Below are 56,719 nucleotides of genomic sequence, written 5' to 3'. Positions count from 1 at the left end.
TTTGCGCTTCTCAAAAGTGAGCCGCCGTAAGGGCGGAACCGCCAGCCGCCGTTACAAAAAAAACGGATATACACACAAACTACAAACCCCCACCCATAGCGGTCCTACACCCAACCAAGAAACCCAGGTCAATCCTTAGGCCGAGCATGCGCCGCCAACCGCTCCAACGCCGCCCGCAGATTGGGATCGCTAATACCATCCGCCGTAGCCTGGATGGTCGCGGCCGCATCGGTAGACAGGTCCAGGGTATGCCCCTTGACGCCCACCTGCACCGTAGGCGGCTGCACCTTGAACAAAATCCGCGTCAGGCTGGCGAACTCTTCAAAGGCCTGCAATTGACGCAGCAGACGCTTTTGCTGATAGCGCAAACGCGTGGCCCAGTGGCCGTCGGTGACGATCAGCAACAAACTGCCTTCGCGCCAGGACGCCACGTGGCAATGCTCGCGGGCGGCAGGCTGCAACTGGCTGTCCAGCAAGCGCTGCAGGTGACCCAGGCGTTTGGCGTGGCCGAAGATGGCTTTTAGCGGTTTGGCTTCGCGCAGCAGAACGGCGGGAGCCTTGGCTGGAAGGGGGCGAAAGGCCATGAACGAATACCGCGAGTGACAGAGGCGCCATGGTAGCAGAAAGCGCCGGGCGCGCCTCGACCCTGCAGCCCAGCGGCTTTTTACCTGCGCAATCAAAGAGTAACTTCTGCGTTTTGTGGGTTGAAGTTCGCGCAAAAGCCCTTATTTTAGGGAGGCCCCGTCACAGCGCTGTGCCAGCATCGTGGAATAACGCCACTTTCCTCTCCATCGTTTCCGGGTAGAATGCTCGTTCGCATGCGGCCATGAGGGCTGCACGGGCGACTCACGGGGCCGCCCTCCATCCCTTTAGTGTGGAAGATCCTGCCGATATGTTTGCGCCTTTGTTAAAGAAACTTTTTGGAAGCAAGAACGAGCGTGAAGTCAAACGCATGCTCAAGACGGTACAGACTGTCAATGCCTTCGAAGAGCAAATGGTGGCCCTTTCGGACGATCAGTTACGCGCCAAGACTGCCGAATTCAAGGACCGCATCGCCAAGGGGGAAACCCTTGACCAGCTCCTGCCCGAAGCCTTTGCGGTCGCTCGTGAGGCCGGCAAGCGGGTGATGGGCATGCGCCACTTCGACGTTCAGTTGATCGGCGGCATGACCTTGCACGAAGGTAAAATCGCCGAAATGCGCACTGGTGAGGGCAAGACCCTCGTGGCGACCCTGGGCGTCTACCTCAACGCACTGTCCGGCAAGGGCGTGCACGTGGTGACGGTCAACGACTACCTGGCCCGCCGCGACGCCAACTGGATGCGCCCGCTCTACGAATTCCTCGGCCTGACCGTCGGCGTCGTCACGCCATTCCAGCCGCCGGAAGAGAAGCGTGCCGCCTACGCCGCCGACATCACCTACGGCACCAACAACGAATTCGGTTTCGACTACCTGCGCGACAACATGGCGTTCAGCATGGAAGAAAAATTCCAGCGTGAACTCAACTTTGCCGTGATCGACGAAGTCGACTCCATCCTCATCGACGAAGCCCGTACCCCGCTGATCATTTCCGGTCAGGCCGAGGACAGCTCCAAGCTGTACATCGAGATCAACAAACTGATCCCGCAGCTGACGTTGCACGTCGAGGAAGTCGAAGGCGAAGTGACCCAGCCCGGGCACTACACCGTTGACGAGAAGACCCGCCAGGTCGAGCTCAACGAAGCCGGTCACCAGTTCGTCGAAGAAATGCTTACCCGCGTCGGTTTGCTGGCTGAAGGCGAGAGCCTCTACTCGGCCCATAACCTGGGCCTGCTGACCCACGTCTATGCTGGCCTGCGTGCCCACAAGCTGTTCCATCGCAACATCGAATACATCGTGCAGGACGGCCAGGTCGTGCTGGTGGACGAGCATACCGGTCGTACCATGCCGGGGCGTCGCCTGTCCGAGGGCCTGCACCAGGCCATCGAGGCCAAGGAAAACCTGAACATCCAGGCCGAGAGCCAGACCCTGGCCTCGACCACCTTCCAGAACTACTTCCGCCTGTACAACAAACTCTCCGGCATGACCGGTACCGCCGACACCGAAGCGTTCGAATTCCACCAGATCTACGGCCTGCAAGTGGTGGTGATTCCGCCGAACAAGCCATTGGCTCGCAAAGACTACAACGACCTGGTGTTCCTGACCGCCGAGGAGAAGTACGCGGCCATCATCGCCGACATCAAGGAGTGCATGGCCCAGGGCCGTCCGATCCTGGTGGGTACCGCCACCATCGAGACCTCCGAGCACATGTCCGCCTTGCTCAACAAGGAAGGTATCGAGCACAAGGTTCTCAACGCCAAGTTCCACGAGAAGGAAGCCGAGATCATCGCCCAGGCCGGTCGCCCGGGTGCGCTGACCATCGCCACCAACATGGCCGGTCGTGGTACCGACATCCTGCTGGGCGGCAACTGGGAAGTGGAAGTCGCCAGCCTGGAAAACCCGACCCCCGAGCAGATCGCGCAGATCAAGGCCGACTGGCAGAAGCGTCACCAGCAGGTGCTCGAATCCGGCGGTTTGCAGGTGATTGCATCCGAACGTCACGAATCGCGCCGTATCGACAACCAGCTGCGTGGCCGTGCCGGTCGCCAGGGCGACGCCGGTTCCAGCCGTTTCTACCTGTCCCTGGAAGACAGCCTGATGCGCATCTTCGCCTCTGACCGGGTGAAGAACTTCATGAAGGCCCTGGGCATGCAGCCGGGCGAGGCGATCGAGCACCGCATGGTGACCAACGCCATCGAGAAGGCCCAACGCAAGGTCGAAGGCCGTAACTTCGATATTCGTAAGCAACTGCTCGAGTTCGACGACGTCAACAACGAACAGCGTAAAGTGATCTATCACATGCGTAACAGTTTGTTGGCCGCCGACAACATTGGCGAAACCATCGCCGATTTCCGCCAGGACGTGCTCAACGCCACCGTCAGCGCCCACATTCCGCCGCAATCGCTGCCGGAACAGTGGGACGTCGCCGGCCTGGAGGCCGCCTTGCAGAGCGACTTCGGCGTGGCCTTGCCGATCCAGCAATGGCTCGACGAAGACGACCACCTGTACGAAGAAACCCTGCGCGAGAAGCTGCTGGCCGAATTGATCGCTGCCTACAACGAGAAAGAAGACCAGGCGGGCGCCGAAGCGCTGCGCTCCTTTGAGAAGCAAATTGTGCTGCGAGTCCTGGACGACCTGTGGAAAGACCACCTGTCGACCATGGATCACCTGCGCCACGGTATCCATTTGCGTGGTTACGCCCAGAAGAACCCGAAGCAGGAATACAAGCGCGAGTCCTACACGCTGTTCTCTGAGTTGCTCGATTCGATCAAGCGCGACTCGATCCGTGTGCTGTCCCACGTTCAGGTTCGCCGCGAAGACCCGGCCGAGGAAGAAGCTCGCCTGCGCCAGGAAGCCGAAGCCCTGGCCGCGCGCATGCAGTTCGAACACGCCGAAGCCCCTGGCCTGGAAGTGGTCGCCGAAGAGGGCGTCGATGTGGATGTCGCCCTGGCCACCGCGCCGGTGCGTAACGAACAGAAGCTGGGCCGTAACGAACTGTGCTATTGCGGTTCGGGCAAGAAATACAAGCATTGCCACGGGCAGATCCAGTAACCCCGTTTCAACGCTGAACCACCCGCGCCGCGACCGGCCTCCAGCCGTCGCGGCGTTTTGCCATTTGATCCATCGTCTAGAAGAGACGGTGCCGATATACATCTATTAAGGAGCGCATTCATGGCTGTTGGTCTTGGTCCGTTGCCAACGTTGCACCCGGTTGCCGGTTTTGAACTCGGTATTGCCTCGGCGGGCATCAAGCGCCCTGGGCGCAAGGATGTCGTGGTGATGCGTTGCGCCGAAGGCTCGACGGTGGCCGGCGTGTTCACCCTCAACGCTTTTTGCGCCGCACCGGTCATCCTGGCCAAGCAACGTGTGCAGGGGCCTGTGCGCTACCTGCTGACCAACACCGGTAATGCCAATGCCGGCACCGGCGCGCCCGGCCTGGCTGCCGCCGAACGTACCTGCGCCAAGCTGGCCGAGCTGACTGGGGTCGACGCCAGCCAGGTGTTGCCGTATTCCACTGGGGTGATCGGCGAGCCACTGCCGGTCGAGAAGATCGAAGGCGCGCTGCAGGCTGCGCTCGATGACCTGTCGGAAAACAACTGGGCCGCCGCTGCCACCGGCATCATGACCACCGACACCTTGCCCAAGGGCGCGAGCCGCCAGTTCCAGCATGACGGCGTGACGGTCACCGTTACGGGGATCAGCAAAGGCGCCGGCATGATTCGCCCGAACATGGCGACCATGCTCGGCTACATTGCCACCGACGCCAAGGTTTCCCGCCAGGTGCTGCAAGACCTGATGCTCGACGGCGCCAACAAGTCGTTCAACCGCATCACCATCGACGGCGACACCTCCACCAACGACTGCTGCATGCTGATCGCCACCGGCAAGGCCAACCTGCCGGAAATCACCGAGGCCAGCGGCCCACTGTTCGAGGCCCTGAAGCAGGCTGTGTTCGACGTGTGCATGGAAGTGGCCCAGGCCATCGTCCGCGACGGTGAAGGCGCGACCAAATTCGTGACCGTACAGGTCAACGGCGGCGGCAATCATCAGGAGTGCCTGGACGTCGGCTACACCGTGGCGCACTCGCCGCTGATCAAGACCGCACTGTTCGCCTCCGACCCGAATTGGGGCCGCATTCTCGCCGCCGTCGGCCGGGCCGGCGTGCCGGAGCTGGACGTGAGCAAGATCGACGTATTCCTCGGTGAAGTCTGCATTGCCAGCCAGGGCGCCCGTGCTGCGACCTACACTGAAGCCCAAGGCGCGGCGGTGATGCAACAGGAAGAAATCACCATCCGGATCGAACTGGGGCGTGGCGGTTGCAGCGAAACCATCTGGACCACCGACCTGTCCCACGAGTACGTCAAGATCAACGCTGAGTATCGGACCTAAACCGAGTCGTCCCCATTCGCGAGCAAGCCCGCTCCCACAGGGGATTTGCGGGGTGACATAGCAAGTGTTCACACCACAAATCCCCTGTGGGAGCGGGCTTGCTCGCGAAGGCGGCCTGACAGACATTCGCAAAGGTTTCTGATTGACCACAAGAAAGGGATTCCACGCATGAGCTTGCACCTGATCATCGGCGACCAACGCATTTCTTCCTGGTCCCTGCGCTGCGCATTGGCCCTGGCGTTGACCGGCGAGCGATACACCGAAGAGCTGGTCAGGCTCGATCAGCCCGACACTCGGGAGAAACTGCTCAAGCATTCGCCCACGGCCAAGGTCCCGTTGCTCAAGACCGAATTCGGGGTGATCGCCGATTCCCTGGCGATTGCCGAATACCTGGCCGAACAGTTCCCGCACGCCGGTCTCTGGCCCAAGGATGTAGCCGCTCGGGCCCAGGCGCGTTCGGCCTGTGCCCAGATGCACAGCGGCTTCTTTGCCATTCGCAGCAACATGCCGTTCGACATTGCCCGCGATGCGCCGCTGTCGCCCATGCCCGCTGAAGTCCAGGCGGAAATCGAGCGGATGCTGGCGCTGTGGGCCGAATGCCGTGCGGCGGCGACTGAACCCGGTCCCTACCTGTTTGGTACCCTCAGCCTGGCTGACGCGTTTTTTGCACCGGTTGCCGTGCGCTTGCGCACTTATCAGGTGGAGCTGCCCGAGGTCGATGCGGCCTACGTCGAAACCCTTTATCAATGGCCGGCATTCAAGGCGTGGCAACAGGCCGGCCTGGAGGACACTGCGCGGTGAAACGAGTACACGTAGCGGCGGCGGTCATTCGTGACGCCGCCGGCAAGATCCTGATCGCCCGACGGGCCGACACCCAGCACCAGGGCGGTCTGTGGGAGTTTCCTGGCGGCAAGGTCGAGGCCGATGAATCCGTCGAAACCGCCCTGGCCCGTGAACTTCATGAAGAGCTGGGCATTGTCGTCGACGCCGCGCGGCCGTTAATCAAGGTGCGCCACGATTATCCGGACAAACAGGTGTTGCTGGATGTCTGGGAAGTCTCGGCGTTCACCGGCGAACCCCATGGCGCCGAAGGGCAACCGCTGGCCTGGGTCACGGCCCGCGACCTGGCGAACTACGAATTTCCGGCGGCCAATCAGCCGATCGTCGCGGCGGCCCGCTTGCCGGGCGAGTACCTGATCACACCCGAAGGCCTCGAAACGCCGGCCTTGCTGCGCGGCATGCAGAAGGCGATCGCCGGCGGGATCAAATTGCTCCAGCTACGCGCGCCCAATGGCTATGACCCGCAATACCGCGATCTGGCGGTGGATGCGGCGGGCCTGTGTGCCGGCAAGGCCCAACTGATGCTCAAGGGGCCGTTCGAATGGCTGGGGGATTTCCCTTCTGCTGGCTGGCATATCACTGCCGCACAGTTGCGCAAGCATGCGGCGGCCGGTCGACCGTTCGGCAAAGACCGCTGGTTGGCGGCCTCCTGTCATAACGCCGAGGAACTGTCCCTGGCGCAGCAGATGGACGTGGATTTCGTCACGCTTTCGCCGGTGCAGCCGACCCAGACCCATCCCGAGGCTCAGCCGTTGGGCTGGGAAGAAGCGGCACGCTTGATCGAAGGCTTCAACCGGCCGGTTTATCTACTGGGTGGGGTCGGGCCGGGCGAGCGGCAACAAGCCTGGGCAGCCGGGGCGCAGGGTGTGGCGGGGATTCGGGCGTTTTGGCCTGGGGCTTGATTCTGGGGTGTGACTGCTGACGCCATCGCGAGCAAGCTCGCTCCCACAGGGATTCCGTGAACGCCGAAGATCCCGTGTGGGAGCGAGCTTGCTCGCGATAGCGGCCTCAAGAACGATTCAACCCCCAGGCTTGGCCGCCGCCTCCCAAAGCACCTCCGCCACGCCTTGCCGCCGGGCAATGACCCGCGCTGCCACGAACAGCAGGTCCGACAAGCGATTGATGTAAGCCAGCCCCGGGCCTTCCAGGGGTTCCACCGCGTTCAACTGCTGGCAACGCCGCTCGGCGCTGCGGGCCAGGCTGCGGCAGACGTGGGCCTGGGCAATCAGGGGCGAGCCACCGGGCAGGATGAAGTTTTCCAGTGGCCCCAACTCCTCGTTCCACACGTCGATTGCCGCTTCCAGTCGCTCGACTTCCGCCGTGGTCAGTGCTTGATACGCCGGCATGGCCAATTCACCGCCCAGGTCGAACAGTCGATGCTGACACGGCGCCAGCACGTCGCTGACCTCCTTGAGTGCCGGGTACTGAGCTGTCTCAGCGACCAGGCCGGCCAGCAACAATCCCAGCTGACTGTTCAGCGTATCCACTTCGCCAATGGCCTCGACCCGCGGGTGGTCCTTCGCCACGCGACGACCATCGCCCAACCCGGTTTCACCTTTGTCGCCAGTGCGGGTGTAAATCTTCGACAGGCGAAAACCCATGCTCAACGCTCCAATTGCTTGTGTTCCTGGGCCACCATCGAAGTGCCCGCCAGCGGCAGGCGCAAGGTAAAGCAGGTGCCCTGGCCGGGTGCCGACTGCACTTCCATCTGGCCCTTGTGGTTATTGGTGATGATGAAATACGACACCGACAGCCCGAGGCCCGTGCCCTGGCCGATCTCCTTGGTGGTGAAGAAGGGCTCGAAGGTGCGCTTGCGCACGTTCTCGCTCATGCCGATGCCGTTATCCTCGACCTGGATTTCCGCCCACGGTGGATTCAAGCGCGTGCGCAGGATAATGCGCCCGGGTTCGCTGTCGTCCTGCCGTTGGTGGATGGCTTGGGCGGCGTTTTTCAGCAGGTTGAGCAGCACTTGTTCCAACTCGTTGGCCGTGCCGGGCACCGGGCCCAGGTTCGGGTCGAACTGACGGATGATCGCCTGGCCCTTGAAATCGAAACCGATCGCCAGGTCGAAGTCGTTACCGGCGATTTCCACCGCCTGGTCGATCAGCGCCGGCAGGTCGCATGGCGCCATCTGCCGCGTGCTGCGACGGCTGAAGCTGAGCATGTGGGTGACGATTTTCGCTGCACGGGCGCCGGCCTGCTGGATGCCGTCGAGCAATTGTGGGATTTCCCGGCTTTCCAGGTAGCGGTTGACCACCGGCAATTCGATACCCAGTTGCTCGGCCTGTTCGAGGTTCTTGGGCAATTCCGGCGACAAGCGTCGGCGGATGTTCTGCACGTTGTGCAGGATCGCCCCCAGCGGGTTGTTGATCTCATGGGCCATGCCCGCCGCGAGGCCACCGACCGAGAGCATCTTTTCCGATTGCACCATCATTTCCTCCAGCGACAGGCGCTGGGTGATGTCATCGATGCGGATCACCACCCCGCGCCCGGCGCCGCCCATCAGCGGGTAGAAGGTCAGGGCGTAGTGCCGGGCCTCATCGTCCTTGGTCCAGGTGACGCGTTCGATCTTGGCCACCGTGTGCTGCTCGACCGTCTGCTTGAGCTGCGGCAGGTAGGGCTTGAGCGGCTCGAAGGCGAGGAAGATCGGCTGGTTCAAGGCCTCGTCCAGCCGCGTGCCGGAAAGGGCGCTGGCCTCCTGGTTCCACTGGGTGACATAGAGCTGTTCGTCGAGGGCGATCAGCGCCGACGGCATGGAGTCGATGATGCTGTTGAGGTAGTTCTGGAAACCGGTGAGCTTTTTCTCGATCTTGCTGCGCACCTGGACTTCCAGCTCCAACTTGCGGTTGGTGTGGCGGGTTTCTTCGGCCAGGCCCTGGGCCTGGTCATAGGCGGCCTGGGAGTCATCCCGGGCACGCTTGAGCTGTTGCTCCCGGGCTTCGATCCGCGACAGCATGGTGTTGAACGCTTCGGCCAGGCTGCCGATCTCGTCGTGATTGCCACGGGCGGCACGCAGGGAATAGTTCTCTTCGCGGGTCACCTGGCGCGACAGTTCTTCGAGTTGGTGAATCGGTTGGGTGATCAGGCGCTTGATCTGCTGGGCAATGATCAGCCACAGCAACACGCTGAAAATCAGGATGCCCAGACTGGCGGTCAGGGTGCCGGTGTAGAACGCCGTGGGCAGTTCGCTGCTGGCCACCAGCAACAGGTGGCCAGGTTCGGTGCCGGGACGGGGCAGGGTGATGACCTGGTTGCTGCGGAACTCACCGGCCTGCCAGGCCTGGATATGGCGGAAGTGGTCCGGCAACTTGAGTTTTTCGCCCTGTTGCAATTGCGCCAGGCGGTCGCCCTGGCCGTCATACAACGCCGCCGCCCGCAGTGGCGCATAACTATTGAGTTCGTCGAGCAGGCGTTTGGCACTTTGTGGCGATTGCAGCGCATCGGAGATCAGGCTTGGGTTGGCTATCAGCCGGCCGATGGTCTGCAGGGCCTGGGGCGCCATGCTTTCCTGGGAAATGTAATAGGCGGCGCTGATAAAGGTCAGGTTGGCCACCAACAGGACTGTGGTCAACAACACCAACAGGGCGGCCAGCAGTTTCTGGCCGACCGGGAGGTTCTCAAGGCGTTGGCGCAATGGCATCAGACTCGTCGCTAAAAAGGGATACGAGGGCCAGCGTAGCCGCTGCTCAGTCGCCGGGCAATCCGAGGTTGTCCAAGTGGGCAGTCAGTCGCTGGCGCAGCTGTTCCAGGTGCGGCACTGTCAGCCCATGGCGCTGGGCGACTTTGCAGGCGTAGCCGAGCAAGTAGCTGATTTCGGTGCGGCGTCCGTTGGCGACATCCTGATACATCGAGGAGTAGTTGGCGGCGGTGGCCTGGATCACCCGTTCGACCTCCGTCGGCAAGTCTTCGGCAGCCGCAGGCTGACCACAGCGCTCCAGCAAGTCGGTGAGTTCGGCGCAGAGGGTCGCCACTTCGCAGTGATGCGCCTGCAAACCGCCATTCTTGCAGTGATGCAGCACGGTCAGCGGATTGATTGCGCAGTTGAGTGCCAGTTTGCGCCAGAGCCGAGTGAGGATGTCGGCGCTCCATTCGTGGGGAATGCCGGCGGCACTCAGGTCGTCCAGCCAGAATGGCGCCACCGGGTGAGCGGGGTCGCCCAGCCAGGTGTAGCCGTGGCCGGCGAACACGACGCGCCAGTCACCGTCGCGGAACGCGCCTTCGGTGCTGGAGGCACTGATGCAACGGGCCTGGGGAACACAATTGGCCACCGCGTCCTGGCTGCCGAGGCCGTTCTGTAGAAGGATCAGTTCCGACTCGGTGCCCAGGCGATGGGCCACCGAGGCCACGGCGGCCTCTGCGTCATAGGCTTTACAGGCCAATAGCAGGCGTTTGATGGGCTCGGGGCTGTCCGCCGTTTCCCCAGGCACGGGGTAGCGCTGTGTTTGGCCCTGTTCCACCAGTGTCAGTCCACCGCTCGCCCGATACGCCTGCAGCCGGGCTTCATTGCGCAACACCAGGCGCACCGGCAGGCCGGCCCGGGCCAGGCGCGTGGCCCACAACGTGCCGAGACTGCCGGCCCCCAGGACATGCCAGGTCGTGGACATCAGTTTTTTACTCGGTTTGGCGCAGGCATCTGAGGGGCTCGCGGTATCGGCAAGAAAAGACCCGTTATAATGAGCCCGATTTTAACCACAAGCCAAGCGCGCGCCTTTGTTACTGGCGCGCCTTTTTATTTGGAGAACACTACATGCCGTCATTCGACGTGGTATCCGAACTGGACAAACACGAAGTCACCAACGCCGTTGAAAACGCCGTCAAGGAACTCGACCGTCGTTATGACCTCAAGGGCAAGGGCAGTTTCGAGTTCAAGGACCTGACCGTCAACCTGACCGCCGAGGCCGAGTTCCAGCTCGAAGCGATGATCGAGATCCTCAAGCTGGCCTTGGTCAAGCGCAAGATCGACGTGCAGTGCCTCGAGGTCAAGGACGCCTATGCCTCGGGCAAGCTGATGAAACAGGAAGCGGTGCTCAAGGAAGGTATCGACAAGGAACTGGCGAAGAAAATCGTCGCTCACATCAAGGACGCCAAGCTCAAGGTACAAGCGGCTATCCAAGGCGAGCAGGTGCGCGTCACCGGCAAGAAGCGCGACGACTTGCAGGAAGCCATCGCGGCACTGCGGGGCAAGGAATTCGGCATGCCGCTGCAGTTCAATAACTTTCGCGACTGACTGCTGGTTGTCCGCATGACTGTGGCGAGGGGATTTATCCCCGCTGGGCTGCGGAGCAGCCCTAAAGCCTGCGCCGTGGTGTATCAGGTCGACGTGATCAGCTTTTGGGGGCTGCTTCGCAGCCCAGCGGGGATAAATCCCCTCGCCACAATGTGTTTCGATTGGGCTTTTGCGGTAACAGAACAAAGGAGAATTTGATGGACTTGAACGCTGAAGTGGACAACTTGGTCAAGGCTTCCCAGACCTGGGTCCCGATGATCATGGAGTACGGCAGCCGGGTACTGCTGGCGCTCATTACCCTGACGATCGGCTGGTGGCTGATCAACAAGGTGACGCAAAAACTGGGCGCTCTGCTGGCCCTGCGTAACGCCGACCTGGCGTTGCAGGGGTTTATCAGTACCCTGGCGAACATCATCCTGAAAATATTGCTGATCGTCAGCGTCGCGTCGATGATCGGTGTGGAAACCACCTCATTCGTCGCCGCCATTGGTGCGGCAGGCCTGGCGATTGGCCTGGCGTTGCAGGGCAGCCTGGCGAACTTCGCCGGCGGCGTGCTGATTCTGTTGTTCCGTCCGTTCCGTATCGGCGACTGGATCGAAGCCCAGGGCGTGGCCGGTACGGTCGACAGCATCCAGATCTTCCACACAGTATTGCGTACGGGCGACAACAAGACGGTCATCGTGCCAAACGGCAATCTGTCGAACGGGATCATCACCAACACCAATCGCCAGCCGACTCGCAAAGTCGTGTTCGACGTGGGCGTGGACTACCAGGCCGATTTGCAGAAGGCGCGGGAAGTGCTGCTGGAGCTGGCCAAGGACGAACGTGTGCTGGCCGATCCGGCGCCTGAAGCGGTGATTTCCACCTTGGGCGACAGTTCGATCACGGTGTCGTTGCGGATATGGGTCAAGACTGCGGATTATTGGAACGTGATGTTCATGTTGAATGAACAGGCTCGGGACCGTTTGAAAGAGGCGGGTATTGATATTCCGTTTCCGCAACGAGTGATTCGGGTCGTTCAGGAAGGGCCTGCGCAATAACGACTTGAATGTAACTTGGCGTTGGGGTCAGGTTATGTTTAGTTAGCTTGCTATTTAAAGAGCCTTGTTAAAGCTGACATTACAATAGGCATAAAAAAACCGCTCACCTGATCCAGGTGAGCGGTTTTTTGTTTGTTGCGAGTGAAGCTATCGAACTAGCACTGAATTACAAGATGCTCAGTGGGTATTCGACGATTACGCGGAAGTCGTTGTTGTCGTCGTAATCCGGGTTATTGTTACTAGTCCGATAAACCGCGCTACGCAGACGCACAGACAGGTCCTTGGCTGGACCGCTTTGCAGAACGTACTTAGTTTCGAAGTCCCACTCGTGGGCCTTGGCGTCGGTTGTCGCGGTAGCGATGTTGTCACTGGTAATGTAACGGGTCATGAAGCTCAGGCCAGGAATGCCGTAGCTCTTCATGTTCAGGTCGTAGCGAGCCTGCCAGGAAGTCTCGTCTTCACCGTTAAAGTCGGAATATTGCACGGAGTTGGCGAGGTAGACCGTACCGCCACCATCAACGCCGTACGCATAGCCGCTGTCACCGGAGGAGCGCTGGTGAGCCACGGTAAATTTGTGCGCGCCGAGGCTGTAGGCTGCTGCCAGCGACCAGATGCGGTTATCAATGTCACCGCTCAGTTCTTGGCCCTGACTCTTGCTGTCGTAGCCGTTGAAGTCGAAGTTCAGGGACTGATCTTCGTTGATCGGCAGGGTGTAGTTCAGGTTGAGATACTTCTTCTTGAAGTAATCTTCAACGTCGGAGGCGGCTACACCGGCTACGAAATTGTCAGTGAACTGGTAGGTTGCACCGGCAATATTAGCGGACGGCAGACCTTTGCTGTGCCGACCATTGATGCTGTCACGGCCCGTGTAGTTCTGTGCGTTCATAGCGGTAAAACGACCCGCGGTCAGCTCCAGACCCTTGATTTCCTTACTGGTGATGAGCGTACCGGTAGCCACTTCTGGATTAAGACGGCTGTCGTCCGTGGAGAACACGGGACTGGTAGTGTATTGATTACCGTATTTCAGGACGGTGTCGGACAAGCGGAACTTGACTGCACCACCGACTTCGGATTGGGTGTCTTCTGGGGTACCGTCGTCACCTGTGCCGAAGATGCTGTTGCCGGTACGGCCTGGGCCGCTGTCCAGTTTGACTTGGCCATTGAACAGAGCATCCACACCAACACCAACGGTGCCTTGAGTGAAGCCGGACTCGTAAACAGCCTGTACACCCAGACCGGTTTCTTCGCGGTAGCCAGTGCGACGTGCTTTGCCGCCGGTATTCTGGTTGTTGGCTTCACCGTGTTTGAAATCACGGTTCATGTACAGCATGCGACTTTTAACAGTCAGGCTCTGATCTTCAAAAAAGCCCTTGGATTCCTCTTGGGAGGATGCCATTGCGAACTGCGAGGTACCGGCCGAAACAGCCAGTGCGATCATGCTCCACTTCATCACGCGCATCGTGATTTGCTCCTTTGGTTTTTAGAAGAGTACTGCCGTCCCACCTGTTTTTTTATCTGGGCGGCTCTTTCTTTTTGTGTCGGCGCAAACTTATATCACGACGACATTATTGGCGATACTTGCCCATCCAACCTTTCAGCTTCTTTACGACCATGTCGCCAATGGCTCGATCCATGTCGTATTTCAGCTGTCCCGACGCACTCAGGTTCACAACTTGAACGTTGTTGTTTTTCTCTGGCATCGGTGTAAAGAGTCCGTAGTTACCACGCTTGAAGCTCCTGTGGGCAGCCTTGCCACTTAATTTATAGGTCTGCAGGTTCCCGCTTCCGGCGATGCCCTGTAGACGATGTGGGGATGAATGCAACAAGCATGCACAAACCCGAATTTCGTTTACATTTTTTTCACATTTTAGCGGCGGTTGCGGTGAAACCTCATGAAAGCGGGCTCCAAAGGCCTTGTTTTAAATGGGGTTGACTGCTGCGCAGCTCTGGTGTTGGGGGCGGTAAAGGCTGCATGACAACCAAAAACGTTACCGGTTCACCCCATCCGGTGAGTAAATCCCGGATGCTTCGTGCACTGAGCGTAGACGCACTGTGCTGTTTTGGTGCAAAAAATTTTCAAACTGTTCGAAAATCATACAGCTGTACTGCTCGGCCTATGGCCTGGGTGGCGCTATCAGCCCCTTGAGGCATGCTTTGCGCGGTATTGGTGCGCAGCATTGCACTTTAATAAGTTCAGGACTGCTCGAAAGATGCTTTTGGCTCAGAACCTTGGGCGTTACCCAGTGATGGCGCCGACGTTCGCAGGTATGCTGCGGGTCTGTGTCCCGCTCAGGCCTGCGAGCCCCCAAGCTGGGCAAATCGATAACGAGCAAGGAGTACGCACGGTGTTCGCTTTAGATCCACGACTGCAACAAGACACATTGCCCATCGGTGATTTCCCGCTGTGCCGGTTGCTCCTGTCCAACGATTCGAATTACCCGTGGTTCATCCTCGTACCGCGGCGGGAAGATATCAGCGAATTGTTTCAGTTGGATGACGCCGATCAACAACAGTTGTGGAAAGAAACCACTGCGCTGGCCGAAACCCTGAAGGATTCGTTCGACGCCGACAAGTTGAATGTTGCAACCTTGGGTAACGTTGTCAGTCAATTGCACATGCATGTCATCGTCCGCAAGCGCGATGATGCCGCCTGGCCGGCGCCGGTCTGGGGCAAGCATCCGGCCAAGCCGTATAATGCAGAACAGGTGACGGCCATTCGCGAGCGATTGCGCGGGGCCTTGACCGATGATTTCAAGTTTCTGGAGGGCTGAACCATGAACCTTGAAGAGCGTGTAACCGATCTGGAAAGCCGCCTGGCGTTTCAGGATGACACCATCCAGGCATTGAATGATGTGCTGATCGAGCAGCGGGCCATCGTCGAACGCCTGCAATTGCAGATGGCCGCGCTGCTCAGGCGTCAAGAAGAGATGGCGGGGCAATTCGAAACCTTCGAAGAAGAGGCGCCACCCCCTCATTACTGATCTGTCGCTGGACGGCAGGCAATAAAAAACCGCGAGCAGCCTGGCTGCATCGCGGTTTTTTTACGCTTGGATCAGCGGCGCGGGAGCGCGGCGATCACGTCTTCGGCTTGCAGGCCCTTGTCGCGATTCATGACAGAGAACTCCACGCGCTGGCCTTCTACCAGGACGCGGTGCCCTTCGCCACGAATGGCCCGGAAATGCACGAAAATGTCATCGCCGGAATCGCGGGAGATGAAGCCGAACCCCTTGGATGTGTTGAACCACTTTACCGTACCGGTATCGCGGTTGGACATGTCGTAGTTTTGGGGAGCGGCAGCTGGCGACGATTTTTTGTAGAAGCTGACCGCCAGGTGCAGTGCCACCGCAAACAGTGCCGCGGCCAGGCTGAACACAATGGCCGGTTGGCCAGCGATTTCCGGCATGGGCGCGAGCAGGGCCAGGGTTTGCAGGGCGACGGCCAGTACCAGCAGGGCACTGACAAGGTTTTGCAGTTGGTGACGTGGACCTTTGTTCCAGTAAGGGATAACAGGTGCGAGGGTCAGGTTGAGCAGGCCGAAAAAGGCCAGGTACAGTGCGTCGGGGTGTTGCAGGTAAGGTGTGGCTTCGGAACCCAGGCTAGGGATGAAGGACAGCAGCAGGGCAGCTGCGCCCATTAGCAAGTGGACGATTTTCAACATTTTGATTGGCTCACGGTTAAGACGGATCACAAGGAAGAGCTGGTCGGGGGCGGTTCGCTTCGGAACAATGAGAGGCGTTGGACACGTACCCGAATCAGCCTATGCGTCACGCCCGGAAAAATAGGCGTAGCGACACACTGCCTATTTAACAGCAAAGCCCTGGCCTTCTCAAACCCGTTACGGACGTGCGCCGCGCTGTTCGTCGGCCAGAAAAAGGCCCTCTGGCGCTTGAAGGTGTCTGGCAAGGGCATTGAATGCCCGGTTTGGCGGAACCGTCCAGTGTCCGGGCTTGTCGGTTCAGGAGGGCTGGCGATCTGTCGCAGGCTGTAGGCGGCAAAAACCACTAGAGTGGAGTGGCCGCTGTCAAATTCATCACCATCAGGAGATCAACCAACATGGCCATTGATATCGGTATCAGTGAAGAAGATCGCAAGTCCATCGTCGACGGGCTGTCACGCCTGTTGTCGGACACCTATGTGCTGTACCTCAAGACCCACAATTTCCACTGGAATGTCACCGGGCCGATGTTTCGGACCCTGCACTTGATGTTCGAGGAGCAATACAACGAGCTGGCGTTGGCGGTGGACCTGATCGCCGAGCGCATTCGCGCCCTCGGCTTCCCGGCCCCAGGTGCCTATTCGGTGTATGCGCGCTTGTCTTCTATTAAGGAAGAGGAGGGTGTGCCCGGCGCTGAAGATATGATCCGTCAACTGGTCGAGGGCCAGGAGGCGGTGACGCGTACGGCCCGCGGTATCTTTCCTTTATTGGACAAGGTCAGTGACGAGCCGACCGCCGATCTGCTGACCCAGCGCATGCAGGTCCACGAAAAGACCGCGTGGATGCTGCGTTCGTTACTGGAAAACCAATAAGCGTCACGCAGGTGATGAAGGGACCGTCGGTATCATTGCCTGCGCCTCGTGTGTAGGACGGCGTAATTCATCGCCTGCCTGCTGTTGGCTTGTCCTACGGCGATGGTCATAAAGTCGTCTGGATCTGACGATGCCGTTGAGCTTCCATAAGGGCCACAGATGGGTTGTTCCCACTGGAGGTTCGTATGGCAAAGGAGTGTCAACGGTATGATTCAAGGAAAAGAACCCGGGGAGGGCGTGCATGGGCGTTTTCAGTCCATAAACGTCGACCCGTTCGTCAGGGGGTTCGATATGCGACTGGCCCGGCCCCTGGCCCGATCCATTCGCCTGAATGGGTTCGCCACCTGTTTGCGGTTGGAGCAGGTCTATTGGGATATCCTCGGCGACATGGCCCAGCTCAACCGCTGTTCTATCAGCACCTTGTTGTCCCATGTGGATCGGGAGGTGCATCTGCGCCATGGCGGGGTGCGCAATTTCAGTGGGCTGGTGCGTGTGGTCTGCGTGGTACACAGCTTGAAGGAAACCGCGATGGAAGTCGTGGATCGTCATTGATGTGGCGCGCCGCTGTCGATGACTGAGCCGGACCGGTAACGGCCTGTGCGCTTACGGCTGCACAGGCCGCATTTAATGGATATAATCCCGCTCTTTGCCGCAAAGCCCAGCCTTTGCGCGAGTAACCTGATCGCCGAGACAACCCCCATGCCGATGTACGACTATCAATGTGCTTCCTGTGGTCATCAGATGGAAGCCATTCAAAAGATCAGCGCGGCACCGCTGGTCGACTGCCCTGCCTGCCAGGCGCCGGAACTGAAGAAGATGCTGTCCATGCCAGGTTTCCGCCTCGGCGGCACCGGCTGGTATGAAACCGACTTCAAGACCGGCGCCAAGAAGAACCTGGCCGGTGGCGACAAAGCTGATTGAGTTGAACACGCGCGAGTTCTTGCACGGGCAGGGCCTCCAACCGAATTTCGAATTACGAGAAGTGAAACCACTACCATGATGCGCAGCCATTATTGCGGCCAACTGAACGAAAGCCTGGAAGGTCAGGAAGTTACTCTTTGCGGATGGGTTCATCGTCGCCGTGACCATGGCGGGGTGATTTTCCTCGATATCCGTGATCGTGAAGGCCTGGCCCAGGTGGTGTTCGATCCGGACCGCGCTGAAACCTTCGCCGCCGCCGACCGTGTGCGCAGCGAATACGTCGTCAAGATCACCGGCAAGGTGCGCCTGCGTCCGGCCGGCGCCGGCAACGCCAACATGGCGTCCGGCATGATCGAAGTGCTGGGCTACGAGCTGGAAGTGCTGAACGAAGCGGAAACCCCGCCGTTCCCGCTCAACGAATACTCCGACGTGGGCGAAGAAACCCGCCTGCGCTATCGCTTCATCGACCTGCGTCGTCCGGAAATGGCCGAGAAGCTGCGTCTGCGTTCGCGCATGACCACCAGCATTCGTCGCTACCTGGACGAGAACGGCTTCCTCGACGTCGAGACGCCGATCCTGACCCGCGCCACCCCGGAAGGCGCTCGCGACTACCTGGTGCCGAGCCGTACCCACCCAGGCAGCTTCTTCGCCTTGCCGCAATCGCCGCAGCTGTTCAAGCAACTGTTGATGGTGGCCGGCTTCGACCGTTACTACCAGATCGCCAAGTGCTTCCGCGACGAAGACCTGCGTGCCGACCGTCAGCCTGAGTTCACTCAGATCGACATCGAGACCAGCTTCCTCGACGAAAAAGACATCATGGGCCTGACCGAAGGCATGATCCGCAACCTGTTCAAGGAAGTGCTGGGTCTGGAATTCGGCGAATTCCCGCACATGACCTGGGACGAGGCCATGCGCCGCTACGGTTCCGACAAGCCTGACCTGCGTATCCCGTTGGAACTGGTGGACGTGGCCGATCAGCTCAAGGAAGTCGAATTCAAGGTTTTCAGCGGTCCGGCCAACGATCCGAAAAGCCGTGTTGCCGCCCTGCGCGTACCGGGCGGGGCGAGCATGCCGCGCAGCAAGATCGACGACTACACCAAGTTTGTCGGCATCTACGGTGCCCGTGGCCTGGCGTACATCAAGGTCAACGAGCGCGCCAAAGGCGTCGAAGGCCTGCAATCGCCGATCGTCAAGAACATCCCTGAGGCCAACCTGAATGTGATCCTCGATCGCGTCGGCGCGGTCGATGGCGACATCGTGTTCTTCGGTGCCGACAAGGCCAAGATCGTCAGCGAAGCCCTGGGCGCGCTGCGAATCAAGGTCGGTCACGACCTGGAGCTGCTCACCAGTGAGTGGGCGCCATTGTGGGTCGTTGACTTCCCGATGTTCGAAGAGAACGACGACGGCAGCTTCACCGCGCTGCACCACCCGTTCACGGCACCCAAGTGCACACCGCAGGAACTGGAAGCCAACCCGGCGACCGCCCTGTCCCGTGCCTACGACATGGTGCTCAACGGCACCGAGCTGGGTGGCGGTTCGATCCGTATCCACCGCAAGGAAATGCAGCAGTCGGTCTTCCGTCTGCTGGGCATCAGCGAAGCGGAACAGGAAGAGAAGTTCGGCTTCCTGCTCGATGCGCTGAAGTACGGTGCACCGCCCCATGGTGGCTTGGCCTTCGGCCTGGACCGCCTGGTGATGCTGATGACCGGCGCCCAGTCGATCCGTGAAGTGATCGCGTTCCCGAAAACCCAGAGCGCGGCCTGTGTCATGACCCAGGCCCCGGGTCTGGTGGATGCCAAGGCGCTGCGCGAGCTGCACATCCGTCTGCGTGAACAGCCTAAGGCTGAGTAAGGCTGGCCCTTGAAGGCGCATCTTCGGATGCGCCTTTTCATTAGGGTCGATATTTTCTGATTGCCGGCGGCCGCGCGAGCGCGGGGCGGGCAATGTTCCAAGGCAAAACCGGAGCGAGTTATGGCAGGTCATTCCAAGTGGGCGAACATCAAGCACCGCAAAGAACGTCAGGATGCCAAGAGGGGCAAGATTTTCACCAAGTGGATCCGTGAGCTGACGGTCGCGGCCCGCCAGGGTGGCGGCGATCCGGGTTCCAACCCGCGTCTGCGCCTGGCCCTGGACAAGGCGCTGAGTGCCAACATGAGTCGCGACATCATCGACCGGGCCATCGCCCGTGGCGCGGGTGCGACCGAGGCCGACAATGTTGAAGAACTGACCTACGAGGGTTATGGCCCGGGCGGCGTGGCGGTGATGGTCGAATGCATGACCGACAACCGCAACCGTACCGCCGCCGCCGTGCGTCACGCCTTCAGCAAATGCGGCGGCAACCTGGGCACTGACGGTTCGGTGGCGTACCTGTTCGAGCGCAAAGGGCAAATCAGCTTCGCGCCGGGCCTCGACGAAGATGCCCTGACGGAAGCGGCCCTGGAAGCCGACGCCGACGACGTGGTCAGCCATGAAGACGGCTCGTTCGATGTGTTCACCTCGTTCGCCAGCTTCTATGCCGTGCGCAACGCGTTGGAGGCGGCCGGTTTCAAGCCGGCCGACGCGGAAATCGTCATGCAACCGACCACCAGCGCCGAACTGGACTTGGACGGCGCCGAGAAGGTCCTCAAGCTGATCGACATGCTGGAAGATTTGGATGACGTGCAGAACGTTTATTCCAATGCCGATATTCCGGAGTCTGTCGCTGAACAACTCGGCTGATGGCTTCTATTTAACTGCACGAATGCCAATGTGGGAGCGAGCTTGCTCGCGATAGCGATATTCCAGTCAGCACTGTGCTTGCCGACCCGACGCCATCGCGAGCAAGCTCGCTCCCACAGGTCTGGTCAAATCCTCTTCAAACCGCAGGCGCTATGACTTTAATCCTTGGCATCGACCCCGGTTCGCGCATCACCGGCTACGGCGTGGTTCGTGATACCGGGCGCGGCTGCGTGTATGTTGCGTCCGGCTGCATTCGCACCGGTGCCGGCGAGTTGCACGAGCGCCTGCAGATTGTTTATCGCGGCGTGCGCGAAGTCATCCAGACCTATGGGCCGGTCACCATGGGCATTGAAAAGGTGTTCATGGCGCGCAACGCCGATTCTGCCTTGAAACTGGGGCAGGCCCGGGGCGCGGCGATCGTTGCTGGCGCCGAGGAAAGCCTGGAGATCGCCGAGTACACGGCAACCCAGGTCAAGCAGGCGGTCGTCGGAACGGGCGCGGCCAACAAGGAACAGGTGCAGATGATGGTGATGCATCTGTTGAAGCTGGTCAGCAAGCCGCAGATCGACGCCTCCGACGCCCTGGCCATCGCCATTTGCCATGCCCATACCCGTTCCAGTTTGCTGCCCCACGGTCTGGGAGCTGCACGCAGTCGTGGCGGGCGCCTGCGTCTCTGATAGCATCAGCGCAATCTTTCGTGAGCCCGAGCATTTTGCGCCTGTGTTGTCGGCGTTTCTGCTCCGGCTGTTACTCGCCAGCCAGCGGCTGGCCTACGCCCAAGGATCTGAAACGTGATTGGACGCTTGCGCGGCACCCTGGCTGAAAAACAGCCGCCGCACCTGATTCTGGATGTAAACGGGCTCGGCTATGAGCTGGAAGTGCCCATGACCACGCTGTATCGCTTGCCGTCGGTCGGTGAGCCGCTGACATTGCACACCCATTTGGTCGTGCGTGAGGATGCGCAGTTACTCTATGGCTTCGTCGGCAAGCGCGAGCGCGATTTCTTCCGCGAGTTGATCCGCCTCAATGGCGTCGGCCCGAAACTGGCCCTGGCCTTGATGTCGAGCCTGGAAGTCGACGAGCTGGTGCGCTGCGTGCAGTCCCAGGACACCTCGGCGCTGACCAAGGTGCCGGGTGTGGGCAAGAAAACCGCCGAGCGCCTGTTGGTCGAGCTCAAGGACCGTTTCAAGGCCTGGGAAGCGGTGCCGGCGATGTTCGCGCTGGTGCCGAATCAGCCGGACGCGCCGGTGCCTGCGGCCAGCGCCGAAAACGATGCGGTGACCGCGCTGATCTCCCTGGGCTACAAGCCGCAGGAAGCCAGCAAGGCGATTTCCTCTATCAAGGAAAAAGGCCTGAGCACTGAAGATATGATTCGTCGTGCCCTGAAGGGAATGATTTAAGTGATTGAAGCTGACCGTCTGATCGCCGCCACGGGCGCGCCCCGTGACCGCGAGGAAATCCAGGACCGGGCGATTCGTCCCGTCAGCCTGGCCGACTACATCGGTCAACCGACCGTGCGCGAGCAGATGGAGCTGTTCATCCAGGCGGCCCGTGGGCGCAGCGAGTCGTTGGACCACACCTTGATCTTCGGTCCTCCAGGGCTGGGCAAGACTACCCTGGCCAACATCATTGCCCAGGAAATGGGCGTGTCGATCAAGAGCACGTCCGGGCCGGTCCTTGAGCGGCCCGGCGACCTGGCGGCGCTGCTGACCAATCTTGAGCCCCATGACGTGCTGTTCATCGACGAAATCCATCGCTTGTCGCCGATCGTCGAGGAAGTGCTGTACCCGGCCATGGAAGATTTCCAGCTCGACATCATGATCGGCGAAGGGCCGGCGGCGCGCTCCATCAAGCTGGACCTGCCGCCCTTTACCCTGGTGGGCGCCACCACCCGCGCCGGCATGCTGACCAACCCGCTGCGCGACCGTTTCGGTATTGTCCAGCGGCTGGAGTTCTACAACAACGCCGACCTGGCGACGATTGTCAGCCGCTCGGCGAGCATCCTCGGGTTGCCGCTGGACCCGGACGGCGCTTATGAGATCGCCCGTCGGGCCCGGGGGACGCCGCGGATCGCCAACCGGCTGCTGCGCAGGGTTCGCGATTTCGCCGAAGTCCGGGCCAAGGGCCATATCACCAAGCCGATTGCCGACCTGGCGTTGAACCTGCTGGACATTGACGAGCGGGGCTTCGACCATCAGGACCGGCGATTGCTGTTGACCATGATCGAGAAATTCGACGGTGGCCCGGTGGGCGTGGACAGCCTGGCCGCGGCGATCAGCGAAGAGCGCCACACCATTGAGGATGTGCTGGAACCGTACCTGATTCAGCAAGGCTACATCATGCGTACCCCCCGTGGCCGCGTGGTGACCCGCCATGCTTATTTGCATTTCGGCTTAAACATCCCGACACGAATGGGTGAGATGCCGGTGGTAGACGAATTCCTCGATGCCGTAGACGATTGAGCGAGCGTTTTATGTCGACTTTTTTCCGGTTGGTGCTGTCCCAGACGACACCCGGAGCGTCAATGCATTCGAGAATGAAAAAACAGTTGCCTGGCCGATTGGCAACCTGAGGAGTAAGCACTAGAGTATGCGCGCGCAATACGGGCTGGAGTCGTTCGCACATCGCTGTCGCGTTTATTACGAGGACACCGATGCCGGCGGCATCGTTTACTACGTCAATTACCTCAAGTTTATGGAACGGGCTCGAACCGAACGGCTGCGGGAACTGGGTTTTGCCCAATCCGCGCTGGCAGGGGAGGACCTGTTATTCGTCGTGCATTCCAGCGAAGCGCGCTACCACGCGCCGGCGCGACTGGACGACGAGCTTCTGGTAAGTGCCGATGTCATCGAATTGAACCGTGTCAGCCTGCGTTTCAAGCAGCAGGTCAGGCGGGCTACGGATAATGTGCTGCTCTGTGAAGGGCAGTTTTTGGTGGCCTGTGTGCGCACCCATAGTTTGAAACCCCGGGCCATTCCCGAAGCTCTACGTGCGGCCTTTGCCGGCGTGAGCGGCGCGGGTACACACTCAGAGCAGGAGATAAAGCGTGGAAGCTAACGTCGTCGACCATTCCTCCATGTGGAGCCTGGTCAGCAATGCCAGCGTCGTGGTGCAACTGGTAATGCTGATTCTGGTAGCCGCATCGGTGACCTCATGGATCATGATTTTTCAGCGCAGCAACATGCTGCGCGCCGGTCGCCGTGCCCTGGAGAGCTTCGAAGAGCGCTTCTGGTCCGGCATCGACCTGTCCAAGCTCTACCGCCAGGCGGGCAGCAACCCGGATCCGGATTCGGGCGTGGAGCAGATCTTCCGTGCCGGTTTCAAGGAATTCTCCCGTCTGCGCCAGCAGCCAGGCGTTGACCCGGAAGCGGTGATGGAAGGTGTGGCCCGGGCCATGCGCGTCGCCATTTCCCGCGAGGAAGAAAAGCTTGAACAGGGCCTGTCGTTCCTGGCCACCGTCGGCTCGGTCAGCCCGTACATCGGTCTGTTCGGTACCGTGTGGGGGATCATGAACTCCTTCCGTGGCCTGGCTTCGGCCCAGCAAGCGACCCTGGCCACCGTGGCCCCGGGTATCGCCGAGGCACTGATCGCCACCGCCATCGGTCTGTTCGCGGCCATTCCGGCCGTTATCGCCTACAACCGCTTCGCTGCCCGCAGCGAAACGCTGACCGGCCGTTACTACACCTTCGCCGATGAGTTCCAGGCGATCCTGCACCGCAAAGTGCACACCAGCGAAGAATAAGCAGGTATTTCCCAATGGCTTTAATCGCTCGAGCCCGAAAAAAGCGCAAGCCGGTCGCCGAGATGAACGTGGTGCCCTACATCGACGTGATGTTGGTGCTGCTGGTCATCTTCATGGTGACCGCGCCCATGCTCAATCAGGGCGTGAAGGTCGATCTGCCCAAGGTTTCCAGCGAAGCCTTGCCGCAGGACAACAACACCCAGGTCCTGACCATTTCGATCAAGGCTGACAAGACCTATTACTGGAACCTTGGCAGCGAAGTCGATACCGAGAAGCAGCAGGACCGGGCCATGACCTTGCCGCAGATGACTGACGCGGTGACCAAGATCATTCGTGTCGGCAACGATGGTGGCAAGCGTACCCAGGTCTTCATTCGCGGCGACAAGACCGTCGACTACGGTGCCGTGATGGGGGCCATGGGCGGTCTGCAGAAAGCCGGGGTCGGTAATGTTGGCTTGATTACCGAGGCGCCCTGATGCAGCAACAGCGAGAGCCGTCCGCCTCGGAAAGCTTCTTCTGGCCTAGCGTCCTGGCAATCGGCCTGCATGTGCTGGTGTTCGGCATGCTGTTCGTCAGTTTTGCCATGACCCCGGAGCTGCCGCCGGCCAAGCCGATCGTGCAGGCGACGTTGTACCAGCTCAAGTCCAAGAGCCAGGCGACCACCCAGACCAACCAGAAGCTCGCGGGCGAGGCGAAGAAATCCGCCGCGCGCCAGACTGAAGTCGAGCAGATGGAGCAGAAGAAGGTCGAGCAAGAGGCGATAAAGGCCGCGGAACAAAAGAAAGAGGAAGCGGCTCAAAAGGCCGAGGAAGCCAAGAAGGCCGATGAGGCGAAGAAAGCGGACGAGGCGAAAAAGGCTGACGAAGCCAAGAAAGCCGACGAAGCGAAGAAAACCGCCGAAGCCAAAAAGGCCGAAGAGAAACAATTGGCTGATATAGCCAAGAAGAAAGCCGAAGAAGAAGCCAAGAAAGCCGCTGAAGAAGAGGCCAAGAAAGCGGCCGCTGAAGAAGCGAAGAAAAAGATCGTCGAGGACGCGAAGAAGAAAGCGGCCGAAGACGCCAAGAAGAAAGCTGAAGCTGACGAGGCGAAAAAGAAAGTCGCCGAAGAAGCGAAGAAGAAAGCCGCCGCCGACGCCGCCAAGAAAAAGGCCCAGGACGCAGCGCGTAAGTCCGCCGAAGATAAAAAGGCCCAGGCCTTGGCAGATTTGCTTTCCGACACGCCGGAGCGTCAGCAGGCATTGGCTGATGAGCAGGGCGATGAAGTCGCCGGCAGTTACGATGATTTGATTCGCGCCCGAGCGGCGGAAGGTTGGGCTCGTCCACCTTCGGCGCGTAAAGGCATGACGGTAGTATTGCAAATCGGCATGTTGCCCGACGGTACGGTTACCTCGGTCAGCGTCGCCAAGTCCAGCGGTGACGGTCCGTTCGACGCCTCGGCGGTCGCAGCGGTCAAGAACATTGGACGATTGACGGAAATGCAAGGAATGAAACCGAGCGACTTTGCTCCCTATCGTTCATTCAAGATGACATTCACACCTGAGGATCTAGCCTTGTGAGAAACCTTCTTCGAGGAATGCTTGTCGTTATCTGCTGCCTGGCAGGGATAGCGGTAGCAGAGGAAAAGAACATTCTGGTCACCAGCGGCAGCGACCGGGCTACCCCGATCGCCGTCGTACCGTTCGGCTGGCAGGGCGGTAGCGTCCTGCCGGACGATATGGCGGAGATCATCGGCAACGACCTGCGCAACTCGGGTTACTACGCGCCGATTCCAAAACAGAACATGATCAGCCTGCCAACCCAGGCCAGCGAAGTCATCTACCGTGACTGGAAGGCCCTGGGCGCCCAGTACATCATGGTCGGCAGCATCGTTCCGGCCGGCGGTCGCCTGCAGGTGCAATACGCCCTGTTCAACGTCGCCACCGAGCAGCAAGTGCTGACCGGCAGCGTGTCGGGCAGCGTCGATCAGCTGCGCGACATGTCGCACTACATCGCCGACCAGTCGTTCGAGAAACTCACCGGTATCAAGGGTGCGTTCTCTACCCGTATGCTCTACGTGACGGCCGAACGCTTCTCCGAGAACAACACCCGCTATACCCTGCAGCGCTCCGACTATGACGGCGCCCGTGCAGTGACCTTGCTGCAATCGCGCGAGCCCATCCTGTCGCCGCGTTTCGCCCCCGATGGCAAGCGCATCGCCTATGTCTCGTTCGAGCAGAAGCGTCCGCGTATCTTCATGCAGCACATCGACACCGGTCGTCGCGAGCAGATCACCAACTTCGAAGGCCTCAACGGCGCGCCAGCCTGGTCGCCGGACGGTACTCGCCTGGCATTCGTGCTGTCCAAGGACGGTAACCCGGACATCTACGTGATGAACCTGGCTTCGCGTTCGATCTCCCGCGTGACCAATGGCCCGGGCATCAACACCGAACCGTTCTGGGGCAAGGATGGCTCGACCATCTACTTCACCTCCGACCGTGGCGGCAAGCCGCAGATCTACAAGACCAGCGCGGGTGGTGGCGGTGCGGAACGCGTGACGTTCGTCGGTAACTACAACGCCAACCCCAAACTGTCGGCGGACGAAAAGACCCTGGTGATGATCCACCGCCAGGACGGTTTCACTAATTTCAAGGTAGCGGCCCAGGATTTGCAGCGCGGAAGTGTAAAAATCCTCACTGATAGCACTCTGGACGAGTCACCTACTGTTGCGCCCAACGGCACCATGGTAATCTACGCCACCCGCCAGCAGGGCCGGGGAGTCTTGATGCTCGTGTCCATTAATGGACGCGTGAGGCTCCCGCTTCCTACCGCACAAGGCGAAGTCAGAGAACCGTCCTGGTCCCCTTACCTGAACTGACGCGGCGCAATACGTTTTACTTAACACACTGGGGTTCATTAGGAGTTTCACGATGGAAATGCTGAAGTTTGGTAAATTTGCTGCGCTGGCTCTGGCCATGGCTGTAGCTGTAGGTTGCTCGTCCAAAGGCGGCGACAACGCCGGTGAAGGCGCTGTTGATCCAAACGCTGGTTACGGCGCTAACACTGGTGCCGTTGATGGCTCCCTGAGCGAAGAAGCTGCTCTGCGCGCAATCACCACCTTCTACTTCGAATACGACAGCTCGGACCTGAAGCCAGAAGCCATGCGCGCTCTGGATGTTCACGCCAAAGACCTGAAAGCAAACGGCGCTCGCGTTGTTCTGGAAGGCAACACCGACGAACGTGGTACTCGTGAGTACAACATGGCACTGGGCGAGCGTCGTGCGAAAGCCGTTCAACGCTACCTGGTGCTGCAAGGTGTTTCCCCAGCTCAGCTGGAACTGGTTTCCTACGGCGAAGAGCGTCCAGTTGCTACCGGCAACGACGAGCAGTCCTGGGCTCAAAACCGTCGCGTCGAACTGCGTAAGTAATTCGACATGCGAACGTGCCGTCGTGCTGTAACTGTTCTGGCTCTCAGCCTCGCGCCGCTTGCGGCGTGGGCTGCGGTTCCTGTGGTCGATAACCAAACCGGCTATGACAATAGCGGGAGCAGTTATCCGCCTGCAGGTTACGGTACGAACGGCGCCTATGCCGGGGGAGGGGTTTCGGCCCCTGTCTCGGCACAGGGCCAGCTGTTCAACCAACTGCAGCAAATGCAGGATCAGATCTCGCGCCAACAGGGTGTGATCGAAGAACTGCAAAATGATATTTCGCGCATGAAGCAAGAAAACCTGGAGCGATACCAGGATCTTGATCGGCGCATAGGAAGCGGTGTTGCTCCTGCCGCGACTCCTGAGAATTCTCCTGCCGGTGGCGACTTGAACGCCCCCGGTGCAGCCGCAGGCGCGGGGGCAGCTGCTCCAGCCCCTGCGTCCGGCGGCGAGCCGGCTGATCCGGCGAAGGAAAAGCTCTACTACGATGCTGCCTTCGACCTGATCAAGGCCAAGGATTTCGACAAGGCCAGCCAGGCCTTTGGCGCTTTCCTGCGCAAATACCCGAACAGCCAGTACGCGGGCAACGCCCAATACTGGCTGGGCGAAGTGAACCTGGCCAAGGGCGACTTGCAAGGCGCCGGCCAGGCGTTTGCCAAGGTCTCGCAGCTGTATCCCAAGCACGCCAAGGTGCCGGATTCGCTGTACAAGCTGGCTGACGTAGAACGCCGCCTCGGTCACACCGACAAGGTCAAGGGCATTCTGCAACAGGTGGTGGCCCAATTCCCGGGTACATCCGCCGCTCAGCTGGCCCAGCGTGATCTGCAACGCATGTAAGCTGGTTTGACCTGCTTTGAAGAAACCCGCGCTTGTCGCGGGTTTTTTCGTTAGAATTCACGCCCTTTTTATGAAACACGCTTTTTGGGATCTGCGCGTTGGCGGGGTTCCTTGAAGTGCCTGACGGAGGCGGACAGCCTGTTTAGCTGTTACGCCCGTGGCGACTATGCAAGACACATTGAGAATCACCGAAGTTTTTTACTCGTTACAGGGTGAAACGCGAACGGCTGGGCTGCCCACGGTTTTTGTGCGCCTCACCGGTTGTCCATTGCGTTGCCAATACTGCGACAGTGCCTACGCGTTCAGCGGCGGCACCCTGCGAACCCTTGACGATATCCTTGAGCAAGTGGCCGGCTATCGCCCGCGCTACGTTTGTGTCACGGGCGGCGAGCCACTGGCGCAACCCAACGCCATTCCTTTGCTCAAGCAGTTGTGTGATGCCGGTTATGAGGTTTCCCTGGAAACCAGCGGCGCCCTGGATATCTCGGCCGTCGACCCCCGCGTCAGTCGCGTCGTGGACCTGAAAACCCCAGGCTCCAAGGAAGCGCACCGCAACCGTTATGAGAACATTGAACTGCTGACGCCTAACGATCAGGTCAAGTTCGTGATCTGTTCGCGGGAAGACTACGACTGGGCCGTGTCCAAGCTGATCCAGTACGGGCTCGACCAGCGGGCTGGCGAGGTATTGTTGTCGCCGAGCCATCACGACTTGAGCGCCCGGGACCTGGCGGACTGGGTGGTGGCGGATAACCTGCCGGTGCGCCTGCAATTGCAGCTGCATAAATATCTTTGGAACGACGAGCCGGGGCGCTGATATGACTGAACACTCGAACATTGCCGAAAAACGTGCGGTTATCCTGCTGTCCGGTGGCTTGGACTCGGCGACTGTCGTGGCCATGGCCCGCGCCGAAGGCTACCGCTGCTACACCATGAGTTTCGATTACGGCCAGCGCCACCGTGTCGAACTGCAGGCCGCTGAGCGGGTTGCCCGGGATTTGGGGGTGGTGGAACACAAGGTGATCGGCCTGAACCTCAACGGCATCGGTGGCTCGGCCCTGACCGACAGCTCCATCGACGTACCCGAAGCACCGAGCGAAGGCATTCCGGTAACGTATGTGCCGGCCCGTAACACCGTGTTTCTGTCGCTGGCGCTGGGCTGGGCCGAAGTGCTGGGCGCCCGTGACATTTTCATTGGCGTCAACGCCGTGGATTATTCCGGCTATCCAGATTGCCGTCCGGAGTTTGTCGAAGCCTTCGAGCGCATGGCCAATCTGGCGACCAAGGCCGGCGTTGAAGGACAGGGTTTCCGCATCCAGGCGCCGCTGCAGAATCTCAGCAAGGCTGACATCATCAAGGCCGGTGTGAAGCTTGGCGTGGACTACGGACTCACCGTTTCCTGCTATCAGGCCGATGATCAGGGCCGCGCTTGCGGCAAATGCGACAGCTGCCGCCTGCGTGCGGAAGGCTTTGCGACGGCGGGCGTGAGCGATCCAACCCCTTATTTTTGAAATATCTCAAATTAAGTGTTGAATAGTCCTTAGAAATCAGTATTATACGCGCCACCACACAGCGGGTCGTTAGCTCAGTTGGTAGAGCAGTTGGCTTTTAACCAATTGGTCGTAGGTTCGAATCCCACACGACCCACCATTTTTTGCAGTTTTAAAAGTCTGGAAGGCCCACGAAAGTGAGGATTTCCGGATTTTTTTTTGCCTGATGAAAAGTCAGAGCCTGAACCGCTCGACGACTCGAGCGGTTCTCGGCGGATTAAAGCAGGCCGTCCTCGGCACAGACCTTGATGATCTGTTCGCGAAACCAGCTGTTGGCGCTGTCCTGGCTCGGTTTTTCGCTCCACATCATGTCCAGCGTGAAGTTCGGTAGACCTGCCGGTGGGCGACGATGGCTGAACGTGTTCTCGTCGCAAGTCAGCGCTTGAATGCGTCGAGGCAAGGTCAGGATGAAGTCGGTACCGGCGATCATGTTCAATGCCGCTACGTAGCTGTTGGCTCGAGCGACAATTTGACGGTTATAGCCTTGCCGGGCGAGCCATCCATCGATCATGTTGGTGTCGGATGTCCAAGGTGTCGGAAAAACATGCTGGCAGGCGACGAATGTTTCCAGGTTGAACGCCTCTTCCGACAAGGTGAAGTTCTTATCGACTACACAAACCAGTTCATCTTCCAGTAGTACTTGCGAGCGCAGTCCCTTGACGCCGCGATGGAAGTTCGGGCCGAAACAAATAACCAAATCGAAGCGACCCTCCATCAACTCATTGGCTGGAATATCCCTGTGGAATTTAGTGATATTGATGATGACCGGGAAACGGCTGCCAATAAAACGCTTAACCAGTTTTGGCAGAATGAGGAGTTCAAAGTATTCCGGTGCACAGACATTGAAGGTTATCTCTTTCTGGGTTGGATCGAATGCCGGAATACCAGAATGACATGTGTTTATTATCTTGAGGATGCTCAGTATATGAGGGTACATGGCTGTGGCTTTGCTTGTCGGCAACATGCCACTACGGGTATTAACAAAAAGTTCATCTTCGAAGCTCGTGCGCAGCTTCTTCAGGCAATAGCTTACGGTTGACTGGCTGACACACAGGGCTTCGGACACCTCGGTGACGCTGCTCTGCTCGTACACCGCGACAAACACCATCAAGTCCTGCATATCCAGCTTTCTAAGCATATTACTATTGAGCATAAGATCCTTCTTTCGCGCATTCCGTTGGCTAGCATCCCCGGTTTTTATGACAGGGACGTTTATTTATATATTAGCGGAAGCATTTTATTTTTTAAATGGCTTGTAGGAAATTTCCCCAATATGCTCGCCTCGCTTTTTGTAGAAATCCTGTACATGGACGGAGGAGGACGATATGCAAATACGTGTCGCAGAAACTAAGACACCGTTGTGGGTGCAAGCCACAGAAGTTGTAAGGGATAAATTTCGCAGTTCTTATTCGGCCTCGGTTGAACCGAATCCGCAGTACTTTGCAGTTACTCAGGATCCGGCGGATCGTATTCTTGCCTGCGCCGGTATTACTTTTGCCGATCACCGGATATTGTTTTCCGAGCAATACCTGACGCAACCCATCGACGAGATATTGTCCCAGCGTTTCGAGAAAACCATCGAGCGCTCGAACATTGTCGAAATCGGCAACCTGATCTCCCATCACCTGACGGCCGGAATGATCCTGGTCAATATGATTCCGTTGTTGGCCTGGTGTATGGGCGGGCATTACCTGTTGTGCACCGTGACACCTCGCGTACGGCAAATGATGGAAAGTTGCCAGATCGATTTCGAGCCCCTGCTGACCGCAGACCCAACGCGCCTGGCCGACGACGGTGGCAAGAATTGGGGGAGCTATTACGCCAAGTTGCCCGTCACCGGTTTCATCCGGGTCGACCCGCAACGTTCACGTTTCGCCGCCATGACCCTCAATACCTCATTCACTCAACTGCCCGGCGACGTCATGGCGAGGGCGCAGCCATGAGCGGCGGGTTTATCACTCAGCTACAACGGGCGTTGCAAGACAATCGCCAGGCCGTCTGTGCGGTTGACTGGCTGGAATCAGGCAAGGAGTCGGTGACGCTGACCTATGGCGAGCTGGAGCACCGGGTCCTTAACCTGGCAGCCGAACTGCAGCGACGTTTCCCTGAGCCGGCCTATGGCGATCATGTGGTGTTGGGGATCGCGACGCGCAACAGCAGCGACTGGCTGGTCGCGGACCTGGCCTGTCTGTTCGCCGGGATCACCGCGCTGCCGCTGCCACTGGCGTTCAGCCAATCCCAGGCCGAACACCTGGCGTCGCGTTGTGATGGATTTCTGGTGGATGCGGCAGGGCAGCGAACGCTGGCGCAGCGCTGGAAGCTGAATTTTGCCGACAGTCGCCTGCGCCGCCTCAACGAGCCAGTGATCGAACAGCCTTTGCTGCGGCTGCCGGACGACGAGGGTGACTGGATCTGCAAGATCATTCACACCTCGGGTACCACCAGCCGGCCAAAGGGTGTGCGCCTGAGCAACCAGGCGGTCGGCGCGGTGCTCGCCTCGCTGCGCCAGAGCATGCCGGTCGGTGCTCATCGCCGTTATCTGTCGCTGGTGCCCCTGAGTCTGCTGCTTGAGCAGGTCACCGCCGCATACCTGCCACTGCTGGCGGGCGGCACCGTGCATTTCCTGCCGCCGGACGAACCGTTGCTCGGCGAGCCAGGGGCGTCGGCACAGCGGCTGGTCGACTGGATCCTGCGGGTCCAGCCAACGGCCCTGACGGTGCCGCCGGTCATGATCAATCGTTTCCTGGAGCAATTGAACGAAGGGGGCGAGCAGGGCGAGCGACTGGCGCGTTACCTGCAATCGGGCGCGCATATCACCTGCGGCGGCGCGGCGGTGAGTATCGATGCCCTGCGCGGCTTGGCTGAGCAAGGCATCGAGGTGTACCAGGGCTATGGGCTTTCGGAGAACGCGTCGGTGGTCAGTGTGAATACCTTCGAACAGCAACGTCTTGGCAGCGTTGGCAAGCCGTTGCCCCATGTCCAGGTGCGCATCGGCGCCGACCAGACCATCGAGGTCAAGAGCAGCTCGCTGTTCAGCGGTTACTCAGGCACGGACCCGAGTGCCTGTTCCATGTCGGAAGACGGCTGGATGGACACTGGTGACCTGGGGTCGCTGGATGCCGATGGCTACCTCTATGTGCACGGGCGCAAGAAGAACGTGATCTGCCTGCCCAATGGCCGCAACGTCAGCCCCGAGCAGGTTGAGCTGGAGTATCGCAAATACCCCGGCGTGAGCGACGCAGCGGTGTTTTTCGATGAGCAGCACGGTCTGGTGGCGTTGCTATGCGTCGAGTCGGCCCCCGTGCGCGAGGAGCTGCTCGCCTGGTCGGCGGGGCGCTTCTCCGACATCGAGCGACCGAACCGGCTCTGGTTGTTGACCCAGGACGATCCGTTGCTCGAACAACTCTACACCGTTACGGGGCGGCCGAAACGCGCCGATATCGCTACTACTTTTTCCACGCTGCAAAGGAATGCATTCAATGAGCACACCTGCCTTTCACTTTGAGAACCCGGACATCTCCATCGTTGAGTCGCGCCACTTCGCCAGCCTGGGCAAGGCCGAGTTGTATGAGTTGCTGGGCCATTACGGCGTCGTGCTGTTTCGCAACTGTATTCACACTGCCGAGGATTTCAGTGCCTACGTGAAGCAAAACAGTTCGCGGTTAAGCCTTGACCCAGCCCGGGTCATGGTCGGTGGCGCAGCGCAATTGGTGGACGCCGGACGCCAGGCGGTTGGCCTGCACTGCGAAAATGGCAACTCACCATTCTGGCCGGACATGACTTGGTTCTATTGCCAGGAAGCGCCGCGCAAGGGGTCGCAAACCACCCTGTGTGATGGCGAACGGGTGCTGGAGAAACTGTCCCCAGGCTGCCGCACGTTCTTTGAAGAAAACCCGATTCGTTACAGTCGCACCGTGGCAGGGGAGAAATGGCGCCGGCTGGTCTGTCATTACTCGCCAACGTTGTCGGATCCGGCGGCCGTCGTGATCGAGGACCTGTTGCAGATCATCGGTGACGACCCGCAAACCCTGATTTCCTTCAACCCGGCCGATGACTCGATCCATTACGCCTTCAGCACGTCGGCGATCCTGACGTCCCCCTTCAGCCAGCGTCCGGCCTTTGCCAACAGCATTCTGGGGCCTTCCTTCAACTACGAGGCTCCGGTCATCGATACGGTGGCCGGGCAGCCGATCCCTGCCGGGTTCCTGGCTGAAATCGCTGAGGTTTCCGCCTATTACACCTATCCGGTTGGCTGGCGTGACCACGACATGGTGATGATCGATAACCGTCGGGTCATGCACGGTCGAGAAACCATCGTCGACGAGCGTCGGCGCATTTTCAACGCCTTGAGCTATCGCTGAGAGCATTCATGAAAAACAACAAACAGATTATCGGCGGGCAGTACGAGACCTACCTCGACGGTGAGGGGCGGGAGATCATTGACCTGACCGGTGGGTTTGGCTTCCAGGTGCCGCCCGTAATCGAGGCGGTCAACCGCCAGGCGCAGATCATGGGCCTGTCCAATCGGGTGCTGATGTCCGAACCACTGATTGCCTTGTGCCGGCGCCTGGCCGAGCTGCTGCCCGCCCCGCTGGCCAGCTCTTACGTGTGCAGCTCCGGCGACGAAGCTTTTGAGGGGGCCTTGAAGTTGTGCAAAGGGCTCAAGCCCAAGGGCAACACCATCGTGTTCATCCAGGGCGGCGACTACGGCTCGCTGACTTACGGGCGCTGCCTCAATGCCGCACAAGGTGACCTGGGTGTCCAAGCCTTCCTGGGGTTCAAGCGGGTGGCGATCCGTCACCTGGCTGACCTGGACACGGTGGACTGGAGTGATTGCTTCGCGGTGTGCCACAGCAATACCCGCACGGATGCAAACGGCCGGCTGCAGTTGCTTGATGCCGATTTGATCGAGCAATTGCATGCTCGTGCGGCAAAGGCGTCGGCACCGGTCATCGCGGTCGATACCCACAGTTGCCTTGGCAGCCTGGGTTCGCTGTTCGGCTTCCAGCGTTATCGTCCGATTCCGGACATCGTTGTACTCGGTGGGCCCCTGGGCGGCAGTGCAATCCCCATCGGCACCTATACCAGCAGCGAACACATGGCCTGGCAGGTCTATGGGCGCAGCAGCCCGGCCAAACACGGCAGCACCACTGCCGGTAATCCCATGGCCTGTGTGGCAGCCCTGGCCGCGCTGGATTACGTGCAAGCCCACGACTCGCCCCGGCACTGTCAGGAAAACGGCCAGTACCTGGCCCAAGCCCTGGCGTCATTGGGGGCTGTGGCCGTCGGTGCCTGGGTCAGCTTGCCGCTGGCCGACGACCTGCAACCGGCCGTGCTGTGCGAGGCGCTTTACCAGCAGGGGGTCTATGTCAGTACGCCCCGTGGCCGCGAAGTGATTTTGCGCTGCCCGATCACTGCACGCCCCGAGCAGATCCAACGTGCCGCACTCATCATCAAGGAGACGTTAAGCCATGTCCTTACTCAGGCCGCATGAACAATTGCTGGACGATTGCCAGCGCCACTGGAGTGCGTCGGCGGCCAAGCTGTATCGCCTTGGCAAGACCACTGTCGAACAGCAGACCGATGGCATCCATGTCACTGACCACACCGGCAAGCGCTTCATCGACTGCGCGTGCAGCTACGGGGTGTTTATCGTCGGGCATCGCAACCCGATGGTGCGTGAGCGGGTGCAGGCGCAATTGAATCAACTGGCCTGGGTGCCGGAAGGCCGGCGCCATCCGCTGCAGGACACCTTGTCCGAGCGACTGTGCCAGTTGGTGCCGGGGGAGTGGGGCGACGTGCAATTCATGGTCTCGGGGGCCGAGGCCGTCGAGCAGAGCCTGCGCTATGTGCTGCGGATCCAGCCCCAACGGCGTGGCATCGTGGTGATGAGCGGCTCCTACCACGGCAAGACCCTGGCGGCGATGAGCATCCTGGGCCAGCAGCAGAACCATGGCAGCTATGGTATCGATCCTCCCGAAGTAACCTGCGTGCCCTACGGTGATTTCGCCGCGTTGCAGAAGGCCGTGGGCGAGGGCGTGTGTGCGGTGTACGTCGAGCCGATTCTGGGCGGGGCTCATTTGCAGGTGCCGCCAGTGGGCTACATGGCCAACATTCGGGCCCTGTGCGACGCCACCGGCACCCTGTTGGTGGCCGACGAAATCCAGACCGGTTTCGGTCGCTGCGGCAAATGGTTCGCCGTGCAATACGATGACGTGGTGCCCGACATCATGATCCTCTCCAAGGGCTTGACCGGCGGCTACACCTCGTTTGCCTGTGCCATGTACAGCCAGCGCCTGGCCACCCAGTACCCCCTCAGTGATATCGAGCCGGACACGCGCACCAACGGCGGGCATCCGGTCGCATGCGCGTCGGCGCTCGCGGCCATCGACTACATCGAGCAAAACAACCTGGTGGAGCTGTCCCGGGTCAACGGCGGTGTGTTGCGCCATGGCCTGCAGCGGTTGGCCCTGCGCTATCCGCACATTGTCGAAGATGTGCCGGGTGTTGGCTTGATGACGGGGCTGCGCCTGCGTGGCTCGGTTTATGAAGCCTTGATGAGCATGGAGCTGGGCAAGCGTGGCGTGCATGCCGGGCATTCGATGAATGAGAAGGCCGAACGTCCGGTGCTGCGCTTTTATCCGCCGTTGAATATCGAACCCGAAGCGTTGCGGCATGTGCTGGCGATGATCGAAGAGGCCCTGGAGGCCATCGACCAACGTCCGGCACTGGCGGTGAAGGCGTTTTCCCTGGTGGTGCGCAATATGTATCAGTTGCCCAACAAGTGGTTGCGCAGCAAGGAGGCGTCGTGAGTATGTTCAACCCCGACACGCTGACGTTGCGGGAAATGGCCGGCCTGTTGCGCCGGGGCGTGCTGACCAGCGTGACGTTGCTGGAGTTCTACTTGCAGCGCATCGCCGAGCGTAACCGGCAGATCAATGCATTGATCCAACTGGCGCCGGTCGAGGAACTGCGACGCCAGGCCCGAGAGGCTGACGAGATGGCGCGTATCGGCCAGATCAGCGGTCCGCTGCATGGCATTCCCATCACGGTCAAAGACGTCCTCCATGTTCGCGGATTCAAGATGTCCCGCGGCGTGGGGGAGCTGATGGGGGATGTCAGCCAGGAGGACGCGACGGCTGTCGCCCGACTTCGGCAGGCCGGCGCGATCATTCTGGGCATCAGCAATGTGCCGGAACTGTGCATGGCCTTCGAGACCGAGAACCTGATCTACGGGCGCACCCTCAATCCCCACGATCTGCTCCGTTCGGCGGGCGGCAGCAGTGGCGGTGAAGCGGCCGCCATCGCCGCCGGGTGTTCACCCGCGGGGCTGGCGTCCGATGCCTGCGGCAGTGTGCGGATCCCGGCGCACTTCAATGGCATCTGCGGCCTGAAACTGACCCAGGGACGGGTGCCGTTGACCGGCCAATTTCCCAATGACCGTTCCGGGCTGTTTCACCTGACCTCGGCCTTTGGCGTGATGGGGCGCTATGTCGATGACCTGGCGCTGCTCGGTCCGCTGATCAGCGGTGCCGACGGCCATGATCCAGACACCGTCGATGTGCCGTTCGCCGCCAGCGAGCCCCTGGCCGACCTGCGTATCGCGCTGTTCTCGGCGTCGAGCCGAACCCCCGTCAGCGCGGCGGTGAGCCAGGTGTTGCAGCAGGTCGAACGGTGCTTGAGCCCCGTGGTGGCGCAGGTGAGCGAGGTCGCGCCGCCGATGCTCGACGAAGCCTGCGATGTCCTGTGGCGGGTGTTCATCACGGGCGCCGATGCCGGACGCGGCTGGCGGCGTTTGTTCGAGTCCATGAACAAGCGCAGCTTTACCCCGGCGATCGCTCAGTTGCTGGACATGAGCGAGGCCGTGGAATTGAGCGTGGATGAAGTCAAGCGCGACTGGATCATGATCGATACCTTCCGCTATCAGTTGGCGAAGTTCTTCAAGCAGCACGATCTGTTCATCTGTCCGGTCTTCCCGGATGTCGCGTTCCGCCATGGGGAATCCCTGGAAGACCGCGATCAGTATGCCTTCGTGTTCCCGTTCAGTCTCAGCGGCTCGCCCGCGGTGGTGATCCGCGCCGGCGTCGACCCGTCCACCGGGATGCCCATCGGCATTCAGATTGTCGGGCCTCACTGGCAAGAGGAACGGTTGTTGGCGGTAGCGGCTTTCCTTGAACGGGAACTGGAGCGCTGGAGCCCGGTTTCGCCTCGCCCGGTATCGACGTACTGAGGGGGTTCAAGCCGTAACGGTTCTGGCGTTACGGCTGCTGACCACCAGTGCCAGCATGCCGCCTCCCACCAGCGCGGCGCCGATGATCTCGATCATCATCGGTTGCTGCCTGAGCCAGAACCAATTCAGCAGGGTGACGAACAGGGTGTTGAGGTAAACGTAGGAAATCACCGTGGAGGGCGAGATCACCCCGATTGCCCGGTGCAGCAGCCAGAACGTGGCGAGGGTGCCGAACAAGGCCAGGTACACCAGCCAGCCGATGTCCAGCGTCGACAACTGCAGGCCGCTGCGCCACCCGCCACTGAGCAGGCAGAACACCAGCAGGAACAGCGAACCGAACAGCATGTTCCAGAACGTCATCGCCACCGGATCGCGGCCCTGCAACGCTGTTGCCTTGAAGCGTTGGCTCAGGGGTGAATACAACGCCATCGCCAGGCAACCGGCACCGAACACCAGCACCGGATAAAGCGCCGGCATTTGCCCCGGGGCCGAGCCCTTGAGCGTCAGCAACACGGCGCCGACTGCTGCCACCAACATGGGGAACAGGCGGGTCTTGAGGCTGGGACTGGGCAGCAGGAATACCTCGAAAAACAAGGTCATCAAGGGCACCAGCGTGTACAGCGTCGCGGTGTTGACCGCCGAGGTGTAGCGCAGCGCTTCGAACAACGAACCAAAGTAAGTCGCCAACAGCAGGCCGAGCACGGCGTGGGCCAGCAGACCCCTGATGGAAATGGGCGAGGTGTTTTTCAGGAGCAGCAGCGGCAGGAACATCAGTGCGGAAAACAGCAGCCGCAGGCCCGTGAGCAGGATCGGGTCGATCGTCTGGCTGACCTGGGCCGCGGCAAAGAACGACGAAGCGATGAGCATTGCCCAGATGAGCATGCCCCAGTGAGCGGTGGCAAAACCGACGTTTTTCATCAAGGTCTTATTCCTGTGTTGCGGATCGGAACGTCATGATGGGCAAAACGGTTTGCCGTCATGGGTGAACTGTCAAAGCCGGGACTGCATTGAATGCAGCCCCGGGCGCGAGAGGCCTGTCTTTGTCGACTAGCTGATATGCCGCGCGTATTGCTTGGGATTGAAGCGCAGGACCATCAAGAGCATCAAAGCCATGACTGCGGTGAGCGACCACCAGGCCCATTCGAAGCTGCCCAACTGATCGCGAATCATCCCGGCGATCAACGGCGAGAGCCCGGCGATCAGGTAGCCGATGCCTTGTACGAAGGCCGTCAGGCCACCGGCCCGGCGTGGGTTGTCCAGGTGATCGAGGGACACGATCAAGCTCATCGGGAACAGGCCGCCGATGCCCAGCCCCAACAGGCACGGCCACAACAGGCTGAAGCGTTCCGGGCTGAGGATCAGGCCGCAGAAACCGGCGATGATCAGGGCCAACAGCACGGCGAGAACCAGGCGTTTATCCTGGCTGCGGTTGGCGATCGCCGGGGTGACGAGGCCGGACAACACTTCCATGGCCGTGAGGAACCCCAGTAGCAGGCCCGCGTGTTGTTCGCTCCAGCCTTTTTCCACGTAGTACGGCGCCAGCCAGGCCAGCACGCAGGTGTAGGAGGCGGTGCCCAGGCCGAAGAAAATCGCCAGCAACCAAGCCCGTGAGTTGCTGAAGAACGACTCTTTCGCTCGGACGGGGGCTTCGGGCAATGGTGTGACGGTCGAACGCTGGGCGTACCAGCAACCCAGGGCGACCAGCGCCAACAGTGCCCAGATTGCCAGGCCGATGCGCCAGCTGCCGGTCTGCGACAACACGAAAGGTGAGAACGACGCGGCAATCGCCGCCCCGCCCATGATCGAGGTGACATAAAGGCCCATGAACAGCGAGACGTTGTCGGCGTAGCGCGACTTGATCAGCGCAGGCATCACTGCCTGGATCAGGGCGATGCCGAGCCCGGCCAACACCGCGCTGATGATCAGCTCGACGGCGCTGTCCAGGTACAGGCGCGACGCCGTGGCGATGCCGATGATCAGCAGTGAGAGGACAATGGTGCGGTGTTCGCCGATGCGCAGGGCGATGCGCATGCCCAGGAACATCGCCAGGCCCATCGCCATGACTGGCAGCATGGTCAGCAGTGAGGCAGTGCTGAAGCTCAACGGCACCTCGCCGCGAATGGCAGACAACAAGGGCCCGACGGCGGCCATCGAGGGCCGCAGGTTCAGCGCCACCAACACGATGCTGACCATCAGCCAGACGGCGTGGGTGCTTGAGGTTCGAACGTTTTCCATGACAGCGCCTTGGTTTAACAAAGCGTCATTTAGGCTGGGGCGGCCTGTCATGGGCAAACTGAAAACTGGCGGGGGTTATTGAAAAATTAAATGCTGCAGATAATGGTAATCAGTGAAGGGATCAGAGTTTTTGTGGCGAGGGGATTTATCCCCGCTGGGTTGCGAAGCAACCCCCAAGCCTGAGCGCTCGGTGTGTCAGGCAAGTTGCGTCCATACTTTTCAGGTCTGCTTCGCAGCCCAGCGGGGATAAATCCCCTCGCCACAATGTAGTTCACTACCCCTTATTCCATCACCGGGCTCAGCGTCCCCAGCCACGCCACCAACCCCAGGATGACCACCGCCACACAGAACTCCAGCACCATGCTGCGCCGCAGAGCATTCACCGCCCCGCCATGCTCGCCGGTCTGCCGGGCCTGTTCCAACAGCGGGCCCAGATGAAAGCGATTCAGCGCGGCGAACACCAGCATGGCCGCGAAGAACAGCAGTTTGAGCGTCAGCAACTGACCATAGGTGCTGTCCAGCAGCCCTTCGACACTCGGGCCGACGATAAACAGATAGTTCACCACCCCCGTCACGCTGATGATTACCACGATCACCGCGCCGGCCGTTTCAAACCCGGTCAGTGTCCGCGCCAGTACTTGCAGCCGAGGTTCGGTCTGGCGCAGCAACAGGGCAAACGCGGCCAAGGCGCCGACCCAACCACCCGCTGCCCACAAGTGCAGGAAGTCGGTGATGAAGTGCCAGTTGCGGCGCTCACCTTCGTCCATGGCGCCGTGCCCGGCCCAGGCCAGCGTCGCCAGCGCCACTGCACCGCCCAGCGTGACCAGCCACAAGCTGACGGTCGGCCAGCGTCTATTGAGCGTCACGGCGAAACCAGCCAGCACCAGCGCCGCGATCCGCAGGTTCCAGCTCAAACCCACATCGGTCTCGAACATCATCATTTCAATGTGCGGCCACAGCTCGGCCCAGTCCGAAACGCCGCTCATGGCCCAGACCATGCACGTCATCGCAGCGACGGAGAGCAACCCGCCAAGCACCGCCGTGGACATCAGCAGCGGGGTGAAAGGCAATTGCACGCCTGACACCCGCTCCTGGCCTCGTAGACCATAGAGGCCAAAAGCGGCCAGGCCGAACAGCAACATCAGATCCAGGTACAGCGCAAAACGCAGGGCAATGTTGATCGAGTCGCTCATCAACTCACTTCACCTTGAACGTGACGTTGCCGGTGATCGGGTGAGTGTCGGATGACACCGCGCGCCACTGGACCTGGTAAGTGCCGGCGGTGAGTGGAGCGTTGGGGATGATGAGCATGGTCTTGGGATCGTCGCTGCCCGACACCTTGGCCGGCATGGGCATCGGCGAGTGGGCCGCCATGCCAGGCATCTCGGTCATCAACAGCTTGGCACCGGAGAATTTGGTCATCAGGTTTTCGGAAAAATGCAGCTCGATTTTCGTCGGTGCCGCACCTTGCGCGCCTTCAGCGGGGGTGGAGGACAGCAGCTTCGGGTGCGCCTGGGCCAGGCCACTGATCAATAGACCTGTGGACAGCGCGACGGTAATGACAGCGGTTTTGATGAATGACATGCAAGGACTCCTACAGCTCTGGTTTTTAGTTTTAGTGAAACAGCTCAACGGGTCAGAACCACATGCGCAGGCCCAATACCAGGCGTGCTTCGCTGCGATCTTCACCTTCTTCACGGGCGTAATCGGCGGTGTTGCCATAGGCCCGGTTCCAGGTGACGCCGATGTATGGGGCGAATTCGCGGCGGATTTCATAACGCAGCCGCAGGCCGAGTTCGGTGTCCGACAGTCCTGAGCCGACGCCGCGGGCGGGATCGTTCTTGCCATAGAAATTGGCTTCGGCGGTGGGCTGCAGGATCAACCGGTTAGTCAGCAGGATGTCGTAGTCGCCTTCCAGGCGCATCGCGCTTTGGCCGCCTTCACCGATGAACGCCGTGGCCTCGGCTTCGAAGTTGTACAGGGCCATGCCTTGCAATCCGAAGGCGGCCCAGGTTTGCGGATCGCCCGGCTTGAAGTCCTGGCGCACGCCGGCCACGACGTCCCACCAAGGGCTGATGGCGTGACCCCACAGGGCCTGGAGTTCGGCTTCTTCGGTCTTGCCGTTGAGGCGTTCACCTTCGGAGCGCAGCCACAAACGGTCGATATCGCCGCCGATCCAGCCCGAGGCGTCCCAACTCAGCGCGCTGCCGTCGTCGGCGTCTTGCCATTCCAGTTGGTCTATCAGGAAGAACGAATTAAGGGCGCTGTCATGCACCGCGTGTCCGCCATGATCGTCGTAGACGGCGGCGCGGTCGGCAGCGGTCAGCTCGGGGATCGGCGTGCGGCTGGTGGTCGGCGCCGATTGCATGGGTTCCATGCCCTGCATCGAGTCCATGCCTTGCATCTGGCTGTGGTCCATGCCCGGCATCTGGCTGTGATCCATGCCTTGCATATCGTTGCCTGCCGCCCATGCCGAGGCGCTGACGCCGAGGGTAAGGCTGGCAATAATGGCGATGGGGTATTGAAAAACAGTGGTCATGGTCCGACTCCTCATTCCTGCACCCGCACTTCACGGAACATTCCCATCTCCATGTGGAACAACAGGTGACAGTGATACGCCCAGCGCCCGAGGGCATCGGCGGTGACCCGGTAACTGCGCCGGGCACCGGGTGGGACGTCGATGGTGTGTTTGCGCACCATGAACTGGCCGTTCTCATCCTCCAGGTCACTCCACATGCCATGCAGGTGAATGGGGTGGGTCATCATGGTGTCGTTGATCAGCACGATGCGCAGGCGCTCGCCGTACTTGAGCAGCAGCGGCGCGGCGTCGGCGAACTTCACGCCGTTGAACGACCAGACGAATTTCTCCATGTGCCCGGTCAGGTGCAGCTCGATAGTACGGCCCGGTTCGCGGCCGTCAGGGTCGGGAAAGGTACTGCGCAGGTCGGCGTAGGTCAGCACCTTGCGTCCGTTGTTGCGCAGGCCCATGCCCGGGTCGTCGAGCTTGGGCTTGGTGCTCATGGCTTGCATGTCCACCAAGGGGTTGTCGTTCTCGGTGTCTGGATGGGATTGCATGGCGCCCATGCCTTGCATGGCGCTGTGATCCATACCGGCCATGTCACCCATGCCTTGCATCTGGCTGGGGTCCATGCCTGGCATCGGCTCGTCGTCCATACCCGACATGCCCTGCATCGCCCCATGGTCCATGCCGCCCATGCCCATGTCGTCCATGGTCACCAGCGGCCGCGGGTCCAGTGGTGGCACCGGCGCCGACAGGCCGGCCCGTGCCGCGAGGGTGCCGCGGGCGTATCCGGTGCGGTCCATTGACTGGGCAAACACGGTGTAGGCCTCTGCGGTGGGCTCGATGATGATGTCGTAGGTTTCGGCCACGGCGATGCGCAACTCGTCGACGCTTACGGGATTGACGTATTGGCCGTCGGAGGCGACGACGGTCATTTTCAAACCGGGAATGCGCACATCGAAGTAGGTCATGGACGAACCGTTGATCAAGCGCAGGCGCAGGCGTTCACCGGGCTTGAACAGGCCGGTCCAGTTCATGTCGGGGGCCTGGCCGTTCATCAGGTAGGTGTAGGTCGCGCCGCTGACGTCGGCCAGGTCCGTGGGGTTCATCTTCATCTCGGCCCACATCTTGCGATCCGCCACGGTGGCGGCCCAACCGTTCTTGCTCACATCGTCGATAAAGTCGCCGACGGTGCGCTTGTTGTAGTTGTAGTAATCCGACTGTTTCTTGAGCTTGCGCAGGATGTCGCCGGGGTCTTCGTCGGTCCAGTCGGTGAGCATCACCACGTAGTCCCGCTCGTACTGGAAGGGCTCGGGTTCCTTGGCGTCGATCACCAACGGGCCATAGACCCCGGACTGCTCCTGGAAGCCTGAGTGGCTGTGGTACCAGTAGGTGCCGTTCTGTCGAACCTTGAATTGGTAGACGTACAGGCCATCGGGCTCGATGCCTTTGAAGCTCAACCCCGGGACGCCGTCCATGTTGGCCGGCAACAAGAGGCCGTGCCAGTGGATGGACGTGGTGTCTTTCAAGCGATTGCGCACCCGCAGGGTCACGGTGTCGCCTTCACGCCAGCGCAGCAGCGGGCCGGGAATGCCACCGTTGATGGTCTGGGCCGTGCGCGGATGGCCGGTGAAGTTGACCGGGCTTTCGCCGATGAACAGGTCGAACTCGGTGCCCGTCAGTACGTTGGGCTGGCCAGGGCTGGTGACCGCCCAGACGGGCGTGCGCCATAACCCCAGGCCACCCAGGATACCGGCGGCGCTCAGGCCTTTGACGAAGGTTCGCCGGGAAGTTTTTGATTGCATGCGATGGAAGTCCGTCAGTCGATTCGCTGCGAGCACAGGGGCATTGCCCGGTGCCGGTTTGAAAAGAAGATGACATAAGCCGACGCGGCGAGTGATTACATTTCAGTCAGCTTGAGAGTTGGGGAACTCGTCAATGTCTGGTCGAACACAACCCGGCAGGGCACAGGTCAGAATGATCTTTTGCAACGGTGGGATATTCTGTAGCCTTGCCGGCTTCACGCAGTCCCGTGCCTGATTGATACCCCACTTTCCCGGCGGTACCCGAGTGGTCCGGAGCCGGGTGTATACTCGACTTTCGCGCTAAACGCGCTTGCAGGTCTTGCGAACATGACGCAAATTTCCGAACGCCTTCTGGTCCAGGCCCACCTCGACGCCAAGCAGCCCAAGCCGCTGACCGCCGAGCAGGAAGCCTGGTACCGCGCCGCCATCGCCGCCGAGCTCAAGGCTCAGGACGCGGTGCTGGTCGCGCACTTCTATTGCGACCCGGTTATCCAGGCCCTGGCCGAAGAGACCGGTGGTTGTGTATCCGACTCCCTGGAAATGGCCCGTTTCGGCAATGCCCATCCGGCCAAGACCGTGGTGGTGGCCGGGGTCAAGTTCATGGGCGAGACCGCCAAGATCCTCAACCCCGAAAAACGCGTGCTGATGCCGACCCTGGAAGCCACCTGTTCCCTGGACCTGGGATGCCCGGTGGACGAGTTCTCGGCGTTCTGCGACCAGCATCCGGAGCGCACCGTAGTGGTGTACGCCAATACCTCTGCGGCGGTCAAAGCCCGGGCCGACTGGGTGGTGACGTCCAGCTGTGCGCTGGAGATCGTCGAGAGCCTGATGGACAACGGCGAGACCATCATCTGGGGGCCGGACAAGCACCTGGGGACCTATATCCAGCGCAAGACCGGCGCCGACATGCTGCTTTGGGACGGTGCCTGTATCGTCCATGAAGAGTTCAAGTCCAAGCAGTTGGAGGACATGAAGGCGCTGTACCCGGATGCCGCGATCCTGGTGCATCCGGAGTCGCCGACCTCGGTCATCGAACTGGCGGACGCCGTGGGTTCTACCAGCCAGTTGATCGCCGCGGCCCAGAGCCTGCCGAACAAGACGCTGATCGTCGCCACCGACCGCGGCATTTTCTACAAGATGCAGCAGCTGTGCCCGGACAAGGTCTTCATCGAAGCCCCTACCGCCGGTAACGGCGCAGCCTGCCGCAGTTGCGCACACTGCCCATGGATGGCGATGAACACCCTGGAGCGTACGCTCAAGAGCCTGCAGGAAGGCACCAACGAGATCTTCGTCGACCCGGCATTGATCCCCCAGGCCATTCGCCCGCTCAAGCGCATGCTGGACTTCACCCAGGCGGCGCGGATGAAGTTGGCGGGGAATGCTTGAAGCTGAAGAAGATTTCGAGGCTTGCGAGGTTTTGTGGCGAGGGGTTTTATCTGTGGCGAGGGGATTTATCCCCGTTGGGCTGCGAAGCAGCCCCCTCTGTTTTTCCTGACATTGCACGTTGTCAGGTTTTAGGGCCGCTTCGCGCCCCAGCGGGGATAAATCCCCTCGCCACAATGTATTTCAATCCGCTGATGTGGTGTTCTTTACTTGGTCTTCTTGGGAATCCGCACCAACTGCGTATCCGAGTAGATGTCATGCCAGCTGCGCTTGCGCTTGTCGAACAGCGCCCAGATAAAGCCCAGCCCCACCAGCAGCAATGACGCAATCGACACCACAAACCGCAGCAGCGCCTGCCACAGGCTGATGGCCGTGCCATCGGCGTTCTGGACACGGATGCACCACACCTGCATGCCGAGGGTCTGGCCGTTGTGGGTCCAGAATTTGGCGAAGAAGCCGAACAGCACGAACAGCAGCACGGTGGACAGCAACGGATCGCCGTCCAGGGCACCGGCCTCGGTGAGTGCGCGCATTTTTTCTTCGCCGATGATCGCCATCTGGATCATCTTGTAGGCGCCACTGGTGACGATCAGCAGTGCCGTGCACAGCAAAAAATCATAGAACATCGCGGCTAGGCGACGGCCCAGGCCGACGGGGGGGAAGTCGCCCTGGGGGGTGAGCAGGTGTTTGGGCATGACGGCCTCGGACGAAAAAAGAAGCCATTTTACGGATTTACGCCCATAAAAAAGCCCCTGATATCAATCAGGGGCTTTTTAGTTCGCGAAAGCCTTAGGCTTCGGCTTGTACTTCGTCAGCCTGCATGCCTTTCTGGCCCTGCACAGCAACGAAAGTGACTTTCTGGCCTTCTTTCAGGCTCTTGAAGCCGTTGCCCTGGATAGCACGGAAATGCACAAACAGGTCCGGACCGCTTTCAGGTGTGATAAAACCAAAACCCTTTTCGTCGTTGAACCACTTGACGGTACCGCTCTGACGTTGAGACATTTTCTTATTTCCTTTGACGCTAAATTAATGACAGCCTCTTTCGCATGAAAGAGTACTGGGGCTGGGTTGCAGGAAAGTAAGAGACGTCGAACGGGATGTAGCGAACTTCATAAGCTACTGCCCAGGTCACGATTCCAAGCGACCCATGCAAACACAGTGACCAAACTCTACGCCAACTATGAGCGAAAAAACAACCCCCCTGAAGGGCCCGTATTTACTCAGCTTGCTGGTAATTACACGCTGCGCTGGCCTGGGCTTATTCGATAGGCTAGTTCGATTGTTTGCGATCGTTATAAGGGCAGTTCAATGGCAGAAACATGCACCTTTTTATGGCGGTTGCGTTACACATTAGTGCACGTATAACGCAACTGCGTTACTTATAGAAACAGTCAATCAGCCGCGGTAGTAGCGTTGCGGGACGAATGGCAATTTGCTTACAAGTAAAGGCACCTTTTTCCCACGAACAATGGCCCAGACTGGCGTATCCAGTGCGACATAGGCACTGTCCAGATAACCCATCGCCAACGGTCCGCCCAGGGTCGGGCCGAAACCGCCGCTGCACACTGCACCAATAATGTCGCCCGCTTCGTTGACGATCTCCGCGCCTTCGCGCACCGGTGTGCGTTCCTGGGGCAGCAAGCCCACGCGTTTGCGCTTCACGCCGCCCTGTTGCTGGGCGAACACGGTTTCAGCCCCGGGGAAACCACCGGCGCGGGCACCGTCGGCACGGCGTGCCTTGGAAATGGCCCACAGCAGGCTGGCTTCGATCGGTGTCGTCTCGGTGTTCATGTCATGGCCGTAAAGGCACAGGCCGGCTTCCAGGCGCAGGGAGTCACGGGCGCCGAGGCCGATGGCGGCGACTTCCGGTTCGGCCAGCAGCGCGCGGGCCAGTTTTTCCGCGTCGGCGGCGGGTACCGAGATTTCGAAACCGTCTTCACCGGTGTAGCCCGAACGGCTGACAAAGCAATCGATGCCCAACAGCGCGACGCGCTGGAACTGCATGAAGGTCATCTTCGCCACGTCCGGCGCCAGGCGGGCGAGCACGGTGACGGCGGCCGGGCCTTGCAGGGCGAGCAGGGCGCGGGCTTCGAACAGCGGCTCGATAGTGCACTGATCGCCAATATGCGCACGCAGGTGGGCCAGGTCCTGTTCCTTGCACGCTGCGTTGACCACCAGGAACAGCTCGTCGTTGCCCAGGTTGGCGACCATCAGGTCGTCGAGGATGCCGCCGTTGTCGTTGGTGAACATGGCGTAGCGCTGCATGCCCACCGGCAGGTCGATGATGTCCACCGGCACCAGGGTTTCCAGGGCCTGGGCGGCGCCTGCGCCGCTCAGGCGGATCTGGCCCATGTGGGAAACGTCGAACAGCCCGGCCTGATCGCGGGTGTGCTGGTGTTCCTTCATCACGCCCAGTGGGTACTGCACCGGCATGTCGTAGCCGGCGAACGGCACCATGCGGGCACCGAGTTCGAGGTGTAGCGCGTGCAGTGGGGTCTTCAGCAGTTGTTCGGTGGACATATCAGCTCCTGGAAAAAAGGTGGAAGTGAGGCAAGCGCATCAGCATTCGATGATGTTGACCGCCAGACCGCCGCGGGCGGTCTCCTTGTATTTGCTTTTCATGTCGGCGCCGGTCTGGCGCATGGTGCGGATGACTTTGTCGAGGGAAACGAAGTGATGCCCGTCGCCGCGCATGGCCATGCGCACTGCGTTGATGGCTTTCACCGAACCCATGGCGTTGCGTTCGATGCAGGGCACCTGGACCAGGCCGCCGATAGGGTCGCAGGTCAGGCCGAGGTTGTGTTCCATGCCGATCTCGGCGGCGTTTTCCACTTGCTGCACGGTGCCGCCGAGCACTTCGCACAAGGCCCCGGCAGCCATGGAACAGGCCACGCCGACTTCACCCTGGCAACCGACTTCGGCGCCGGAGATGGAAGCGTTTTCCTTGTACAGGATGCCGATGGCGGCGGCGGTCAGCAGGAACCGCACCACGCCATCCTCGCTGGCCCCGGGGATGAAGCGCATGTAGTAATGCAGCACGGCCGGGACGATGCCCGCCGCCCCGTTGGTCGGGGCGGTGACGACGCGACCGCCGTAGGCGTTTTCTTCGTTGACCGCCAGGGCGTACAGGTTGACCCAGTCCAGCACCGACAGTGGGTCGCGCAATGCAGCTTCGGGGTTCTTGCACAACTGGCGGTGCAACGCCGCGGCCCGGCGCTTGACCTTCAGCCCTCCCGGCAGAATCCCTTCGTTGCGACAGCCGGCCGCCACGCAATCCTGCATCACCTGCCAGATCTTCAGCAGGCCGGCGCGGGTCTCGGCTTCGGGGCGCCAGGCGCTTTCGTTGGTCAGCATCACCTGGCTAATGGACAAACCATAGGTGGTGCAATGGCCCAGCAAGTCCTTGGCGCTTTTGAACGGGAAGGTCAGGGGCGTGGCATCTTCGACGATACGGTCAGCGCCGGCGGCGCCTTCGTCAACCACAAAACCACCACCTACCGAGTAGTACTCGCGGCTGCGCACTTGCAGGCCCGCGGCATCGAAGGCGCGGAAGATCATGCCGTTGGGGTGAAAGGCCAACGGTTTGCGGATCATTGCCAAGTGCAGTTTTTCGTTGAATTCAATGGAGTGTTGGCCGAGCAGGTTCAGACGACCGTTGCTGCGGATCTGCTGCAAGCGGGTATCGACCGTTTCGGTATCGACGGTATCGGGGTGTTCACCTTCCAGGCCCAGCAGCACGGCCTTGTCACTGCCATGGCCCTTGCCGGTGGCGCCAAGCGAGCCGTAGAGCTCGACCTTCACGCTGGTGGTGGTTTCAAGCAGGTCATCACGACGCAGCCCTTCGGCGAAACGGGCAGCGGCACGCATCGGGCCGACCGTATGGGAACTGGAAGGGCCGATGCCGATCTTGAACAGGTCGAACACGCTTAACGACATGGTGTTTCTCCGGTTTCTTTTTATGAGGATCGACGGTTATGAAATGGGGCACAGGCTCCTTTGTGGGAGCGAGCTTGCTCGCGATAGCGGAGTGTCAGTCAACATTTCTGTCAGCTGTCACACCTCTATCGCGAGCAAGCTCGCTCCCACAAAGGAGATGTGGTTTCCTTGAGAAAGTGACCTTCCACAAGGTTCGCGGTGTTGTTGAGAGGGGCGAGCAAGCCCGCCCCTCACAGGTCAAGCGTAGCTTTCGATCGACGGGCAGGCGCAGACCAGGTTGCGGTCGCCGAAGACGTTGTCGACCCGACCGACCGGCGGCCAGTACTTGCCTTCGATCAACGACGCTACCGGGTACACCGCCTGTTCGCGGCTGTAGGGATGAGTCCATTCGCCGACGAGTTCCGCCGCGGTGTGCGGAGCGTTTTTCAGCGGGTTGTCCTCTTTGTCCAGGCTGCCATTTTCCACCGCGCGGATTTCTTCGCGGATGCAGATCATGGCGTCGCAGAAGCGGTCCAGTTCTTCTTTGGATTCGCTTTCGGTCGGCTCGATCATCAACGTGCCGGCCACCGGGAACGACATGGTCGGCGCGTGGAAGCCGAAGTCGATCAGGCGCTTGGCCACGTCATCGACGCTGATGCTGCTGCTGTCCTTGAGCGGGCGCAGGTCGAGGATGCACTCGTGGGCCACCAGGCCGTTGCTGCCGGAGTAGAGCACGGGGTAATGCTCTTCCAGGCGCCGGGCGATGTAGTTGGCGTTGAGGATCGCCAGTTGCGAGGCACGCTTGAGGCCCGCGCCACCCATCATGCGGATGTACATCCAGGTGATCGGCAGGATGCTCGCGCTGCCGAACGGCGCCGCGCACACCGCGCCTTCCTTGCGCGTCATGTTGGCATGGCCCGGCAGGAACGGCGCCAGGTGGGACTTGACACCAATCGGGCCGACGCCCGGGCCGCCACCACCGTGGGGAATACAGAAAGTCTTGTGCAGGTTCAAGTGCGACACGTCGCCGCCGAACTTGCCCGGGGCGCAGAGGCCGACCATGGCGTTCATGTTGGCGCCGTCGATGTACACCTGGCCGCCGTTGTCATGAATGATGCCGCAGATTTCGCGGATGCCTTCTTCGAACACGCCGTGGGTGGACGGGTAGGTGATCATCAGCGCAGCGAGGTGTTCGCGGTGCTCGATGGCCTTGGCCCGCAGGTCTTCGATGTCGACGTTGCCACGGGCATCGCAGGCGGTCACGACCACGCGCATACCAGCCATGTTGGCGGTGGCTGGGTTGGTGCCGTGGGCCGACGACGGGATCAGGCAGATGTCACGACGTTCTTCGCCACGGCTCTGGTGAAAAGCGCGGATCGCCAGCAGGCCAGCGTATTCACCCTGGGAGCCGGCGTTGGGTTGCAGCGACACCGCGTCATACCCGGTGGCGGCGCAAAGCATGGCTTCCAGCTCGTCAGTCAGTTGCTGGTAACCGGCGCTTTGCTCGGCCGGGGCGAATGGGTGCAGGGCGCCGAATTCGGCCCAGGTCACCGGGATCATTTCGCTGGCGGCGTTGAGTTTCATGGTGCAGGAACCCAGCGGGATCATGGTGCGATCCAGGGCCAGGTCCTTGTCGGCGAGCTTGCGCAGGTAGCGCATCAGCTCGGTTTCGGAATGGTAGCGGTTGAACACCGGGTGGCTGAGGATCGCCGATTGGCGCACCAGCTCGGCCGGGATGCGGCTTTGCACGGTGGCGGCCAACGCCGCGAAGTCCGGCAGGGCCTTGCCGTCGGCCAACAGGCTCCACAGGGCCTCGACGTCTGCCTGGCTGGTGGTCTCGTCCAGGGACAGGCCCAGGCGTTGCGCATCCACCACGCGCAGGTTGATGCGTTGGGCGTGGGCCTTGTCGTGCAGGGCGGCGGTCTGCGCGCCGGTGTGCAGGGTCAGGGTGTCGAAGAAGCTGTCTTGTTCGACGCTCAGGCCCAGCGCGCCCAGGCCCTTGGCCAGTATCGCGGTCAGGTGATGGATGCGGTGGGCGATTTGCGTCAGGCCCTTGGGGCCGTGGTACACGGCGTACATGCTGGCGATGTTGGCCAGCAGCACCTGGGCGGTGCAGATGTTGCTCGTGGCTTTCTCGCGGCGGATGTGTTGCTCGCGGGTCTGCATCGCCAGGCGCAGGGCCGGCTTGCCGAAACGGTCCACGGAAACCCCCACCAGACGGCCGGGCATATCGCGCTTGAAGGCGTCCTTGGTGGAGAAGTACGCCGCGTGCGGGCCGCCGAAACCCAGCGGCACGCCAAAGCGCTGGGCGCTGCCGATGGCCACGTCGGCACCGAATTCACCCGGCGGGGTCAGCAAGGTCAGGGCCAGCAGGTCGGCCGCGACCGCCACCAGGGCGTTGGCGGCGTGGAAGCGTTCGGTCAGTTCGCGGTAGTCGAACAGGTCGCCGTTGCTGGCCGGGTATTGCAGCAGCGCGCCGAAGAAGCGGCTGACATCGCTCAGCTCGCGCTCATCGCCCACCACCACGTCGATGCCCAGGGGCTCGGCACGGGTGCGCAGCACGTCGAGGGTTTGCGGGTGGCTGTGCACAGAGGCGAAGAAGACATTGCTGCCCTTGTTCTTGCTCAGGCGCTTGCAGAAGGTCATGGCTTCGGCGGCGGCGGTGGCTTCGTCCAGCAACGAGGCGTTAGCGATCGGCAGGCCGGTGAGGTCGCTGATCAGGGTCTGGAAGTTCAACAGCGCTTCGAGACGGCCCTGGGAAATTTCTGGCTGATACGGCGTGTAGGCCGTGTACCAGGCCGGGTTTTCCAGCAGGTTGCGCAGGATCGGGGCCGGCGTGTGGCAGTTGTAGTAACCCTGGCCGATGTAGGTCTTGAACAGCTGGTTCTTGGCGGCGATGGCCTTGATCGAGGCCAGTGCGTCGGCTTCGCTCTGGCCGTCGCCCATGTCCAGCACGCTGGTGCCCTTGATGCTTTCGGGGATGACGCTGGCGCTCAACGCCTCCAGGGAGTCGTAGCCCAGGCGCTCGAGCATGGCTTGCTCGTCGCTGGCGCGCGGGCCGATGTGGCGGGCGATGAATTCGTTGGCGGTGCCGAGATTAACGGTCATGTGGCGCTCCTCAGGCTTCGGCGTTGGCTTTGATCAGACGGTCGTACGCATCCTGATCCAACAGCTTAGCCACTGCGTCGGCATCGGTCGGTTTAAAGCGGAAGAACCAGCCTTCGCCCAGCGGATCTTCGTTCACCAGTTCCGGATTGCTTTCCAGGGCCGGGTTGGTTTCGAGCACTTCACCGTCCAGTGGCATGTAGACACCGCTGGCGGCTTTCACCGATTCCACGGTGGAGGCTTCGGCGCCCTTGTCGTAGCTTTGCAGTTCCGGTAACTGAACGTAGACCACATCGCCCAAGGCATTCTGGGCAAACGCGGTGATGCCGACTGTAACGGTGCCGTCGGCTTCGGTGCGCAGCCATTCGTGATCTTCAGTGAAACGCAACTCGCTCATGGAAACTCCTGGGGCCAGATTCGTCTGGTGGACGCGAAGAAAGGCGCGAGGCTTGGCTCGGCCGAATGGCTATACCCATAGCAAGAATACGGCCAATGTTTGTAAGTGTTTATAAATCAATGACTTGATTGATTTTTTCAACGCTCGATTCAATTCGACTGTAGCGAAATCGCTACAGTCGTAAGCCTGGAAAAAATCGTTGTGGGATCAAAGCCTTGTACAGTGCCGGTTAGCGGTAAGTGTATCGATATCGTTCCGCTGTAGCGCTTTCAGTACAGGTGGAGGTCGTTTTTGACGCGATTTTGACCACGGCGCAGAACCCCCCTGTGGGAGCGGGCTTGCTCGCGAAGACGGTGTGCCAGCTAATTAGATGTTGACTGACACACTGCTTTCGCGAGCAAGCCCGCTCCCACAGGGGACCGAGCAAGGCTATGGTTTGTTGGAAATCCCATACTTGCGCAACCGATGGGCAATCGCGGTGTGGGAGGTTTGCAGGCGGCTGGCGAGCTGGCGGGTGGAGGGGTAGTTGACGTAGAGGCTTTCGAGCAGGTGCTTCTCGAAGGTTTCCACGGCCTGCTCCAGGCTTTCGACGTCCACATCGCCTTGACGCGCGACGGAGGTGCCGGCGATGTCCAGGTCGCCGATGTCCACCAGGCTGCTTTCGCAGATGGCGGCGGCGCGGAAGATCACGTTTTGCAATTGCCGCACGTTGCCCGGCCAGCGATTTCCCAGCAGTGCCGGATAAGTGCCGGGGGCCAGGCGGCAGACCGGGCGCTGGATCTGCGCGCAGGCCTGCTGCATGAAGTAGCGCGCCAGCAGCAGAATGTCCTGGCCGCGCTCGCGCAGGGGCGGGACTTCGACGTTGAGTACGTTCAGGCGGTAGAACAAGTCTTCGCGGAACGAGCCTTCGCTGACCATTTTCTCCAGGTTGCGGTGGGTGGCGCTGAGGATCCGCACGTTGACCTTGATTTCCCGGTCGCCGCCGACCCGGCGAAAGCTGCCATCGTTCAAAAAGCGCAGCAGCTTGGCTTGCAGATACGGCGACATCTCGCCGATTTCATCGAGAAACACCGTGCCCTGGTTCGCCAGTTCCATGAGCCCTGGCTTGCCGCCCCGTTGCGCGCCAGTGAAGGCGCCGGGGGCGTAGCCGAACAGTTCGCTTTCAGCCAGGTTCTCCGGCAAGGCGGCGCAGTTCAGGGCCAGGAACGGTGCGCTGTGACGGGCACTGATGGCGTGACAGGCCCGGGCCACCAACTCCTTGCCGGTGCCGGTTTCGCCTTGGATCAGCAGCGGTGCATCCAGGGTCGCGACCCGCTGGGCCCGGGCCTTGAGGGTGCGGATCGCCGGGGATTCGCCCAGCAGTGCGTCGAAGCCTTCGGCGTGATCGTGGTGCAGCGCCGACAGGCGTTCGCCGATGCGGTTCGGTTGGTAGAGCGTCAGCAGGGCGCCGGCATCGGTGATGGGCGTGGCGTCCAGCAGCAAGGTCTGGCCGTTGAGGGTGATTTCCCGCAGCGGCAGGCGGAAACCATTTTCCAGCAGCGCGTCCAACAGCGCTTCGTCACCGAACAGCTCGGCGACGCTTTCCCCGGCCGGTTCACGACCGTACAAGGCGATCAGCGCCGGGTTGGCCAGCAACACCTTGCCGGCGCTGTCCAGGGCCAGCACCGGGTCGGTCATGGCCGCCAGCAGCGCATCGAGCTGCAAGTGCCGACGCTGGCCCGGCAGGATGTCCACCACGGTCACCGCCTGCACGCCCCGCACGCTGAACAGCGCTTCGCGCAACTCGTCCAGCACTTGAGGGCTTAGGGTCGGCGCGTCGATGTAGACGTTGGGGGGCACCATCTCCACCGCATCCAGATTGAGATTGCGCCCACCGAGCAACGCCAGGACTTCCTGGGTAATGCCGACGCGGTCGATGAAGCTGACGTGGATACGCATGGGGCGGTTTTGGGTTCTGGAGTGCGGAGGGTGGCAAGTATGCCTTGGGGCGGGCTATTGGTGAAATCCTGGTGCAGCAGCGAGTCCCTTGTGGGAGCGAGCAAGCTCGCTCCCACAGGGGGACAGTGGTGAGGCGAGTATTTTCTACAACCCCACATCCCACTCCGGCGTCTCGGGAAATTTCTGTACCAGGAAATCCAGCAGACTGCGCAGCGCCGAGGGCATGTGCTTGCGTGAGGCGTACACCGCGTACATGTTCATCCGGCGCGGTTCGGCATGGGCCAGCAGGCGGATCAATTCGCCGCGCTTGATGTGGGCGCCGGCCTGGTAGCTGGGCAGCATCGCCACGCCTGCGCCGGCGATCGTGGCTTGAAGCAATGTGCTGGCTTCGTTGGCGCTGATAGTGCCCTGCACCGGCACCGAGACTTGTTCGCCGTCCTGCTCGAAGTGCCACAGGCTCTTGCCGACGTAGGAGTGGGTCAGGCAGTTGTGCCGACTCAAATCCTCGACCCGCTGCGGAGTCGGGTGTTCGCGCAGGTAACCGGGCGAGGCGCAGATCACCGAGCGGCAGACCGTGAGGCGCCGGGCGATCAGGTTCGGGTCCAGGTCGTTGCTCATGCGGATCGCCAGGTCGATGCGCTCGTCCACCAGATTCACGGTGCGATCGAGCATTTGCAGGTCGACGCTCACCCCGGGGTATCGCTTGACGTAGTCGGCCATGGCGCTTGCCAGTTGGGCCTGGCCGAATGAGGTGCTGGCACTGATGCGCAGCAGGCCGCGTGGCGCGTCATCCGGCGTGCTGACCGCCGCTTGCATGTCGCCGGACAGCTCCAGCATCTGCCGGCAGCGCGGCAGGATCTCGGAGCCTGCGGCCGTCAGGCTCAGTTTGCGCGTGGTGCGGTGCATCAACCGGGCGCCGACCCAGTCTTCCAGCTCCGCCAGATACCGCGACACCACGGGGCGCGACAGGTCCAGGTGCTCAGCCGTGGCCGACTGGCTGCCCAGGTCCACCACCGTGACGAAGACCCGCATTGCTTGTAGACGATCCATGATTTGCCCGATTTCAGAAACAAACTATGTTGGATCATCGCATTTTTTGAAATGAACCAGGTGACTAAGCTCCATCTCATTCCCTTTCGGGCTTTTGGACAACGGAGCACCCATGACCGCATTCACCCCATTCAAGCGCCTGTTGCTGGCGACCGCATCGATGGCGTTCGCCGCCCACACCTGGGCCGCGGACCTGACGCTGGACGTCTACAACCCGGGTACGGCGGCGATTTTTCCGGTGACCTCGGTACTGGTCAGCGGCGAGAAGGAGGCGATCCTGGTAGACGCCCAGTTCGGCAAGTCCCAGGCCGCACAGGTGGTGGAAAAAATCCGCGCCAGCGGCAAACAACTGACCACGATTTACATCAGCCA

54 protein-coding genes and 1 tRNA gene (1 of these 55 running past the window's edge) are annotated in these 56,719 nt (G+C 60.7%); 34 read left to right on the top strand and 21 right to left on the bottom strand.

The window, feature by feature from the left end:
* Window positions 1-128: 128 nt before the first annotated feature.
* Window positions 129-584 (bottom strand): DUF721 domain-containing protein, encoded by a 456-nt coding sequence (locus tag LOY70_RS23630; protein ID WP_003178559.1) that lies wholly within the window; start codon window positions 582-584, stop codon window positions 129-131.
* 308 nt (window positions 585-892) lie between these two features.
* Here LOY70_RS23630 and secA point away from each other — a divergent pair, with 308 nt between their 5' ends.
* The 4 genes from secA to LOY70_RS23610 all read left to right on the top strand — a co-directional run bounded on the left by secA (window position 893) and on the right by LOY70_RS23610 (window position 6,708).
* Window positions 893-3,628, top strand: a complete 2,736-nt coding sequence (secA, locus tag LOY70_RS23625) for a preprotein translocase subunit SecA (RefSeq protein WP_123344910.1) — start codon at window positions 893-895, stop codon at window positions 3,626-3,628.
* A 120-nt stretch (window positions 3,629-3,748) separates the two neighbouring features.
* Window positions 3,749-4,966, top strand: a complete 1,218-nt coding sequence (argJ, locus tag LOY70_RS23620) for a bifunctional glutamate N-acetyltransferase/amino-acid acetyltransferase ArgJ (RefSeq protein WP_265029496.1) — start codon at window positions 3,749-3,751, stop codon at window positions 4,964-4,966.
* A gap of 168 nt (window positions 4,967-5,134) precedes the next feature.
* Window positions 5,135-5,767, top strand: a complete 633-nt coding sequence (locus LOY70_RS23615) for a glutathione S-transferase family protein (protein ID WP_265029495.1) — start codon at window positions 5,135-5,137, stop codon at window positions 5,765-5,767.
* Entirely contained in the window at window positions 5,764-6,708 is a 945-nt protein-coding gene (locus LOY70_RS23610; protein WP_265029494.1) for a Nudix family hydrolase, read from the top strand. The genes LOY70_RS23615 and LOY70_RS23610 overlap by 4 nt, the downstream gene beginning before the upstream one ends.
* A 117-nt stretch (window positions 6,709-6,825) precedes the next feature.
* Here the strand turns inward: LOY70_RS23610 and LOY70_RS23605 are convergent, their stop codons facing one another.
* From LOY70_RS23605 to LOY70_RS23595, 3 genes are read right to left on the bottom strand one after another with little or no spacing between them, the layout of a single operon-like run.
* Window positions 6,826-7,407, bottom strand: coding sequence for a cob(I)yrinic acid a,c-diamide adenosyltransferase (locus LOY70_RS23605; protein ID WP_265029493.1), 582 nt, complete (start codon window positions 7,405-7,407; stop codon window positions 6,826-6,828).
* A gap of 2 nt (window positions 7,408-7,409) precedes the next feature.
* Window positions 7,410-9,446, bottom strand: a complete 2,037-nt coding sequence (locus tag LOY70_RS23600) for an ATP-binding protein (RefSeq protein WP_265029492.1) — start codon at window positions 9,444-9,446, stop codon at window positions 7,410-7,412.
* 46 nt (window positions 9,447-9,492) lie between these two features.
* Window positions 9,493-10,410, bottom strand: coding sequence for a putative 2-dehydropantoate 2-reductase (locus LOY70_RS23595; protein WP_265029491.1), 918 nt, complete (start codon window positions 10,408-10,410; stop codon window positions 9,493-9,495).
* Window positions 10,411-10,553: 143 nt separating this feature from the next.
* On the opposite strand from LOY70_RS23595, the gene LOY70_RS23590 reads away from it, so the two are divergent.
* Window positions 10,554-11,033, top strand: coding sequence for a YajQ family cyclic di-GMP-binding protein (locus tag LOY70_RS23590; RefSeq protein ID WP_123344917.1), 480 nt, complete (start codon window positions 10,554-10,556; stop codon window positions 11,031-11,033).
* A 197-nt stretch (window positions 11,034-11,230) separates the two neighbouring features.
* Window positions 11,231-12,073 (top strand): mechanosensitive ion channel family protein, encoded by an 843-nt coding sequence (locus tag LOY70_RS23585; RefSeq protein WP_265029490.1) that lies wholly within the window; start codon window positions 11,231-11,233, stop codon window positions 12,071-12,073.
* A 166-nt stretch (window positions 12,074-12,239) separates the two neighbouring features.
* Here the strand turns inward: LOY70_RS23585 and LOY70_RS23580 are convergent, their stop codons facing one another.
* Window positions 12,240-13,532 carry an OprD family porin gene (locus LOY70_RS23580; RefSeq protein ID WP_265029489.1) on the bottom strand — a complete coding sequence of 431 codons (1,293 nt, stop codon included), beginning with the start codon at window positions 13,530-13,532 and terminating at the stop codon, window positions 12,240-12,242.
* Window positions 13,533-14,418: 886 nt separating this feature from the next.
* On the opposite strand from LOY70_RS23580, the gene LOY70_RS23575 reads away from it, so the two are divergent.
* Window positions 14,419-14,844: an HIT family protein gene (locus LOY70_RS23575; protein ID WP_123344920.1), complete on the top strand. Its 426-nt coding sequence runs from the start codon at window positions 14,419-14,421 to the stop codon at window positions 14,842-14,844.
* Window positions 14,845-14,847: 3 nt separating this feature from the next.
* Window positions 14,848-15,054: a SlyX family protein gene (locus tag LOY70_RS23570; protein ID WP_123344921.1), complete on the top strand. Its 207-nt coding sequence runs from the start codon at window positions 14,848-14,850 to the stop codon at window positions 15,052-15,054.
* Between the two features lie 71 nt (window positions 15,055-15,125).
* Here the strand turns inward: LOY70_RS23570 and LOY70_RS30025 are convergent, their stop codons facing one another.
* Entirely contained in the window at window positions 15,126-15,731 is a 606-nt protein-coding gene (locus LOY70_RS30025) for a cold-shock protein (protein ID WP_123344922.1), read from the bottom strand.
* A 395-nt stretch (window positions 15,732-16,126) separates the two neighbouring features.
* Here LOY70_RS30025 and LOY70_RS23560 point away from each other — a divergent pair, with 395 nt between their 5' ends.
* From LOY70_RS23560 to LOY70_RS23475, 18 genes are all read left to right on the top strand, one after another.
* Window positions 16,127-16,600 carry a Dps family protein gene (locus tag LOY70_RS23560; protein WP_123344923.1) on the top strand — a complete coding sequence of 158 codons (474 nt, stop codon included), beginning with the start codon at window positions 16,127-16,129 and terminating at the stop codon, window positions 16,598-16,600.
* A 207-nt stretch (window positions 16,601-16,807) separates the two neighbouring features.
* On the top strand, window positions 16,808-17,152 hold the full coding sequence (locus tag LOY70_RS23555) for a ribbon-helix-helix domain-containing protein (RefSeq protein ID WP_123344924.1): 345 nt from the start codon (window positions 16,808-16,810) through the stop codon (window positions 17,150-17,152).
* A gap of 147 nt (window positions 17,153-17,299) precedes the next feature.
* Complete coding sequence (locus LOY70_RS23550) at window positions 17,300-17,521, top strand: FmdB family zinc ribbon protein (protein ID WP_003178589.1); 222 nt, start codon at window positions 17,300-17,302, stop codon at window positions 17,519-17,521.
* A 75-nt stretch (window positions 17,522-17,596) separates the two neighbouring features.
* Window positions 17,597-19,372: an aspartate--tRNA ligase gene (gene aspS, locus LOY70_RS23545; RefSeq protein ID WP_025215231.1), complete on the top strand. Its 1,776-nt coding sequence runs from the start codon at window positions 17,597-17,599 to the stop codon at window positions 19,370-19,372.
* Between the two features lie 120 nt (window positions 19,373-19,492).
* Complete coding sequence (locus LOY70_RS23540; protein WP_265029488.1) at window positions 19,493-20,239, top strand: YebC/PmpR family DNA-binding transcriptional regulator; 747 nt, start codon at window positions 19,493-19,495, stop codon at window positions 20,237-20,239.
* A gap of 152 nt (window positions 20,240-20,391) precedes the next feature.
* Window positions 20,392-20,916, top strand: a complete 525-nt coding sequence (ruvC, locus tag LOY70_RS23535) for a crossover junction endodeoxyribonuclease RuvC (protein WP_025215229.1) — start codon at window positions 20,392-20,394, stop codon at window positions 20,914-20,916.
* 114 nt (window positions 20,917-21,030) lie between these two features.
* On the top strand, window positions 21,031-21,639 hold the full coding sequence (gene ruvA, locus LOY70_RS23530) for a Holliday junction branch migration protein RuvA (protein WP_265029487.1): 609 nt from the start codon (window positions 21,031-21,033) through the stop codon (window positions 21,637-21,639).
* A complete protein-coding gene (gene ruvB / locus LOY70_RS23525; RefSeq protein WP_025215228.1) occupies window positions 21,640-22,701 on the top strand; it encodes a Holliday junction branch migration DNA helicase RuvB in 1,062 nt (353 codons plus the stop codon).
* Between the two features lie 127 nt (window positions 22,702-22,828).
* Window positions 22,829-23,296: a tol-pal system-associated acyl-CoA thioesterase gene (gene ybgC, locus LOY70_RS23520; RefSeq protein ID WP_265029486.1), complete on the top strand. Its 468-nt coding sequence runs from the start codon at window positions 22,829-22,831 to the stop codon at window positions 23,294-23,296.
* Window positions 23,286-23,981 (top strand): protein TolQ, encoded by a 696-nt coding sequence (tolQ, locus tag LOY70_RS23515; protein WP_025215226.1) that lies wholly within the window; start codon window positions 23,286-23,288, stop codon window positions 23,979-23,981. Before ybgC ends, tolQ begins: the two co-directional genes overlap by 11 nt.
* Window positions 23,982-24,004: 23 nt before the next feature.
* On the top strand, window positions 24,005-24,457 hold the full coding sequence (tolR, locus tag LOY70_RS23510) for a protein TolR (protein WP_162178173.1): 453 nt from the start codon (window positions 24,005-24,007) through the stop codon (window positions 24,455-24,457).
* Entirely contained in the window at window positions 24,457-25,536 is a 1,080-nt protein-coding gene (gene tolA / locus LOY70_RS23505; protein ID WP_265029485.1) for a cell envelope integrity protein TolA, read from the top strand. The genes tolR and tolA overlap by 1 nt, the downstream gene beginning before the upstream one ends.
* Window positions 25,533-26,834 (top strand): Tol-Pal system beta propeller repeat protein TolB, encoded by a 1,302-nt coding sequence (tolB, locus tag LOY70_RS23500; RefSeq protein WP_025215223.1) that lies wholly within the window; start codon window positions 25,533-25,535, stop codon window positions 26,832-26,834. The genes tolA and tolB overlap by 4 nt, the downstream gene beginning before the upstream one ends.
* 52 nt (window positions 26,835-26,886) lie before the next feature.
* On the top strand, window positions 26,887-27,384 hold the full coding sequence (pal, locus tag LOY70_RS23495; RefSeq protein WP_003178634.1) for a peptidoglycan-associated lipoprotein Pal: 498 nt from the start codon (window positions 26,887-26,889) through the stop codon (window positions 27,382-27,384).
* Window positions 27,385-27,390: 6 nt separating this feature from the next.
* The gene (ybgF, locus tag LOY70_RS23490; RefSeq protein ID WP_265029484.1) at window positions 27,391-28,221 is read left to right on the top strand and encodes a tol-pal system protein YbgF; all 831 of its coding nucleotides are present in this window, start codon (window positions 27,391-27,393) and stop codon (window positions 28,219-28,221) included.
* Between the two features lie 166 nt (window positions 28,222-28,387).
* Complete coding sequence (gene queE, locus LOY70_RS23485; RefSeq protein ID WP_025215221.1) at window positions 28,388-29,035, top strand: 7-carboxy-7-deazaguanine synthase QueE; 648 nt, start codon at window positions 28,388-28,390, stop codon at window positions 29,033-29,035.
* 19 nt (window positions 29,036-29,054) lie between these two features.
* Window positions 29,055-29,729, top strand: coding sequence for a 7-cyano-7-deazaguanine synthase QueC (gene queC / locus LOY70_RS23480; protein ID WP_265038167.1), 675 nt, complete (start codon window positions 29,055-29,057; stop codon window positions 29,727-29,729).
* Between the two features lie 63 nt (window positions 29,730-29,792).
* Window positions 29,793-29,868: transfer RNA gene (locus LOY70_RS23475), tRNA-Lys, on the top strand.
* Window positions 29,869-29,985: 117 nt separating this feature from the next.
* On the opposite strand, the gene LOY70_RS23470 is transcribed toward LOY70_RS23475, so the two are convergent.
* Complete coding sequence (locus tag LOY70_RS23470) at window positions 29,986-30,921, bottom strand: LysR family transcriptional regulator (protein ID WP_265029483.1); 936 nt, start codon at window positions 30,919-30,921, stop codon at window positions 29,986-29,988.
* Window positions 30,922-31,093: 172 nt separating this feature from the next.
* Here LOY70_RS23470 and LOY70_RS23465 point away from each other — a divergent pair, with 172 nt between their 5' ends.
* The 6 genes from LOY70_RS23465 to LOY70_RS23440 are packed head-to-tail and all read left to right on the top strand — an operon-like array spanning window position 31,094 to window position 37,998.
* Window positions 31,094-31,711, top strand: a complete 618-nt coding sequence (locus LOY70_RS23465; protein WP_072408772.1) for a thermostable hemolysin — start codon at window positions 31,094-31,096, stop codon at window positions 31,709-31,711.
* A complete protein-coding gene (locus LOY70_RS23460) occupies window positions 31,708-33,273 on the top strand; it encodes an AMP-binding protein (RefSeq protein WP_265029482.1) in 1,566 nt (521 codons plus the stop codon). Before LOY70_RS23465 ends, LOY70_RS23460 begins: the two co-directional genes overlap by 4 nt.
* Window positions 33,248-34,129, top strand: coding sequence for a TauD/TfdA family dioxygenase (locus LOY70_RS23455; RefSeq protein ID WP_265029481.1), 882 nt, complete (start codon window positions 33,248-33,250; stop codon window positions 34,127-34,129). Before LOY70_RS23460 ends, LOY70_RS23455 begins: the two co-directional genes overlap by 26 nt.
* Before the next feature lie 8 nt (window positions 34,130-34,137).
* Window positions 34,138-35,262, top strand: coding sequence for an aminotransferase class III-fold pyridoxal phosphate-dependent enzyme (locus LOY70_RS23450; RefSeq protein WP_265029480.1), 1,125 nt, complete (start codon window positions 34,138-34,140; stop codon window positions 35,260-35,262).
* Complete coding sequence (locus LOY70_RS23445; protein WP_265029479.1) at window positions 35,240-36,580, top strand: aspartate aminotransferase family protein; 1,341 nt, start codon at window positions 35,240-35,242, stop codon at window positions 36,578-36,580. The genes LOY70_RS23450 and LOY70_RS23445 overlap by 23 nt, the downstream gene beginning before the upstream one ends.
* 2 nt (window positions 36,581-36,582) lie before the next feature.
* Window positions 36,583-37,998 (top strand): amidase, encoded by a 1,416-nt coding sequence (locus tag LOY70_RS23440; RefSeq protein ID WP_265038165.1) that lies wholly within the window; start codon window positions 36,583-36,585, stop codon window positions 37,996-37,998.
* Window positions 37,999-38,004: 6 nt separating this feature from the next.
* On the opposite strand, the gene LOY70_RS23435 is transcribed toward LOY70_RS23440, so the two are convergent.
* The 6 genes from LOY70_RS23435 to LOY70_RS23410 all read right to left on the bottom strand — a co-directional run bounded on the left by LOY70_RS23435 (window position 38,005) and on the right by LOY70_RS23410 (window position 44,559).
* Complete coding sequence (locus LOY70_RS23435) at window positions 38,005-38,916, bottom strand: DMT family transporter (protein WP_265029478.1); 912 nt, start codon at window positions 38,914-38,916, stop codon at window positions 38,005-38,007.
* Between the two features lie 129 nt (window positions 38,917-39,045).
* On the bottom strand, window positions 39,046-40,233 hold the full coding sequence (locus LOY70_RS23430) for a cyanate transporter (RefSeq protein ID WP_265029477.1): 1,188 nt from the start codon (window positions 40,231-40,233) through the stop codon (window positions 39,046-39,048).
* Between the two features lie 281 nt (window positions 40,234-40,514).
* Entirely contained in the window at window positions 40,515-41,426 is a 912-nt protein-coding gene (gene copD / locus LOY70_RS23425; protein WP_265029476.1) for a copper homeostasis membrane protein CopD, read from the bottom strand.
* A 4-nt stretch (window positions 41,427-41,430) separates the two neighbouring features.
* A complete protein-coding gene (gene copC, locus LOY70_RS23420) occupies window positions 41,431-41,817 on the bottom strand; it encodes a copper homeostasis periplasmic binding protein CopC (RefSeq protein WP_265029475.1) in 387 nt (128 codons plus the stop codon).
* A 52-nt stretch (window positions 41,818-41,869) separates the two neighbouring features.
* Complete coding sequence (locus LOY70_RS23415; protein ID WP_265029474.1) at window positions 41,870-42,772, bottom strand: copper resistance protein B; 903 nt, start codon at window positions 42,770-42,772, stop codon at window positions 41,870-41,872.
* 11 nt (window positions 42,773-42,783) lie between these two features.
* A complete protein-coding gene (locus tag LOY70_RS23410) occupies window positions 42,784-44,559 on the bottom strand; it encodes a copper resistance system multicopper oxidase (protein WP_265029473.1) in 1,776 nt (591 codons plus the stop codon).
* Between the two features lie 327 nt (window positions 44,560-44,886).
* Here LOY70_RS23410 and nadA point away from each other — a divergent pair, with 327 nt between their 5' ends.
* Window positions 44,887-45,945, top strand: coding sequence for a quinolinate synthase NadA (nadA, locus tag LOY70_RS23405; RefSeq protein ID WP_025215206.1), 1,059 nt, complete (start codon window positions 44,887-44,889; stop codon window positions 45,943-45,945).
* A 203-nt stretch (window positions 45,946-46,148) separates the two neighbouring features.
* On the opposite strand, the gene LOY70_RS23400 is transcribed toward nadA, so the two are convergent.
* The 8 genes from LOY70_RS23400 to LOY70_RS23365 all read right to left on the bottom strand — a co-directional run bounded on the left by LOY70_RS23400 (window position 46,149) and on the right by LOY70_RS23365 (window position 56,347).
* Entirely contained in the window at window positions 46,149-46,637 is a 489-nt protein-coding gene (locus LOY70_RS23400; RefSeq protein ID WP_025215205.1) for an RDD family protein, read from the bottom strand.
* 94 nt (window positions 46,638-46,731) lie between these two features.
* Window positions 46,732-46,944 carry a cold-shock protein gene (locus LOY70_RS23395; protein ID WP_003175786.1) on the bottom strand — a complete coding sequence of 71 codons (213 nt, stop codon included), beginning with the start codon at window positions 46,942-46,944 and terminating at the stop codon, window positions 46,732-46,734.
* A 393-nt stretch (window positions 46,945-47,337) separates the two neighbouring features.
* The gene (gene gcvT / locus LOY70_RS23390) at window positions 47,338-48,462 is read right to left on the bottom strand and encodes a glycine cleavage system aminomethyltransferase GcvT (RefSeq protein ID WP_265029472.1); all 1,125 of its coding nucleotides are present in this window, start codon (window positions 48,460-48,462) and stop codon (window positions 47,338-47,340) included.
* Window positions 48,463-48,501: 39 nt separating this feature from the next.
* A complete protein-coding gene (locus LOY70_RS23385) occupies window positions 48,502-49,878 on the bottom strand; it encodes an L-serine ammonia-lyase (RefSeq protein ID WP_123415711.1) in 1,377 nt (458 codons plus the stop codon).
* 237 nt (window positions 49,879-50,115) lie between these two features.
* A complete protein-coding gene (gcvP, locus tag LOY70_RS23380; protein WP_265029471.1) occupies window positions 50,116-52,965 on the bottom strand; it encodes an aminomethyl-transferring glycine dehydrogenase in 2,850 nt (949 codons plus the stop codon).
* A 10-nt stretch (window positions 52,966-52,975) separates the two neighbouring features.
* Complete coding sequence (gene gcvH / locus LOY70_RS23375; RefSeq protein WP_025215201.1) at window positions 52,976-53,359, bottom strand: glycine cleavage system protein GcvH; 384 nt, start codon at window positions 53,357-53,359, stop codon at window positions 52,976-52,978.
* Between the two features lie 429 nt (window positions 53,360-53,788).
* Window positions 53,789-55,297 carry a sigma-54-dependent transcriptional regulator gene (locus tag LOY70_RS23370; RefSeq protein WP_265029470.1) on the bottom strand — a complete coding sequence of 503 codons (1,509 nt, stop codon included), beginning with the start codon at window positions 55,295-55,297 and terminating at the stop codon, window positions 53,789-53,791.
* A gap of 144 nt (window positions 55,298-55,441) precedes the next feature.
* Complete coding sequence (locus LOY70_RS23365; RefSeq protein WP_265029469.1) at window positions 55,442-56,347, bottom strand: LysR family transcriptional regulator; 906 nt, start codon at window positions 56,345-56,347, stop codon at window positions 55,442-55,444.
* 112 nt (window positions 56,348-56,459) lie between these two features.
* Between LOY70_RS23365 and LOY70_RS23360 the strand changes: the two genes are divergently transcribed.
* On the top strand, window positions 56,460-56,719 hold the beginning of the coding sequence (locus LOY70_RS23360; protein ID WP_265029468.1) for an MBL fold metallo-hydrolase. It continues 619 nt past the right edge of the window; only the first 260 of its 879 coding nucleotides appear in the window; its start codon is at window positions 56,460-56,462; its stop codon lies off the right edge, out of view.

Origin of the sequence: Pseudomonas sp. B21-054 (genome assembly GCF_026016345.1) — a bacterium.
Lineage (GTDB): Bacteria > Pseudomonadota > Gammaproteobacteria > Pseudomonadales > Pseudomonadaceae > Aquipseudomonas.
Note: the sequence above shows the minus strand (reverse complement) of the source record. Positions and strands in the feature narration are given on the sequence as shown.

What these genes read in the sequence shown, in the direction of transcription:
- LOY70_RS23540 (WP_265029488.1), top strand. Translation starts at nt 19,493, where the DNA reads ATGGCAGGTCATTCCAAGTGGGCGAACATCAAGCACCGCAAAGAACGT.
- tolA (WP_265029485.1), top strand. Translation starts at nt 24,457, where the DNA reads ATGCAGCAACAGCGAGAGCCGTCCGCCTCGGAAAGCTTCTTCTGGCCT.
- LOY70_RS23400 (WP_025215205.1), bottom strand. Translation starts at nt 46,637, where the DNA reads ATGCCCAAACACCTGCTCACCCCCCAGGGCGACTTCCCCCCCGTCGGC.
- gcvH (WP_025215201.1), bottom strand. Translation starts at nt 53,359, where the DNA reads ATGAGCGAGTTGCGTTTCACTGAAGATCACGAATGGCTGCGCACCGAA.
- LOY70_RS30025 (WP_123344922.1), bottom strand. Translation starts at nt 15,731, where the DNA reads ATGTTGAAAATCGTCCACTTGCTAATGGGCGCAGCTGCCCTGCTGCTG.
- pal (WP_003178634.1), top strand. Translation starts at nt 26,887, where the DNA reads ATGGAAATGCTGAAGTTTGGTAAATTTGCTGCGCTGGCTCTGGCCATG.
- LOY70_RS23630 (WP_003178559.1), bottom strand. Translation starts at nt 584, where the DNA reads ATGGCCTTTCGCCCCCTTCCAGCCAAGGCTCCCGCCGTTCTGCTGCGC.
- LOY70_RS23415 (WP_265029474.1), bottom strand. Translation starts at nt 42,772, where the DNA reads ATGACCACTGTTTTTCAATACCCCATCGCCATTATTGCCAGCCTTACC.
- argJ (WP_265029496.1), top strand. Translation starts at nt 3,749, where the DNA reads ATGGCTGTTGGTCTTGGTCCGTTGCCAACGTTGCACCCGGTTGCCGGT.
- LOY70_RS23605 (WP_265029493.1), bottom strand. Translation starts at nt 7,407, where the DNA reads ATGGGTTTTCGCCTGTCGAAGATTTACACCCGCACTGGCGACAAAGGT.
- LOY70_RS23430 (WP_265029477.1), bottom strand. Translation starts at nt 40,233, where the DNA reads ATGGAAAACGTTCGAACCTCAAGCACCCACGCCGTCTGGCTGATGGTC.
- LOY70_RS23615 (WP_265029495.1), top strand. Translation starts at nt 5,135, where the DNA reads ATGAGCTTGCACCTGATCATCGGCGACCAACGCATTTCTTCCTGGTCC.
- ruvC (WP_025215229.1), top strand. Translation starts at nt 20,392, where the DNA reads ATGACTTTAATCCTTGGCATCGACCCCGGTTCGCGCATCACCGGCTAC.
- LOY70_RS23385 (WP_123415711.1), bottom strand. Translation starts at nt 49,878, where the DNA reads ATGTCGTTAAGCGTGTTCGACCTGTTCAAGATCGGCATCGGCCCTTCC.
- LOY70_RS23370 (WP_265029470.1), bottom strand. Translation starts at nt 55,297, where the DNA reads ATGCGTATCCACGTCAGCTTCATCGACCGCGTCGGCATTACCCAGGAA.
- LOY70_RS23365 (WP_265029469.1), bottom strand. Translation starts at nt 56,347, where the DNA reads ATGGATCGTCTACAAGCAATGCGGGTCTTCGTCACGGTGGTGGACCTG.
- LOY70_RS23580 (WP_265029489.1), bottom strand. Translation starts at nt 13,532, where the DNA reads ATGCGCGTGATGAAGTGGAGCATGATCGCACTGGCTGTTTCGGCCGGT.
- LOY70_RS23455 (WP_265029481.1), top strand. Translation starts at nt 33,248, where the DNA reads ATGAGCACACCTGCCTTTCACTTTGAGAACCCGGACATCTCCATCGTT.
- secA (WP_123344910.1), top strand. Translation starts at nt 893, where the DNA reads ATGTTTGCGCCTTTGTTAAAGAAACTTTTTGGAAGCAAGAACGAGCGT.
- queE (WP_025215221.1), top strand. Translation starts at nt 28,388, where the DNA reads ATGCAAGACACATTGAGAATCACCGAAGTTTTTTACTCGTTACAGGGT.
- LOY70_RS23440 (WP_265038165.1), top strand. Translation starts at nt 36,583, where the DNA reads ATGTTCAACCCCGACACGCTGACGTTGCGGGAAATGGCCGGCCTGTTG.
- LOY70_RS23465 (WP_072408772.1), top strand. Translation starts at nt 31,094, where the DNA reads ATGCAAATACGTGTCGCAGAAACTAAGACACCGTTGTGGGTGCAAGCC.
- LOY70_RS23435 (WP_265029478.1), bottom strand. Translation starts at nt 38,916, where the DNA reads ATGAAAAACGTCGGTTTTGCCACCGCTCACTGGGGCATGCTCATCTGG.
- nadA (WP_025215206.1), top strand. Translation starts at nt 44,887, where the DNA reads ATGACGCAAATTTCCGAACGCCTTCTGGTCCAGGCCCACCTCGACGCC.
- LOY70_RS23555 (WP_123344924.1), top strand. Translation starts at nt 16,808, where the DNA reads ATGATTCAAGGAAAAGAACCCGGGGAGGGCGTGCATGGGCGTTTTCAG.
- gcvT (WP_265029472.1), bottom strand. Translation starts at nt 48,462, where the DNA reads ATGTCCACCGAACAACTGCTGAAGACCCCACTGCACGCGCTACACCTC.
- LOY70_RS23460 (WP_265029482.1), top strand. Translation starts at nt 31,708, where the DNA reads ATGAGCGGCGGGTTTATCACTCAGCTACAACGGGCGTTGCAAGACAAT.
- aspS (WP_025215231.1), top strand. Translation starts at nt 17,597, where the DNA reads ATGATGCGCAGCCATTATTGCGGCCAACTGAACGAAAGCCTGGAAGGT.
- LOY70_RS23595 (WP_265029491.1), bottom strand. Translation starts at nt 10,410, where the DNA reads ATGTCCACGACCTGGCATGTCCTGGGGGCCGGCAGTCTCGGCACGTTG.
- LOY70_RS23395 (WP_003175786.1), bottom strand. Translation starts at nt 46,944, where the DNA reads ATGTCTCAACGTCAGAGCGGTACCGTCAAGTGGTTCAACGACGAAAAG.
- ybgC (WP_265029486.1), top strand. Translation starts at nt 22,829, where the DNA reads ATGCGCGCGCAATACGGGCTGGAGTCGTTCGCACATCGCTGTCGCGTT.
- LOY70_RS23550 (WP_003178589.1), top strand. Translation starts at nt 17,300, where the DNA reads ATGCCGATGTACGACTATCAATGTGCTTCCTGTGGTCATCAGATGGAA.
- copD (WP_265029476.1), bottom strand. Translation starts at nt 41,426, where the DNA reads ATGAGCGACTCGATCAACATTGCCCTGCGTTTTGCGCTGTACCTGGAT.
- LOY70_RS23590 (WP_123344917.1), top strand. Translation starts at nt 10,554, where the DNA reads ATGCCGTCATTCGACGTGGTATCCGAACTGGACAAACACGAAGTCACC.
- LOY70_RS23450 (WP_265029480.1), top strand. Translation starts at nt 34,138, where the DNA reads ATGAAAAACAACAAACAGATTATCGGCGGGCAGTACGAGACCTACCTC.
- LOY70_RS23560 (WP_123344923.1), top strand. Translation starts at nt 16,127, where the DNA reads ATGGCCATTGATATCGGTATCAGTGAAGAAGATCGCAAGTCCATCGTC.
- LOY70_RS23600 (WP_265029492.1), bottom strand. Translation starts at nt 9,446, where the DNA reads ATGCCATTGCGCCAACGCCTTGAGAACCTCCCGGTCGGCCAGAAACTG.
- copC (WP_265029475.1), bottom strand. Translation starts at nt 41,817, where the DNA reads ATGTCATTCATCAAAACCGCTGTCATTACCGTCGCGCTGTCCACAGGT.
- gcvP (WP_265029471.1), bottom strand. Translation starts at nt 52,965, where the DNA reads ATGACCGTTAATCTCGGCACCGCCAACGAATTCATCGCCCGCCACATC.
- ybgF (WP_265029484.1), top strand. Translation starts at nt 27,391, where the DNA reads ATGCGAACGTGCCGTCGTGCTGTAACTGTTCTGGCTCTCAGCCTCGCG.
- LOY70_RS23470 (WP_265029483.1), bottom strand. Translation starts at nt 30,921, where the DNA reads ATGCTCAATAGTAATATGCTTAGAAAGCTGGATATGCAGGACTTGATG.
- LOY70_RS23410 (WP_265029473.1), bottom strand. Translation starts at nt 44,559, where the DNA reads ATGCAATCAAAAACTTCCCGGCGAACCTTCGTCAAAGGCCTGAGCGCC.
- LOY70_RS23585 (WP_265029490.1), top strand. Translation starts at nt 11,231, where the DNA reads ATGGACTTGAACGCTGAAGTGGACAACTTGGTCAAGGCTTCCCAGACC.
- LOY70_RS23445 (WP_265029479.1), top strand. Translation starts at nt 35,240, where the DNA reads ATGTCCTTACTCAGGCCGCATGAACAATTGCTGGACGATTGCCAGCGC.
- LOY70_RS23570 (WP_123344921.1), top strand. Translation starts at nt 14,848, where the DNA reads ATGAACCTTGAAGAGCGTGTAACCGATCTGGAAAGCCGCCTGGCGTTT.